Annotated in this window: 55 protein-coding genes and 2 tRNA genes (2 of these 57 cut by a window edge); 31 read left to right on the forward strand and 26 right to left on the reverse strand. The window is 46.6% G+C overall.

All coding sequences use genetic code 11. From position 1 onward, the window contains the following. On the forward strand, positions 1-2007 hold the 3' portion of the coding sequence (locus tag HMPREF9446_RS14680) for a SusC/RagA family TonB-linked outer membrane protein (protein ID WP_009126510.1). The gene continues 1317 nt to the left of window position 1, outside the view; the window shows 2007 of its 3324 coding nt (coding positions 1318-3324); the start codon falls outside the window, past its left edge; its stop codon occupies positions 2005-2007. A gap of 7 nt (positions 2008-2014) precedes the next feature. After that, positions 2015-3829, forward strand: a complete 1815-nt coding sequence (locus HMPREF9446_RS14685) for a RagB/SusD family nutrient uptake outer membrane protein (protein ID WP_009126511.1) — start codon at positions 2015-2017, stop codon at positions 3827-3829. A gap of 87 nt (positions 3830-3916) precedes the next feature. Here HMPREF9446_RS14685 and HMPREF9446_RS14690 read toward each other — a convergent pair whose 3' ends face one another. Beyond that, positions 3917-4924, reverse strand: coding sequence for an aspartate-semialdehyde dehydrogenase (locus HMPREF9446_RS14690; protein WP_009126512.1), 1008 nt, complete (start codon positions 4922-4924; stop codon positions 3917-3919). 153 nt (positions 4925-5077) lie between these two features. Here HMPREF9446_RS14690 and HMPREF9446_RS14695 point away from each other — a divergent pair, with 153 nt between their 5' ends. Genes HMPREF9446_RS14695 through HMPREF9446_RS14705 form a run of 3 tightly spaced genes read left to right on the forward strand, consistent with a single transcriptional unit; the run spans position 5078 to position 8660 of the window. Continuing rightward, a complete protein-coding gene (locus tag HMPREF9446_RS14695) occupies positions 5078-7207 on the forward strand; it encodes a cation:proton antiporter (RefSeq protein WP_009126513.1) in 2130 nt (709 codons plus the stop codon). Between the two features lie 37 nt (positions 7208-7244). Next, complete coding sequence (locus HMPREF9446_RS14700) at positions 7245-7955, forward strand: tRNA threonylcarbamoyladenosine dehydratase (protein WP_009126514.1); 711 nt, start codon at positions 7245-7247, stop codon at positions 7953-7955. Positions 7956-7994: 39 nt separating this feature from the next. Beyond that, positions 7995-8660: an ABC transporter ATP-binding protein gene (locus HMPREF9446_RS14705; protein ID WP_039969702.1), complete on the forward strand. Its 666-nt coding sequence runs from the start codon at positions 7995-7997 to the stop codon at positions 8658-8660. Positions 8661-8838: 178 nt separating this feature from the next. Here the strand turns inward: HMPREF9446_RS14705 and HMPREF9446_RS14710 are convergent, their stop codons facing one another. Both HMPREF9446_RS14710 and HMPREF9446_RS14715 read right to left on the reverse strand, forming a co-directional pair. Next, positions 8839-9786 (reverse strand): helix-hairpin-helix domain-containing protein, encoded by a 948-nt coding sequence (locus HMPREF9446_RS14710; RefSeq protein WP_009126517.1) that lies wholly within the window; start codon positions 9784-9786, stop codon positions 8839-8841. A 7-nt stretch (positions 9787-9793) separates the two neighbouring features. Then, positions 9794-11161 (reverse strand): sodium-dependent transporter, encoded by a 1368-nt coding sequence (locus tag HMPREF9446_RS14715; protein ID WP_009126518.1) that lies wholly within the window; start codon positions 11159-11161, stop codon positions 9794-9796. Between the two features lie 103 nt (positions 11162-11264). Between HMPREF9446_RS14715 and HMPREF9446_RS14720 the strand changes: the two genes are divergently transcribed. Further along, positions 11265-11648, forward strand: a complete 384-nt coding sequence (locus HMPREF9446_RS14720; RefSeq protein WP_009126519.1) for a VanZ family protein — start codon at positions 11265-11267, stop codon at positions 11646-11648. 7 nt (positions 11649-11655) lie between these two features. Here HMPREF9446_RS14720 and HMPREF9446_RS14725 read toward each other — a convergent pair whose 3' ends face one another. Continuing rightward, the gene (locus tag HMPREF9446_RS14725) at positions 11656-12957 is read right to left on the reverse strand and encodes a UDP-N-acetylmuramoyl-tripeptide--D-alanyl-D-alanine ligase (protein ID WP_009126520.1); all 1302 of its coding nucleotides are present in this window, start codon (positions 12955-12957) and stop codon (positions 11656-11658) included. Positions 12958-13225: 268 nt separating this feature from the next. Here HMPREF9446_RS14725 and folP point away from each other — a divergent pair, with 268 nt between their 5' ends. The 4 genes from folP (at position 13226) to HMPREF9446_RS14745 (ending at position 17843) form a co-directional block, all read left to right on the forward strand. After that, positions 13226-14074 carry a dihydropteroate synthase gene (folP, locus tag HMPREF9446_RS14730; RefSeq protein WP_009126521.1) on the forward strand — a complete coding sequence of 283 codons (849 nt, stop codon included), beginning with the start codon at positions 13226-13228 and terminating at the stop codon, positions 14072-14074. Between the two features lie 32 nt (positions 14075-14106). Continuing rightward, positions 14107-14871, forward strand: a complete 765-nt coding sequence (cdaA, locus tag HMPREF9446_RS14735) for a diadenylate cyclase CdaA (protein ID WP_009126522.1) — start codon at positions 14107-14109, stop codon at positions 14869-14871. A gap of 91 nt (positions 14872-14962) precedes the next feature. Beyond that, on the forward strand, positions 14963-16501 hold the full coding sequence (locus HMPREF9446_RS14740; RefSeq protein WP_009126523.1) for a TldD/PmbA family protein: 1539 nt from the start codon (positions 14963-14965) through the stop codon (positions 16499-16501). A gap of 22 nt (positions 16502-16523) precedes the next feature. Next, positions 16524-17843: a TldD/PmbA family protein gene (locus HMPREF9446_RS14745; RefSeq protein WP_009126524.1), complete on the forward strand. Its 1320-nt coding sequence runs from the start codon at positions 16524-16526 to the stop codon at positions 17841-17843. 2 nt (positions 17844-17845) lie between these two features. Here HMPREF9446_RS14745 and HMPREF9446_RS14750 read toward each other — a convergent pair whose 3' ends face one another. From HMPREF9446_RS14750 to HMPREF9446_RS14765, 4 genes are read right to left on the reverse strand one after another with little or no spacing between them, the layout of a single operon-like run. Further along, positions 17846-18865, reverse strand: a complete 1020-nt coding sequence (locus HMPREF9446_RS14750; RefSeq protein WP_009126525.1) for a GNAT family N-acetyltransferase — start codon at positions 18863-18865, stop codon at positions 17846-17848. 13 nt (positions 18866-18878) lie between these two features. Next, positions 18879-19793 (reverse strand): DUF2156 domain-containing protein, encoded by a 915-nt coding sequence (locus HMPREF9446_RS14755; protein WP_009126526.1) that lies wholly within the window; start codon positions 19791-19793, stop codon positions 18879-18881. A gap of 52 nt (positions 19794-19845) precedes the next feature. Continuing rightward, complete coding sequence (locus HMPREF9446_RS14760; RefSeq protein ID WP_009126527.1) at positions 19846-20541, reverse strand: LrgB family protein; 696 nt, start codon at positions 20539-20541, stop codon at positions 19846-19848. After that, positions 20538-20876, reverse strand: a complete 339-nt coding sequence (locus HMPREF9446_RS14765) for a CidA/LrgA family protein (protein WP_009126528.1) — start codon at positions 20874-20876, stop codon at positions 20538-20540. Before HMPREF9446_RS14765 ends, HMPREF9446_RS14760 begins: the two co-directional genes overlap by 4 nt. 419 nt (positions 20877-21295) lie before the next feature. Here HMPREF9446_RS14765 and HMPREF9446_RS14770 point away from each other — a divergent pair, with 419 nt between their 5' ends. The 6 genes from HMPREF9446_RS14770 to HMPREF9446_RS14795 all read left to right on the forward strand — a co-directional run bounded on the left by HMPREF9446_RS14770 (position 21296) and on the right by HMPREF9446_RS14795 (position 28419). Next, entirely contained in the window at positions 21296-21979 is a 684-nt protein-coding gene (locus tag HMPREF9446_RS14770; RefSeq protein ID WP_039969705.1) for a hypothetical protein, read from the forward strand. Between the two features lie 27 nt (positions 21980-22006). Further along, a complete protein-coding gene (locus HMPREF9446_RS14775) occupies positions 22007-22801 on the forward strand; it encodes a hypothetical protein (RefSeq protein ID WP_009126530.1) in 795 nt (264 codons plus the stop codon). A gap of 33 nt (positions 22802-22834) precedes the next feature. Then, on the forward strand, positions 22835-24385 hold the full coding sequence (locus HMPREF9446_RS14780; protein ID WP_009126531.1) for a hypothetical protein: 1551 nt from the start codon (positions 22835-22837) through the stop codon (positions 24383-24385). 131 nt (positions 24386-24516) lie between these two features. Next, positions 24517-25533, forward strand: coding sequence for a phosphate acetyltransferase (gene pta / locus HMPREF9446_RS14785; RefSeq protein WP_009126532.1), 1017 nt, complete (start codon positions 24517-24519; stop codon positions 25531-25533). Between the two features lie 110 nt (positions 25534-25643). After that, positions 25644-26843: an acetate kinase gene (locus HMPREF9446_RS14790; RefSeq protein ID WP_009126533.1), complete on the forward strand. Its 1200-nt coding sequence runs from the start codon at positions 25644-25646 to the stop codon at positions 26841-26843. Positions 26844-27021: 178 nt separating this feature from the next. Further along, positions 27022-28419, forward strand: a complete 1398-nt coding sequence (locus tag HMPREF9446_RS14795; protein WP_039969707.1) for an alkaline phosphatase — start codon at positions 27022-27024, stop codon at positions 28417-28419. Between the two features lie 111 nt (positions 28420-28530). Here HMPREF9446_RS14795 and HMPREF9446_RS14800 read toward each other — a convergent pair whose 3' ends face one another. From HMPREF9446_RS14800 to efp, 6 genes are all read right to left on the reverse strand, one after another. Continuing rightward, on the reverse strand, positions 28531-28740 hold the full coding sequence (locus HMPREF9446_RS14800) for a hypothetical protein (RefSeq protein ID WP_009126536.1): 210 nt from the start codon (positions 28738-28740) through the stop codon (positions 28531-28533). Positions 28741-28840: 100 nt separating this feature from the next. Beyond that, positions 28841-29605: a UDP-2,3-diacylglucosamine diphosphatase gene (locus HMPREF9446_RS14805; protein ID WP_009126537.1), complete on the reverse strand. Its 765-nt coding sequence runs from the start codon at positions 29603-29605 to the stop codon at positions 28841-28843. Positions 29606-29623: 18 nt separating this feature from the next. Further along, positions 29624-29935, reverse strand: a complete 312-nt coding sequence (locus HMPREF9446_RS14810) for a metal-sulfur cluster assembly factor (protein ID WP_009126538.1) — start codon at positions 29933-29935, stop codon at positions 29624-29626. A gap of 95 nt (positions 29936-30030) precedes the next feature. Beyond that, positions 30031-30717, reverse strand: coding sequence for a RadC family protein (gene radC, locus HMPREF9446_RS14815; RefSeq protein ID WP_039969710.1), 687 nt, complete (start codon positions 30715-30717; stop codon positions 30031-30033). Positions 30718-30769: 52 nt separating this feature from the next. Further along, positions 30770-31759 (reverse strand): glycosyltransferase family 2 protein, encoded by a 990-nt coding sequence (locus HMPREF9446_RS14820; RefSeq protein WP_009126540.1) that lies wholly within the window; start codon positions 31757-31759, stop codon positions 30770-30772. 160 nt (positions 31760-31919) lie between these two features. Continuing rightward, a complete protein-coding gene (efp, locus tag HMPREF9446_RS14825) occupies positions 31920-32486 on the reverse strand; it encodes an elongation factor P (protein ID WP_009126541.1) in 567 nt (188 codons plus the stop codon). Between the two features lie 193 nt (positions 32487-32679). Here efp and rpmH point away from each other — a divergent pair, with 193 nt between their 5' ends. The 7 genes from rpmH to HMPREF9446_RS14860 all read left to right on the forward strand — a co-directional run bounded on the left by rpmH (position 32680) and on the right by HMPREF9446_RS14860 (position 38015). After that, positions 32680-32841 carry a 50S ribosomal protein L34 gene (gene rpmH, locus HMPREF9446_RS14830; RefSeq protein WP_013545983.1) on the forward strand — a complete coding sequence of 54 codons (162 nt, stop codon included), beginning with the start codon at positions 32680-32682 and terminating at the stop codon, positions 32839-32841. Positions 32842-33007: 166 nt separating this feature from the next. After that, a complete protein-coding gene (locus tag HMPREF9446_RS14835) occupies positions 33008-33649 on the forward strand; it encodes a PASTA domain-containing protein (protein WP_009126543.1) in 642 nt (213 codons plus the stop codon). Positions 33650-33703: 54 nt separating this feature from the next. Then, positions 33704-34774: an RluA family pseudouridine synthase gene (locus HMPREF9446_RS14840; protein ID WP_009126544.1), complete on the forward strand. Its 1071-nt coding sequence runs from the start codon at positions 33704-33706 to the stop codon at positions 34772-34774. Continuing rightward, a complete protein-coding gene (locus HMPREF9446_RS14845; RefSeq protein ID WP_009126545.1) occupies positions 34771-35751 on the forward strand; it encodes a D-alanine--D-alanine ligase in 981 nt (326 codons plus the stop codon). Before HMPREF9446_RS14840 ends, HMPREF9446_RS14845 begins: the two co-directional genes overlap by 4 nt. A gap of 5 nt (positions 35752-35756) precedes the next feature. Continuing rightward, entirely contained in the window at positions 35757-36911 is a 1155-nt protein-coding gene (locus HMPREF9446_RS14850; protein ID WP_009126546.1) for a hypothetical protein, read from the forward strand. Between the two features lie 30 nt (positions 36912-36941). Further along, positions 36942-37616: a NigD1/NigD2 family lipoprotein gene (locus HMPREF9446_RS14855; protein ID WP_009126547.1), complete on the forward strand. Its 675-nt coding sequence runs from the start codon at positions 36942-36944 to the stop codon at positions 37614-37616. A gap of 12 nt (positions 37617-37628) precedes the next feature. After that, the gene (locus HMPREF9446_RS14860; protein ID WP_039969767.1) at positions 37629-38015 is read left to right on the forward strand and encodes a rhodanese-like domain-containing protein; all 387 of its coding nucleotides are present in this window, start codon (positions 37629-37631) and stop codon (positions 38013-38015) included. 123 nt (positions 38016-38138) lie between these two features. Here HMPREF9446_RS14860 and HMPREF9446_RS14865 read toward each other — a convergent pair whose 3' ends face one another. Then, on the reverse strand, positions 38139-39092 hold the full coding sequence (locus HMPREF9446_RS14865) for a Rossmann-fold NAD(P)-binding domain-containing protein (RefSeq protein ID WP_009126549.1): 954 nt from the start codon (positions 39090-39092) through the stop codon (positions 38139-38141). 205 nt (positions 39093-39297) lie between these two features. Here HMPREF9446_RS14865 and HMPREF9446_RS14870 point away from each other — a divergent pair, with 205 nt between their 5' ends. After that, on the forward strand, positions 39298-40479 hold the full coding sequence (locus HMPREF9446_RS14870; protein WP_009126550.1) for a porin: 1182 nt from the start codon (positions 39298-39300) through the stop codon (positions 40477-40479). On the opposite strand, the gene HMPREF9446_RS14875 is transcribed toward HMPREF9446_RS14870, so the two are convergent. The 10 genes from HMPREF9446_RS14875 to ribD all read right to left on the reverse strand — a co-directional run bounded on the left by HMPREF9446_RS14875 (position 40476) and on the right by ribD (position 52235). After that, positions 40476-41723 (reverse strand): glutamate-5-semialdehyde dehydrogenase, encoded by a 1248-nt coding sequence (locus HMPREF9446_RS14875; protein ID WP_009126551.1) that lies wholly within the window; start codon positions 41721-41723, stop codon positions 40476-40478. The genes HMPREF9446_RS14870 and HMPREF9446_RS14875 overlap by 4 nt on opposite strands. Positions 41724-41794: 71 nt before the next feature. Beyond that, on the reverse strand, positions 41795-42874 hold the full coding sequence (gene proB / locus HMPREF9446_RS14880; RefSeq protein ID WP_009126552.1) for a glutamate 5-kinase: 1080 nt from the start codon (positions 42872-42874) through the stop codon (positions 41795-41797). 26 nt (positions 42875-42900) lie between these two features. After that, positions 42901-43140 (reverse strand): DUF2007-related protein, encoded by a 240-nt coding sequence (locus HMPREF9446_RS14885; RefSeq protein WP_009126553.1) that lies wholly within the window; start codon positions 43138-43140, stop codon positions 42901-42903. Between the two features lie 896 nt (positions 43141-44036). Next, entirely contained in the window at positions 44037-44882 is an 846-nt protein-coding gene (gene murI / locus HMPREF9446_RS14890; RefSeq protein WP_009126554.1) for a glutamate racemase, read from the reverse strand. A gap of 156 nt (positions 44883-45038) precedes the next feature. Continuing rightward, entirely contained in the window at positions 45039-45545 is a 507-nt protein-coding gene (locus tag HMPREF9446_RS14895; protein ID WP_009126555.1) for an OmpH/Skp family outer membrane protein, read from the reverse strand. Positions 45546-45674: 129 nt separating this feature from the next. Beyond that, positions 45675-46190 (reverse strand): OmpH/Skp family outer membrane protein, encoded by a 516-nt coding sequence (locus HMPREF9446_RS14900; protein WP_009126557.1) that lies wholly within the window; start codon positions 46188-46190, stop codon positions 45675-45677. Positions 46191-46242: 52 nt separating this feature from the next. Further along, entirely contained in the window at positions 46243-48882 is a 2640-nt protein-coding gene (gene bamA / locus HMPREF9446_RS14905; RefSeq protein WP_009126558.1) for an outer membrane protein assembly factor BamA, read from the reverse strand. A gap of 49 nt (positions 48883-48931) precedes the next feature. Then, positions 48932-49666: an isoprenyl transferase gene (locus HMPREF9446_RS14910; RefSeq protein WP_009126559.1), complete on the reverse strand. Its 735-nt coding sequence runs from the start codon at positions 49664-49666 to the stop codon at positions 48932-48934. Positions 49667-49684: 18 nt separating this feature from the next. Further along, positions 49685-51052, reverse strand: coding sequence for a DUF6242 domain-containing protein (locus tag HMPREF9446_RS14915; RefSeq protein WP_009126560.1), 1368 nt, complete (start codon positions 51050-51052; stop codon positions 49685-49687). Positions 51053-51185: 133 nt separating this feature from the next. Further along, a complete protein-coding gene (gene ribD, locus HMPREF9446_RS14920; RefSeq protein ID WP_009126561.1) occupies positions 51186-52235 on the reverse strand; it encodes a bifunctional diaminohydroxyphosphoribosylaminopyrimidine deaminase/5-amino-6-(5-phosphoribosylamino)uracil reductase RibD in 1050 nt (349 codons plus the stop codon). A gap of 74 nt (positions 52236-52309) precedes the next feature. Between ribD and prmC the strand changes: the two genes are divergently transcribed. From prmC to HMPREF9446_RS14955, 7 genes are all read left to right on the forward strand, one after another. Beyond that, on the forward strand, positions 52310-53146 hold the full coding sequence (prmC, locus tag HMPREF9446_RS14925; RefSeq protein WP_039969715.1) for a peptide chain release factor N(5)-glutamine methyltransferase: 837 nt from the start codon (positions 52310-52312) through the stop codon (positions 53144-53146). Beyond that, positions 53143-53622, forward strand: a complete 480-nt coding sequence (locus HMPREF9446_RS14930; RefSeq protein ID WP_009126564.1) for a regulatory protein RecX — start codon at positions 53143-53145, stop codon at positions 53620-53622. Before prmC ends, HMPREF9446_RS14930 begins: the two co-directional genes overlap by 4 nt. 79 nt (positions 53623-53701) lie before the next feature. Continuing rightward, positions 53702-54340 carry an orotate phosphoribosyltransferase gene (gene pyrE, locus HMPREF9446_RS14935; protein WP_009126565.1) on the forward strand — a complete coding sequence of 213 codons (639 nt, stop codon included), beginning with the start codon at positions 53702-53704 and terminating at the stop codon, positions 54338-54340. 91 nt (positions 54341-54431) lie between these two features. After that, the gene (locus HMPREF9446_RS14940; RefSeq protein WP_009126566.1) at positions 54432-54842 is read left to right on the forward strand and encodes an SRPBCC family protein; all 411 of its coding nucleotides are present in this window, start codon (positions 54432-54434) and stop codon (positions 54840-54842) included. A gap of 19 nt (positions 54843-54861) precedes the next feature. Beyond that, entirely contained in the window at positions 54862-56202 is a 1341-nt protein-coding gene (gene argH / locus HMPREF9446_RS14945) for an argininosuccinate lyase (protein WP_009126567.1), read from the forward strand. 104 nt (positions 56203-56306) lie between these two features. Continuing rightward, a tRNA-Gly gene (locus HMPREF9446_RS14950) sits at positions 56307-56379 on the forward strand. Between the two features lie 14 nt (positions 56380-56393). After that, positions 56394-56477, forward strand: a tRNA-Leu gene (locus HMPREF9446_RS14955). Positions 56478-56529: 52 nt separating this feature from the next. Here HMPREF9446_RS14955 and HMPREF9446_RS14960 read toward each other — a convergent pair. Then, on the reverse strand, positions 56530-57671 hold the 3' portion of the coding sequence (locus tag HMPREF9446_RS14960) for an acyloxyacyl hydrolase (protein WP_009126568.1). The gene runs 55 nt beyond the window's last position; the window shows 1142 of its 1197 coding nt (coding positions 56-1197); its start codon lies beyond the right edge, outside the window — the gene reads right to left on this strand; it ends in the stop codon at positions 56530-56532.

Genomic DNA, 57671 nt, shown 5'->3' on the forward strand with positions numbered 1-57671 from the left:
CAATACACGAGCGGTTATACGGACGTTTGGTATTATCTGTTGCGTTGGCCTTCTTTCTATCCCTACGCTGATTATCAAGGAACACCTTTCCGTTCAGCTATGACTGAAATTTCTCAGGCTAATCGTGAAAGTTTGACTAACAACTTTACACGTGTGAATTTAGGAACTACTATCAATCCGATTAAGGATTTGGCTATTAATTTTGATTATACCTTTGCTTTGCTCAATGATTATCAGAAACGTAACGGTGGTGAAGTCAGTGGTTGGGATATGTTCAATAGTAGTAATCCTTTGACTTATAATTCAAGTTTCTATGGTGCTACCCATAACCGGGTGGTTGAACGTAGCCGATATACGATGTCCAATACTTTCAAGGCTTATGCTACTTATGAAAAGGTTTTTGCGCAAAAGCATAATTTGAAGGTAATGGTGGGTATGGATGCCGAGACCCGTGAAAAGATAGGGCATAGTTCAGATCGTCGCACATTGGTGAACTTTGATAAGCCGGAAATTAATCTGGCTATTGGAGATCAGTATGTAGATGGTACTACTTATCATAATGATTTTGCAGCGGCTGGTTTCTTCGGGCGTGTCAACTATGACTATATGGGAAAATACCTTCTTGAGGTCAATGCACGTTATGACGGCTCTTCTAAATTCCCTTCGGGAGACCAATGGGCTTTGTTCCCTTCGGTTTCTGCAGGATGGCGTTTGAGTGAGGAGGCTTTCATGAAATGGGCAAAACCAGTACTTTCAGATTTTAAAGTACGTGGCTCTTGGGGTACGATTGGTAACCAAGACGTGGCTGCCAATTCCTTCCTTTCTGTAATGTCTGTGAACAAATCTTCCGGATGGGTGATAGATGGCAAACAGATGCCTTATATCGGTGTTCCCTCCGTCGTTTCTCCGTCGTTGACCTGGGAACGTGTTACCACTATTGACGTGGGTTTTGACGCTCGTTTTTTCAATAACGCACTGGGTGTTAGTTTTGACTGGTATCAGCGTACTACCTCTGATATGCACTCGCCCGGTGAAACTTTGCCTTCGACTTTCGGAAGCACGACGATGCCTAAGGTAAACTCCGGAGAGTTGCAGGGACGTGGATTTGAATTGGCAATAGATTATAATAAGCAATTTGCGTGTGGACTCGGCTTGACGGCGCGTGCAACATTGTCCAAGATTCGTGAAAAAATCACGAAGTACAATAATCCGAACAAGAATATTTATGGTAATTATGAAGGCAAGATTATCGGTGAAATCTGGGGGTATGAAACAGACCGTTTGTTCCAATATGAAGATTGTTATCAGGATGCGGATGGAAAGTGGTTTATTGACACTAATAAAGTTCCTTCACAGGCATTGTATGAAACTGGAGCATTTAAATATGGCCCGGGTGATGTGAAATACAAGGATTTGGATGGTGACGGTGAAATTACTTATGGTGAACAGACCCTGGAAGATCATGGCGACTTGAAGCGTATTGGCAATACCTTGCCTAATTTTGAATATGGTTTCTCTGTCGCATTGACGTATAAGGATTTTGACTTCAGTACTTTCTTCCAAGGTATCGGATCAAGAGATGTATGGGCTGTCGGCCAGACTGGTATTCCGGGATTTATGCCGGGTGAAGGTTGGTTGGAACATCAGATGGATTATTGGACTCCGGAAAATACGGATGCATTCTATCCTACGCCCACTTCCCATTCTTGGATAAACAACGGCCAGAACTTCTTGCGTCAGACCCGTTATTTGCAGAACATGTCCTATCTGCGTTGTAAGAATATTACATTGGGTTATACAGTTCCGGAAAAATGGATGAAAGCCATGACTTTCACAAGTGGCCGTATCTATGTCAGCGCAGAAAATGTATTTGAATTCGACCATACCAATATTCCGGTTGACCCAGAAACAACAGAGAAAGCGGCTGCCTCTAATGGTGAGTACAAATTTGGAAAGAGCTATCCATTTATGAGAACAATTTCATTTGGTGTTCAACTTACATTCTAATAAAATTATGAAAACAAAGATATTTGCAGTTTTAGCATTGGCCGCCGGTCTTTCTTCCTGCTCGGACTTTTTGGATCGTCCGCCTATGGACCAGATAGAGAATAGTGCGGATTTTTATAACAGTGAGAACAATATCCGTTCTACAATATATGGTTGGTATGACATTTATTTTGCTGGTTATGAGAGTGGTTGGGTGAAATCAGACTTTTTTGATGGCACTAATGTTGCCAATTGGGTGGATGATCTGGCACAAAAAGAAGCTACTTTCTTTACCAATACAGCTCCTGCCACTGGTGGAAATTGGTCTTTTGCAAATGTCCGCCGTATTAATCTTGTATGTGACGGACTTGAAGGCTCAACTCTGCCCGAAGAGGTGAAGAAGCACTGGATGGGTGTAGCACGGTTCTTCCGTGGCATGGAATATGCTCGTTTGGTGCGTATGTTTGGTGATGTTCCATATTATGACCATGTGGTAGATAATACAGATGAAAAGGCCCTTTATAAAGGTAGGGATTCCAGAAGTCTGGTTATGGACAAGGTATTGGACGACTTGGAATTTGCAGCTGTAAACGTAAGAGAGTCTGATGGAACCGACGGTCTTTGTGTAAACCGTCATGTGGTAAATGCTTTTGAGTCCCGTATTATGTTGTTTGAGGGGACTTGGCAAAAATATCGTGAAAAAAACACTGAACTGGCCAAGAAGTATTTGGAAGCTGCGAAGACAGCCGCCAATAGGGTCATGAGTACTCAGAAATATCAAATCTCAAGTGATTATAAAGCATTGACAATTTCACTTGATTTGGGCAATAACCCTGAGATGATATTGTATCGTTCTTATGTAGAGGGGATTCTGACTCATGCCGAAATGTCATGGCAGTCAGAGCAAACATTGGGTAACGGGCCTTCTAAAGATTTGGTTGATAGTTACTTGACTAATAATGGACTACCGATTCATCAAGAAGGAAATACTGCATTTAAAGGTGATAAAGTTTTCAAAGATGAAATGGCTAATCGGGATCCGCGCTTGGCGGCTAATATTGACTCTGAAGGGGTACGACTGAATGGTATTGCCGGTGCTGTATATGGTATTGGCGGTTATTTCGGTACTCGTTTTATTAATGAAGATTTGTTCAATACTGCGGCCGGGCAAAGTAATACCAATACTACCGATGCACCTATCATGAAATTGAATGAAGTGCTGCTGAACTATTTGGAAGCTGCCGCAGAATTGCATGATATGGGAGCTTACACTTTGTCACAGAATGATCTGGATATTACCATTAATGAAATCCGTAAGAGAGCTTCTGTAAATATGCCTTCTGTAACACTAAGTGGAAATAACTTTAGTGTAAAAGGAGTGGTTATCAATGATCCGGACCGTGATTTGGGTAATCCGGAGATAGCGGGTGATTACGAAGTGTCTCCTATCCTTTGGGAAGTACGTCGTGAAAGACGCATTGAGTTGGTGTACGAGGGTATTCGCTTCGATGATATCCGCCGTTGGGGTAAGTTGCATTATGCAGATATGAAGATCAATAAAAAGTTGAACTTGGGCGCATGGTTGGATAAAGATGCTTATTTGAAAGAATACAACCAGGCCAACGGAACTTCATACACCATTGATGATTTGAAAGACGTCGTTTTGGACCGTGAAGGTAATGCCGGCTATATCAAACCTATCCAGGCCGCTTCATTGTTACGTGCTTATGGAGAAAAAGATTATCTCTATCCTATTCCGACAGGACAGATATCTTTGTATAAGAGTAAGAGCGAACAATTAGGAGATCCCTCTATTAAATTAGAGCAGAATCCGGGCTGGTAATTTTCCGGAATCATGCAATAAAAAAGAAGGGTGTGTCGCAGTTGAGTGTGACACACCCTTAATAGGGTCATGCAGTAGTTTTTAAACTTACAACGCCTTTTCTTTAATCAGATATTCTGCTATCTGTACTGCATTCAATGCGGCACCTTTTTTGATTTGGTCGCCTACAATCCAGAAAGTCAAGCCATTTTCATTGGTAAGGTCTTTACGGATACGGCCTACATAAACGGGATCCTTGCCGGCAAGGAACAGCGGCATCGGATATTCCTTTTCTGCCGGATTATCCATCAATACCAGACCTTCGCCCTTGGCGAATGCCTCGCGGGCTTCTTCTACGGAAATGGGACGTTCTGTCTCTACCCAGATGCTCTCGGAGTGAGAACGAAGGGCGGGAACACGTACGCACGTAGCACTGACTTTTACGTCGGAGTGCATAATCTTCTTGGTTTCGTTGTACATCTTCATCTCTTCCTTGGTATATCCGTTTTCTGTGAATACATCAATCTGAGGAATGAGGTTGAATGCCAGCTGGTAGGCAAACTTCTCAACGGTCACAGGTTCATCTGCCAATACTTGGCGGTATTGTTCGTACAGCTCGTCCATAGCGGCCGCACCGGCACCACTGGCAGCCTGGTAGGTAGAAACATGCACGGTTTTTATATGAGAAAGCTGTTCGATGGCTTTCAGCGCTACTACCATTTGGATAGTAGTACAGTTGGGATTGGCGATAATGCCTCGCGGACGGTCTTTGGCGTCGGCTGCATTTACTTCGGGCACCACCAAGGGTACATCAGGATCCATACGGAAAGCGCTGGAGTTGTCAATCATTACGGCTCCATGTTTGGTAATGGTTTCGGTAAACTCTTTGGAAGTGCCAGCGCCTGCGGAAGTGAAAGCGATATCAACCCCTTTAAAGTCATCGTTGTGTTGCAAGAGTTTAACCTCGATCTGTTTACCGCGGAAGGTATATTTAGTACCGGCACTGCGTTTAGAGCCGAACAATACTAACTCGTCCAACGGGAAATTTCTTTCATCGAGCACTCGCAGGAACTCTTGTCCTACGGCTCCGCTTGCTCCAACAATAGCTACTTTCATTTTTCTTTTGTTTTTAATTAAGTTTATAAAAAGTGATGACCTATCTCTAAAAAGATAGAATTGGCCACAAATTTATAACAAAATGCTGTATGACACGGCATAAAGTGAAAACTTTTTCGTTATTTTGCACTTAAAACCTAAAACTTGCAGCCTATGGATTGGTTTGATTTCAGTCTTAAACTCCCGATTACTGACCCTACATGGATATTTCTCCTTGTACTCCTCATCATATTGTTTGCACCGATCTTGTTGAATAAACTCCGTATTCCACATATCATAGGCATGATATTGGCGGGGCTTGTGATTGGCGAGCATGGTTTCAATATTTTGGTACGTGACAGTAGTTTTGAACTGTTCGGAAAAGTGGGACTGTATTATATCATGTTCCTTGCCGGCCTGGAAATGAACATGGGAGATTTCAAGCAGAACCGTGGAAAAGCATTGGTATTGGGGCTGTTGGCTTTTATTATTCCGATAGGGATCGGTTTGGTTACGAATGTGGCGTTGTTGAAGTATGGGGTAGTGACTTCCGTGTTGTTGGCAAGTATGTACGCTTCGCATACGCTGGTGGCCTATCCCATTGTAATCCGTTATGGTGTATCGCGTCATCGCAGCGTGAGCATTGCCGTAGGAGGAACAGCGGTAACAGATACATTGACCCTGTTGGTGTTGGCGGTGGTCGGCGGCATGTTCAAGGGAGAGGCGGGAGGATTCTTCTGGGTTTGGCTGGTAATAAAGGTCATTTTCCTGGGAGGGCTGATTGTTTATTTCTTTCCTCGTATAGGGCGCTGGTTTTTCAGAAGGTATGATGACAATGTGATGCAGTTTATCTTTGTGCTTGCCATGGTGTTCTTGGGAGCCGGCCTGATGGAATTTGTGGGCATGGAAGGCATTCTGGGTGCTTTCCTTGCAGGTTTGGTGCTGAACCGTCTCATTCCGCATGTCTCTCCGCTGATGAATCATCTGGAGTTTGTGGGCAATGCGCTTTTTATTCCCTACTTTCTGATAGGAGTGGGGATGCTGATTGACATACACGTGATTTTCGGTCACGGAGATGCCTTGAAGGTGGCGGCAGTCATGATTGTGGTAGCCTTGACGGGTAAATGGATTGCTTGTTGGCTGACGCAGAAATTTTATAAGATGGGTGCCATCGAGCGGGAACTGATGTATGGATTGAGCAATGCGCAGGCTGCGGCAACTTTGGCTGCTGTATTGGTGGGATATAATATTATCCTGCCCAATGGGGAACGCCTGTTGAATGACGATGTGCTGAACGGGACGGTTCTGCTGATACTTGTCACTTGCATTGTAAGTTCGTTTATAACGGAACGTGCTGCGCGGAAGATAGCTATGGATGAGGCGCATCTGGAAGAGAGCCGTTCTGTGGAAGAGGAGAAGATCCTGATTCCTGTGGCGAACCCCGATACTATCGAAGATTTGATAAACCTGTCTTTGGTGATACGTGACCCGAAGCAACGGGATAATTTGTTGGCTCTGAATGTAATCAATGATGACAGTAGTTCGGAAGCTGCCGAACTGCGGGGCAAACGTTATCTGGAGAAGGCTGCCATGATAACGGCATCGGTAGATGTCCCGTTGAAGCAGATTACCCGCTACGATATGAACATTGCTTCCGGCATTATCCATACAGCCAAGGAGTATGAGGCTACGGATGTCATTATAGGTCTGCACCGTAAGGTCAATATTGTGGATTCGTTTTTTGGTATGCTTACAGAGAATCTGCTGAAAGGCCTGCATCGGGAAGTGATGGTTTCCAAGTTCCTGATGCCTATCAATACGATACGGCGCGTGATTGTCGCAGTGCCCCCGAAAGCTGAGTATGAAGCCGGTTTCCTGAAGTGGGTGGAACATTTCTGCCGTTTGGGCGGGACGTTGGGATGTAGGGTGCATTTTTTTGCCAATGAAGAGACTACGGCCCACTTGCAGGCATTGGTAAAGAAAAAATATGGGCAGACCCTTACCGATTTTTCCAGGTTGGATGACTGGGGTGATTTGCTGTTGTTGACCGGTCAGGTTAATTTCGACCATCTGTTGGTGATAATCAGTGCACGCCGGGGCTCTATCTCTTATGATAGTTCCTTTGAGAAATTGCCGGCTCAGATCAGCAAGTATTTTGCCAATAACAGTTTGATTGTATTGTATCCCGATCAGTTGGGAGAACCGCAGGATGCTGTCTCATTCTCCAATCCGCGCGGCAATAATGAGTCGCAACATTACGAAAAGGTGGGCAAGTGGTTCTATAAATGGTTTAAGAAGGGATGAGTTTAATGATTGCAGGATCAAGATAAAGTAAAGGATCATGGAAGATTGGCAACAGAGAACCCGGCTCTTGCTGGGAGATGAGAAGACGGAACGTCTGCGCCGGGCGCATGTGCTTGTGGTAGGCTTGGGAGGAGTAGGGGCGTATGCCGCCGAAATGATATGCCGTGCCGGAGTGGGACAAATGACGATTGTAGATGCGGACACGGTGCAGCCTACCAATATAAACCGCCAGTTACCGGCTTTGCATTCTACCATGGGACTGAAGAAAGCGGAAATTCTGGAAGCACGTTTCAGAGATATAAATCCGGACTTGAAATTAAAGGTATTGCCCTTATTCTTGAAAGATGAAAATATTCCGGAGCTGTTGGATGCTGCATCTTATGATTTTGTGGTGGATGCCATTGATACGCTTGCTCCCAAATGTCATCTGATAGCGGAAACATTGAAGAGACGTATCAGAATAGTATCGAGCATGGGAGCCGGCGCCAAAAGTGATATTACCCAGGTGCGTTTTGCGGATTTGTGGGATACCTATCATTGCGGATTAAGCAAGGCTGTCCGTAAACGTCTTCAGAAGATGGGGATCAAGCGAAAGGTTCCCGTAGTTTTCAGTACGGAACAGGCTGATCCGAATGCCGTTCTGCTGACGGAAGAGGAAATGAACAAGAAGTCAACTTGCGGTACGGTAAGTTATATGCCGGCGGTTTTCGGCTGTTACTTGGCCGAGTATGTGATCAGAAGGTTGTAAGTGTGCAGTGCAGGAAAGAAATCATAAATTGGATATAAATTGATACGCTTAGAAAATATAACAAAGAGTTTCGGTACCTTGCAGGTATTGCGGGGGATCGATATGGAAATAGAGAAAGGGGAGATTGTCAGCATTGTGGGCCCCAGCGGTGCCGGAAAAACGACTCTGTTGCAGATTATGGGCACGCTTGACAGGGCGGATAGCGGTTCGGTAATCATAGACGGTACAGGGGTCAACCGTATGAAGGAGAAAGAACTTTCGGCATTCCGCAACAGGCACATCGGCTTTGTTTTTCAGTTTCATCAGCTTTTGCCCGAATTTACCGCATTGGAGAATGTGATGATACCGGCTTTTATCGCCGGGCGGGGACAGCAGGAAGCCAAAACTGCCGCTACGGAAATCCTGGAGTTTATGGGACTTGCGGAACGTGCCTCCCATAAGCCGAATGAACTTTCCGGTGGAGAGAAACAGCGTGTGGCAGTGGCGCGTGCACTTATCAATCATCCGGCAGTAGTCTTGGCGGACGAACCTTCCGGCAGTCTGGATACACATAATAAAGAGGAACTGCACCGGCTCTTTTTTGATCTGCGCAACCGTTTCGGGCAGACTTTTGTCATCGTGACGCATGATGAGGGGCTGGCGCGGATAACAGACCGTACCATTCATCTGGTGGACGGGGCGATAGATAAAACAGAAATCGTATGAAGTGACAGGACAGGGCGTCCTTTACTGTTCTTTTGCCATCCTATTGGCAAGTTTCTGCCATTCCGTTGGCAAGACTTTGCCAAAGCGTTGGCAAACTTTTGCCAAGGCGATGGCAAAGTCTTGCCAATAGGATGGCAAAGGATGGCAAAATAATGGGCTGAAACATAGGAGTGTGGCTTTATTCGAAGCAGACGTAGTGGCTGATTCTTTCCAGGTCCATCTCGGAAAATTCTTCATAAATGCCGAAAGGTTTCAGACTATGGAGCCTTCCTTTCTTTTTCCGGTATTCCACAAACGCTTTTGCTTGATAGAAATTGATGTAGGGATGGTTGCGAAGGCTCTCTATGCCTGCACGGTTCAAGTTGATGAGGCGGATGTCTTTGCCGTTGATGTGGAACCAAGGTTTCAGCCGATGGAAATCCAGGTTGATTTCTTGCAGTTGCCCGATGTTGTGGAAGCCTCCCAGGCGTTGCCTGTAATGGGCAATCATGCGGGCAATGCCGCTACCGATGCCCGGTATCTTTTTCAGCTCGGTAGTGTCGGCGCGGTTCAGGTCGATGACGGTGCCTGCCGGATATTTATAGAGATGTGCGGTGGTGTCTTTTGCCGCCGGGGGAGTGTACAATTGTGCCATATATGTCGTTGCGGTGTCTGTCCTGCTTATATGTATATAGGGTAGCAGTGCGTGATATTGCGCTTCTGTCAGGCCATATATCTTCTTGAAATCTTCTGTCTTGCGGAATCGCCCTCCTTTCTTCCGATATTTCAGAATATTCCGTACCATCCAGTCCGGCAGGCCTAACCGGCAGAGGGTGAGGGAGTCGGCTGTATTGGGATCAAAAGTACTCAAAACGATATTCTCCTTTTGTTCCCTTTTATGGTTGTTCTTGGGGAAACGTTGTTTCCATTGTTTCTCTTTCTTCTGCACCGATGCGATGAAAGAGTCGCATTCGGCTACGGCAGCGGTTTGTCGGCGTATATCCTCTTCTGTAAAAAGATGCCTGTTCCTTTGATAGGAATATAAATATCCGGAAAGAAAGACGAGGATGATTCCGGCAATCAGAATAAGTATTCCACGTTTTTCTTCCCGGGAGAAGTACAAGAAGTCTTTAAAGGGATTCTGCATGCGTAGTTTATTTCAGCAGACCCAGTTCGTTGATAAATATGGCGGCGATACCTATCGGAGCAATGAATTTTAATATGAAAATCAACGTTTTATAGACCGGTACTTTTAAACTGCCGTTATTGCTGACTTCTTCCCACACGATTTTCTTGTCCAGATACCAGCCGGTAAAGATGGAGATAAAGAAGCCTCCTAACGGCAACATGATTTTGGCCGTGATGAAATCGAACGAGTCGAACAGGTTTAATCCGAATATCGTATAATCCTTGCCTACTCCCAGCGAGAGGGAACAGAACACGCCCAGAAAGATGCAGCCTGCCGTCACCAGTCTTGCCGCTTTACTGCGTGAAAATTTGAATTCCTCATGCAAATAGGCTGTAACCACTTCATGCAGTGAGATAGTGGAAGTCAGCGCCGCCAATGCCAACAGGATGTAGAACATCAGTGACAGGATGACGGCAAGCCACGGCAGATTGCCGAATGCCTGTTGGAATACATTGGGCAGCGTGATAAACAGCAGGCTTGGACCGGCATCCGGCTGGATGCCTACGGAAAACGCGGCGGGAAAGATGATGAAGCCGGCCAGGATGGCTACCATGGTATCGATAGCGGCTACATTGAAGGCCGTTTTCGTCAGGTTGGTATCATCTCTGAAGTAGGAAGCATACGTACATAAGCATCCCATTCCAAGACTTAGAGAGAAAAAGGCCTGTCCCATAGCTCCCAATAACACATTTCCATCTACTTTGCTGAAATCCGGTTTCAGAAGAAACTCAATGCCGGCGCCCGCTCCCGGCAGGGATACGGAGCAGACGGCAAGCACTATCAGCAATATGAATAATACAGGCATCATGATCTTCGATGATTTTTCAATTCCTTTTTCCACTCCTTTGACTATGATAAAGTGGGTGGCGAGAAGGAACAGCATTAACCAGACAATCGGACGCCAAGGGTTACCGGTGAAACTGTTGAAGGATGCAATGAAGTCCGCTGCCGATTTTCCGGCAAAGCTGTTGGTCGCGGCCTCCCCTATGAATTCAAGGGTCCATCCGGCAACAACGGAATAATAGCCGAGTATCAGAAATCCGGCTAACACTCCCATACGCCCTACCCAGCGCCATCTTGTACCGGGTGCCAGTCTCTGATAGGCTCCGGCTGTATTGGCACGCGAATGCCTGCCGATGAGGAATTCGGCTACCATGATGGGAATTCCTAATAGGAGGACACAAACCAGATATATGAGGATAAACGCAGCGCCGCCGTGATTCCCTGTTTCAAAAGGGAATCTCCAGATGTTGCCCAAACCGACCGCTGAACCTGCCGAAGCGAGTATGACACCTAATTTGCTTCCAAAGTTGGCTCTGTCATTTCTTGTCATAAAACGTGGATTTTTCTTTCAATTCGTTATTAATACCTGCTAAAACGTGCAAATATAGAAAATGTTCCTTACTTTTGCGCACAAATCGTTTATAAAATGAGATATGCTGTACTATATTAAGAAATACCCGGTATCCTTGTTCATCATCTTGGCAGTGATTTACCTTTCTTTCTTCAAGCCGCCTTCCACGGAAATAGGTACTATCCCCAATATTGATAAAGTGGTACATATATGTATGTATTTCGGAATGTCGGGTATGCTGTGGATGGAGTTCCTGCGGGCACACAGAAAAGACGGCGCTCCATTATGGCATGCGTGGGTTGGGGCGTTGGTCTGTCCTGTCCTGTTCAGTGGAATAGTCGAGTTGTTGCAAGAGTATTGCACCACCTATCGCGGAGGCGATTGGCTGGATTTTGCGGCCAATACGACAGGGGCTGTCCTTGCATCCTTGGTGGGATATTTCCTGTTGCGGCCAAGGATGAAATGATGGACGGTTATAAGTATTCTATTACCGAACTCAGTTTGATGCCATTCGAACCTTTTATCAGAATCATCCTTTCTGTAGGCTTGTTCTTCTGGAGTTCGGCAATTACCGCCGCCGCATCGGCATAAGCAGGGTAAGAGTGCCTGGTTGCGGCAAACAGTTCGCCTACAAGCATTACATGCTCAAAATGGCATTCTTCCAGATAATCTATTATTTTCTGGTGCTCTTCGGCACTGTCTTTTCCCAGTTCGCGCATATCTCCCAGTATCAGCATCTTGTGGGCTGCCTCCATTTTGCAGAAGTTGCTGATGGATGCCATCATGCTGGTCGGATTGGCGTTGTATGCATCAATGATCAAGGTATTGTCCGCTGTCCTTTTAAGTTGCGAACGGTTGTTCTGCGGGGTGTATTCGGCCAATGCCTTGTCTATCTTGGCAGGTTCTACTCCGAAGAAACGCCCGATGGTGACAGCCGCCAAGGCGTTCGGGAAATTGTATTCACCGATGAGTTGCGTCTGCACCTGGTGAGTTTTCCCTTCTTTGCCGGCTTTCCACTCAAAAGTAAGGTAGGGGGAGTTACCCGTTACACGGCCGCTGACATATAGCTCTTCTTCACTGCCATAGGTTATCTGGTTCAGTCCGTAGGCTATTTCCCTTAGATAAGGATTGTCGTAATGGATGAAAATGGTAGAGCCTTCCTTTCGTCGGCGCAGGTAATCATACAATTCCCCTTTGGTCTTGATGACTCCTTCAAAGGAACCGAAACCTTCCAAATGAGCCTTTCCGACGTTGGTAATGATACCGTAGTCCGGTTCGGCGATTTCGACCAGTTCTTTGATGTCTCCGGGATGGCTTGCCCCCATTTCCACAACGGCAAGGTCATGTTCTGTCGTGAGGCGGAGCAAGGTTAAGGGCACCCCGATGGAGTTGTTCAGATTACCCGCTGTATAGAGTACATGGTAGCTTTGCGAGAGTACGGCGGACATTAATTCCTTGGTTGTGGTTTTCCCGTTGGTTCCGGTGATACCGATAATGCGTGTACCGAGCTGGCGGCGATGAAAATTTGCCAGTTGCTGGAGGGTACGCAGGCAATTATCCACTATGATATAATGTGCATCCCCGGTAGGGGCATATCCGGCCTCATCTACCACGGCATAGGCGCTTCCGTTTTCCAGGGCTTTGGAAGCAAAGGCATTCCCGTTGAAGTTGTCGCCTTTCAAGGCAATGAACAAAGAACCCTCGGGACAGTTGCGGCTGTCTGTCGTGACACAAGTACATTTCTGAAATATCCGGTAAAGAGCAGTTATATCCATAGTGGTTTGCTTCTTCTTGAAGCGCTTTTAATGGTTGTACAAATTGTTCGGCAAAGATAAGCAGAAAATTTGAAAGGTAGAGCAGAACGGCGCATGAGTTAATAATAAAGGGTTTAAGACAAAAGTGGCTAACATGAATACGTATTTGGAGAAACCATGATGATTGTTTGCTCATTCCGAGCAAAGATCGTTTATTTTTGTGAGTTTGTACATTTAATAATCGCTTTTTTGTTTACATTTGCAGATACCTAATGGAAATAAATAGTCTATGGAACTTCTGAATACCAAATACATAAATGTCAATGGCTCGTTGATGGATCTTTCTACCCCTTGTGTCATGGGCATTCTGAATGTTACTCCCGATTCTTTTTATGAAGGCAGCCGTATGCAGACGGAAACAGAAATAGCCCGGCGTGTGGAGCAGATTATGGAAGAGGGTGCCGGGATGATCGACGTAGGCGCCTATTCCTCACGGCCCAATGCTGAGAACATTTCTCCACGGGAGGAAATGGAACGGTTGCGGATGGGGCTGGCCATACTCCGTAAAGTGCAGCCTGATGCTGTGGTGTCTGTCGATACCTTCCGTGCCGATGTTGCCCGAATGTGTGTGGAAGAATACGGTGTTGCGATAATCAACGATATAGCTGCCGGCGAGATGGATAAGGATATGTTCCGTACGGTAGCTGATTTGAATGTACCTTATATAATGATGCACATGCAGGGCACCCCGCAAAACATGCAGCGGCACCCGCATTATGATCATCTTTTAAAAGAGGTTTTCCTCTATTTTGCGCAGAAGGTACAGCAGTTGCGCGATTTAGGTGTAAAGGATATCATTCTGGATCCCGGATTCGGGTTTGGCAAGACAGTGGAGCATAATTATGAACTGTTGGCGCATCTTGAAGAATTCCGCCTTTTCAATTTACCCCTGTTGGTAGGAGTGTCCCGTAAGTCAATGATTTACCGTTTGTTGGGAACTACTCCCGAAGAGGCCTTGAACGGTACCACTGTGCTGGATACCATTTCTTTGATGAAAGGCGCTGATATCCTTCGTGTACATGATGTGCGTGAAGCGGTTGAAACGGTGAAAATAGTAGGGGCGATTCATAATGCATAGTTTATAATTCATAATTAATAAATTCGGTAGCCGTGTTTTTTGAATTTAGCATAAAAGATTTTATAGATATACTGCTGGTGGCTTTCCTGCTGTATTATACTTACAAGTTGATGAAGGCTTCCGGTTCCATCAATGTATTTACCGGTATCCTGGTATTTATATTGATTTGGCTGGTGGTATCTCAGGTACTGGAGATGAAACTGCTCGGTTCTATCTTCGATAAATTGGTCAGTGTAGGTGTACTGGCGCTCATTATCTTGTTCCAGGATGAGATACGGCGTTTTTTGCTGACCCTCGGTTCCCATCAGCACGCCAGTGCTCTGGTGCGTTTTCTCACCGGAAACAAGAAAGAGAAACTGGAACATGAAGACATCATGCCGATCGTGATGGCGTGTATAAGCATGGGAAAGCAGAAGGTAGGTGCATTGATTGTGATGGAGCATAACATGCCGTTGGACGATGTAGTGCGTACCGGTGAGGTGATCAATGCCGATATCAACCAGCGCTTGATTGAGAATGTCTTTTTCAAGAACAGCCCTTTGCACGATGGGGCGATGGTTATCAGCAAGAAGCGCATCAAGGCGGCAGGGTGTATCTTGCCCGTGTCCCATAATCTTGATATTCCAAAGGAGTTGGGATTGCGTCACCGGGCGGCAATGGGGATTTCCCAGGTTTCGGATGCGCATGCGATTATTGTTTCGGAAGAAACCGGTTCCATTTCCGTTGCCTACAAAGGCCAGTTCTATCTGCGCCTGAATGCTGAAGAGCTGGAAAGTTTGCTGACCAAAGAAAATTAATCTCCGGTGTGACAAAAGGGATTGATTTCACGTCTTATAGCATGATATGAAATAAATAACCAATATCTTATTAACCAATAACTACATAAGTATGGATAGACGAAATTTCTTACGGACAGGTGGACTGGCGGTATTAGGCTCGTTGGCGATACCATCGTTGGCAATGCCGGCATCAGTACGGGGAGCCTTGGGAGGAGCGGACAACCGGTCTGCCGTAGCCTCGGCAATGGCTCATTTCGGTGTAACGGAGGCCGACTTGAAGAAAGTGATGGCTGCCGCTTTGGAAAAAGGCGGCGATTATGCCGACCTTTATTTTGAACATACCTTCAATAACAGTGTGGCGCTGATGGATGGCAAGGTCAATAACTGCGGTGCCAACATCGACTTCGGTATGGGGGTACGTGTATTGGCGGGTGACCAGACGGGCTATGCTTATGTAGAGGGCGTGACGCTGGAGGAAATGCTGCGTGCCGCCCGCACTGCTGCCCGTATCGCTTCTTCCGGCAAGGCGGGGAAACCTGTAGGGCTTACGGAAAAGACGATTGCCAAAAGCCGCTATTCGGTTACCGAGCCTTGGGAGGACGTAAGTATCAAGGCGAAGATTCCTTTCCTGGAGAAACTGAACGAAAAGATTTTCTCTTTGGACAAGCGGGTGCGTAAAGTGCAGGCTTCTCTTTCGGACAACACTTCTCACGTGCTGTTCTGCAATTCGGAGGGAGTGAGCTATTATGACTATCGTCCGATGGTGTCTTTCGTGGCGGTCTGTATCATGGAAGAGGATGGGAAGATGGAGAATGGCTTTGCCAGCCGGTCTTATCGTAAAGGCTTTGAATTCATGACAGACGATATCGTGGACATCCTTGCACGGGAGGCGGTGGACAAGACTTCTATCCTGTTTAAGGCAGTGAAGCCTAAAGGCGGTGAGATGCCTGTCGTGATGGGAGCCGGAGGATCGGGTATCTTGTTGCACGAAGCCATAGGACATGCTTTTGAGGCGGACTTCAACCGCAAGCGTACTTCCATCTTCTGTGACCTCTTCGGCAAGAAGATATGCAACGAGCATATCAATGTGGTGGACGACGGTACCATCGCCTTCAACCGTGGGGCTGTGAACTTCGATGATGAAGGTGTGGAAGGACAGAAGACCTATATTGTGAAAGAGGGGGTCTTGACCAGTTACCTGCACGACCGTATCAGTGCCAAGCACTACGGTGTGGCTCCGACCGGCAACGGCCGCCGCGACACTTTCCGCAATACGCCTATTCCTCGTATGCGTGCCACTTATATGGAGGCCGGCAATGTGAAAGAAGAGGACATCATCTCCACTGTGAAGAACGGTATCTATTGCGACCAGTTCACCAACGGACAGGTACAGATCGGTGCCGGAGACTTTACCTTCTTCGTGAAGTCCGGTTACTTGATTGAAAACGGAAAGCTGACGCAACCCGTTAAGGACATCAACATCATAGGAAACGGTCCGAAAGCTTTGGCGGATATCACGATGGTGGCGAATAATGACAAGATTGACAACGGTACATGGACTTGCGGTAAAGACGGACAGGCTTGTCCGGTTACTTGCGGCATGCCGTCGGCATTGGTCAGCAAATTGACAGTAGGAGGAGAAAGTTAAATATTAATGGACAATTACTAACATGATTACAGACGACAATAAGAAATTGGCGCAATGGGCAATGGAATATGCCTTGAAGAATGGTTGCCAGGCAGCCAAGTTAGTGCTATATACCAACTCTAATTCTTCTTTTGAGTTACGCGACGGCAAAATGGACCGTTTGCAGCAGGCTACGGAAAACGGCTTGGGGTTGAGTCTTTATGTAGATGGACGTTTCGGCTCTTTCTCTACCAACCGTTTGGATAAAAAGGAATTGGAGACCCTGATAAAGAACGGCATAGACTCCACCCGCTACCTGGCGGTGGACGAGTCGCGCATACTGGCTGATCCTGCCCGCTATTATAAAGGCGGTAAACCGGATTTGCAGCTTTTTGACAAGAAACTCTATGATATCCATCCGGATGATAAGGTGGAACTGGCCCGTGCCGCCGCTGAGGAGGTGCTGGGCAAGGATGAGCGTATCATCTCCGTAGATTCTTCTTACAGTGACGGTGAAGGTTCTTCCTATCGTTTGATCAGCAACGGATTTGAAGGGGAGTCGAAGAGTACCTGGTTCTCCGTTTCCGCCAGTGTATCCATTAAAGGGGAAGGCGAAGCGCGTCCCCAGGATTATTGGTATGATTCGGCTTTGTTCTATGACAAGTTGACGAAGACGGGAATCGGTGCCAAGGCTTTGGAGCGTGTATTGCGCAAGTTGGGACAGAAGAAGGCGAAGTCGGGTAAATATACGATGGTAGTCGATCCCATGAATACGGGTAACCTGCTTGGCCCGATGCTGAGCGCATTGTACGGTTCCGCCTTGCAGCAGAAAAACTCTTTCCTGCTGGATAAACAAGACACCAAGGTGGCTTCCGAACTCTTTACCTTGCGTGACGAACCACACGTTGTCGGTGCGAACGGTTCACGCTATTTCGACAGTGAAGGGGTGGCTACCCAGCCGCGTGCCATCTTTGACAAAGGGGTACTGAAGACTTATTTCATCGATACCTACAATGGCAAGAAGATGAATATGGCTCCTACCATCAGTACGCCTTCACGTCTGATTCTGACACCGGGCAACAAGGACTTGAATGGATTGGTAGCTGATGTCAAATCGGGAATCCTGGTTACCGGTTTCAATGGCGGTAACAGCAACAGCAGTACCGGAGATTTTTCTTACGGTATAGAAGGTTTCTTGATTGAAGACGGCAAACTGGTCCAACCGGTCAATGAGATGAATGTGACGGGAAATATGCTTTCTTTGTGGAATTCTTTGGCCGCTGTAGGCAATGACCCGCAACGGAACCGTTCCTGGCAGATACCTTCACTGGTATTCGAAGGGGTCAATTTCAGCGGATTGTGACGCTAATTCAGCATTAGGCTCATATACGGGCTTAATGGTGCGAATATCTTTTCGGTGAGTTCACCGATTGTAAGTGCCAAGTGGCTGCCGGGCAGACGCTTGGCACTATTCATACACTTACCGTTGTTCAAGTAGTAATAGCCGTTGTTGGCGCTGACCTGCTCGTCGGACAGGCGAATGTTGAGTTCTACTTCCGGATGGGCGGCGGCATAAAGTTGCAGTATCTCTTTGGCGTTGATGATCCGCGCCATTCCAAGAGGGGAACTGTTGGCGTTCCCGGCAGGCGGAAGCAGGATCTCGACGGACGGGATACCGGCTTTCTCGCAAATGCGTTGGAGTAGCATTGTGCCTGTTTCGGGAGTGTCGGCCACCAGCTCACCGATGCACCAACTCTTGTCCGAAGTGGGGTAGGCAACGGCCAGTGCAATGGTGTTGCCTCTTTGGCTCAGGCTGAAGATGCATCCCTTGCTTGATTGCAGGTCGGCCATAATCACTTGGAAATCTTGTTCCGTGTGTTGGATGCAGAAAGGACGTTCTCTCAGTTTCCGGTTTAAATAAGTGTATAACTCCTGCCTGTATTCACGGGTGGCTTTCAGTGCCGGGCTTCCTTGGGGAAGTGGTGTGGCAGGTGCGTTGAACCTGCTTTTCCGGTAATTGAATACGGGGGCATAGCCGTTTCGGGCATAATAATCGAACAGCCAGGGCTCTGCAGGAATCAGGGTGGAGAGGACCACATGGTTGTGGAGCATCCGGATGAAAGCCTGCGACAGCAATTCGTGCATGGCTCCCCGGTTACGGTAATCCGGGTGGGTACAGGCACCGGAAATGTAGGCGGTCTTGATCTCCGTATCTCCGAAGGTCATGGGATAGGGCAGCATCTGGGCTGCGGCAATCACTTCTTCGCCGCTTTGCAGGACGATGTTGACGTCATTGTTGTAACGCAGGCGGAAATACATTTCCGTAAACTCCTCGCTGTCATTGAAACAGAGTTTCCATAAACTTTTCACCTTTTCCCGTAACATCCGTTCTCCTCCTTTACCATTTGATTGCCTCCACCGGTTCCGACTTCAGGCAGGCTATGTGCTTTTCCAGGATAATAGTGGGCTGGTAGGAGAGTTTGGCTTTGCGCAAACCTTCGATGCCCAAATCTTCCTCCCGGTTAAGGTACACATACTGTTCCGGAATGTGGTTGGCAAATTCATAGTTTATCATTGCATACGCACCGTCTATACGGGTGTCGGCTTTTTCAACGTGTACGCCGAAGGTATCCTGGTTGATAGGCATGCCGAAAGTAAAGGCGGCTATTTTCCCGTCTACGTGCAGAATGCCGCCGGTCAGCCCCAGCTCGTCAAAATGATGGAGGGCATATACCAGTGCGCGGCGTTCGTTGCCTGTACCTTCGTGCTGGTCGCAATTGTTGGCTTTGCACCATTCGGCCTCAAGGTCGAGGCATTCCCGGATACGGTCTTGGGTGATGGCGGTATATTCGTAATTGTACGTCTTCTTGAACTTGTTGACATGGTTGCGTTTGGACTGGAACTTCTTGCCGGAAAGGGTGGCGAGGTCGGTACGCAGATAGAGATAGTCGGCATAGTCGCGGTCGGCCGTAAACTGGAACTTGCCGGGCATCAGCTCCTCCAGTTCTGCGCACATGTCCTCACAGATACCCAGCAGGCAAAGAGGTTCACCTTCCCGGTGGGCATCTTCAATCAGTGCATCCAGTATCTTTTTCAAGTCACCGTTGCCGATGGGCATCATATATACCAGTTCGCCTTCCGCCCAGAATTTCAGCAGAAGGAAACCGTCCATGACGGCAAATTGAGTATTGTATAAGAAACGCCAGCTGCATAGGTTTGAAAATGAAAGGTCGCAGTTCCGTCGCGGACTATTTAGTGTGTAGGAAGTGATAAGTTCTTTATCTTTTAATTCGATATCTTTGAATGGTATCATAAATGGTTTTTAGTTGGTTACAATTATAAATAACAAAAATAGATGGATTTTGTTAGAGTAGCCCCAATAATTGCAGGATTGTTGGTGTCAGCAGGGCAGTGAATATGCCGTTCAGGGTCAGGCCGAGACTGGCGAACGCTCCGTATTTGCTGCTTATATCCATGGCTGTGGAAGTACCTACGGCATGTGCTGCCGCGCCCAAGGATAGTCCTTGGGCCATTGGGCTGCCGATGCGGGTCAGTTTCATGGCCTTGAATCCCAAGATACTGCCGAACAGCCCTACCGATACCACGACTGCTGCCGTGAGCGAAGGTATTCCGCCCAATGTCTTGGTCACTTCCATGGCGATCGGTGTGGTGACGGATTTGGGCGCGAGCGAATAGATGATTTCGTCCGAAGCTCCCATCAGCTTGGCTATCAGCACGACAGAGATGACCCCGACGATACATCCGGCTAATTGGGACAGCAGGATGGGCAGCAATTGTTTTTTGATGGTTTCCAGCTGAAGGTACAGAGGCACTCCCAATGCTACGACTGCCGGTTTGAGCCAGAATTCTATCAGGTGGCCTCCTTTATTGTAGGTCTCGTAGCTGATATTTGTCATTTTCAGGAAGATGATGAGAATGGCGATGGTCAGCAGTATGGGGTTGAGCAGCATGACTCCTGTCTTTTTTTGCAGAAGTTTGGTCAGGAAGAATATCCCGAAAGTAATTGCTAGCAGGAAGAATTCGTTTTCAAGGAAGTTCATTTGATTTTACGTGTTAATTGGTGGACCCATCCGGTTACTACCAGCACCAGCAAGGTGCTGACTACGGAGGCTGTTACTATCGGCCAGAATTCAGCCGCGATGATATCGAAATAGAGCATGAGGGCTACGCCGGGAGGGATAAAGAAAAATCCCAGGTTGGCGACAAGGAAGTCGGACATGCCCTGCACCCAGTGCAGTTTTATCCAACCCAGTTTCAGGAAAAGGGTGAGTAACAGCATCCCTATGATGCTGGACGGTAGCTTGATACCCGTAATGAAGACAATCAGTTCACCCAAAGCTAAACATCCGAAAAGGATGGCGCATTGACGTATCATAATACTATAAATGTTATACCTGTTGATTGATACTCTGAAAAACGGATGCAAAGGTAGCGAAAACGGGTAACAAAAACACGTCAACAATGAAATTTATTCGACCGCAACCATATGAACTGGCGTATGGCGACAGCGGTTAAACATGGGTTTTGGGCCAAGTCCCAATACTCTTGATGATTTTATTAGTAATAAATATGTTACTTGTCTTTTCGGAGAACGCTCCGTATTTCGGTTTGATTGATTTGAGTTATTTTTAGTCGTTTTTTTTATTTGAATAATCCGTGATTTGACTTGATAGGTACAATCGGTGAAAAAAAGATACGAATAATGGGTGTGATTTGAAATATTTACCTACTTTTGCAGAGTATAGTGTGTTTGAAGAATTACTAACAATACTAATCATTAAAACAAAAAATGCGATGAAAAAGAGTTTGTTTATCAGCGCTCTTGTAGCGTTTGTCATGATGTTCGCTGTTAATGTTAATGCACAAGAAAGAGCAACGGGAAAAGATTTCAAGGACTTGAAAAAACATGAAAAAGTTTTGGATAAAGACTTGCAGAAAAAGGCTATAAAGGAGGCGCGCAAAGAGGCTAAAAAATTGGAAAAGGAAGGCTTCAAGACTCCGGTGGGTAAATTGCCTTTGGCAAAACAGTTGGAAAATGCCTGGGAAAGACAAGCCGAGTTGGATATGGATGGAAATCCTTATTGGTACATCGCTTCATCCAGGATTATCGGCGGTAACCAGTCTGCCGCTGCTTTGCAGGCTACCAATACAGCCAAGATTGACCTTGCCGGACAGATTCAGACGAAGGTTTCCCAGCTGATTGAGGCTAAAGCTGCCAACGATGATATGGGGCAGGAAGAAGCTGCCAGTCTGACAAGCGTAGTGGCTTCCAGCAAAAGTGTCATCTCTGCAACTTTGGGACGTACCATTCCTTTGGTAGAAGTTTACAGGACATTGCCCAATAAGAATGTGGAAGTAATGGTAACCATCGGTTACAGCATGCAGGCTGCCAACCAGGAAGCCGTCAAGGCAATCCGCAAGGAACTGGCTTCCAAGTCAGAAGAATTGGCAAAGGAATTGGATAAGTTGGGCTATTAATCAATCTGTCACTAAAATTAGACTTTAATGAATCGGAATCAACTGATTGGTTGGATATTCCTTTTGACAGTATTGGTTGTTGCTCCGCTGCATGCTCAGAACACCGTAAAGGTGAAGGGTGTGCAGGGACGCTGGCAAGTCAGCGATAATGTTACTTTGAAAGAGGCGGAAGAACGTGCCCGTATGGAAGCCAAAAAGGAAGCATTGCGCAAGGCCGGTGTGATGGAGAATGTCTGGTCCGTTTTCGGACAGATATCCCAGGATAGCGGAACCGAGCTTCATGAGGCCTATTCGCAAATGAATGTACTGGCGATTGGGGGAATGGTGAATGTAACCAAGGAAAAGGTGGAGGAAATCTGGGATACGGATACCCGCAGCCTTTATAAGGTCGTGACTATTGATGCCACGGTACAGAAAGAAGAGAAGGTGGATAAATCGTATGCTCTGGAAGTGAAGGGCGTTTCTACCTTATATAAGGAGGGAGATGTGTTTACCTGTTCCTTGAAAGTGCACGGTACGGATTCTTATCTGAAGTTTTTTTGGTTTGACAGTACGGGAGGGGCTGTGCTTTACCCCAATGACTATGAAGGTAATTCCCTGCTGGAGGCTGAGAAAGAGTATCATGTTCCTTTCAGTAATGCGGTGGACTACCGTATGGAGAAACAAGGAAAGGAAAGTGAAAAAATCAACATGATGATGGTGGCTACTAAGGAGAATATCCCGTTTACGGAAGAGGTTACCTATCAGAATGTGTTGAAATGGGTATATTCCATTCCCAATGATAAACGTTGTGCCTTTTATGACATGATACTGATTAAATAGTTTATATTAACTTCTCTAAATCTATTGATACGGATGAATAAGATGAAGGGTTTATCAGTGGTTTGCGTTGCCTGCTTCTTGTCGGCAATGCCTCTTTGCGCACAGGACATTGAGAAAGAGTTTGAGGAATTCGAGAAGAAGCAGCAAGCGGAATTCGAAGAGTTCAAGAATAAGGCGGATGCGGAGTTTGAAACGTTCCTGCGGGAAACCTGGAAGAAATATGATGCTTTTGCGCCTGTTCCCGCTCCTGTACGTCCCGAGCCTCCCAAGCCGGTCATATTTGACAAGGCCAGGCCTGCTATGCCTCCGGTAGCTGTCAAACCGGGTGCATTGAAAATTCCCGAAGCGCCTGTACCTGCTGTCGGCGGTAAGGTGGCGGTAGATCCGAAGCATCCCGACTTGCCGGCCATACAGGATAAACCGGCTCCGGGAGTATATGTGCCCGGTAAACCTTATACGCCTGTTGTGGTGAAAGTTCCCGTGGTTAAGCCCGATAGGAGCGTACACCGTACTCCCGTCGAGTTTTATGGCACTGACTTTGAGGTAGCAACAGAGGTTATCGATCATTTTTCTTTATCCGGTGACAAGGAGGCCAATGTGGCTGATGCCTGGAAAGAACTGTGCCAGAAAGATTACGAGCAGTTGGTCAGCGACTGTATGACCCTTAAAAAGGAAAAGAAACTGAGTGATTGGGCTTATCTGCTCTTGACGAAGCGGATAGGCGAGCAATTGTATGGTAAGGACCGCACCAATGATGTCGTGTTCCTGCAAATGTTCCTGCTTTGCAAATCCGGCTATAAAGTCCGCCTTGCCAAGATTGACGACGGTCTGAAACTGATGATTGCTACAGCGGGAACCGTTTACGGCACTCCTTATCTGAAGATGGAGGACGGAGACAAATACTATGTCTTCGAACCGGACCCGAAAGGTTCTAAAAGCCTTTATACCTATCGCCAGAACTTTGCAGATGCCAAGAATCTGGTTTGCTTGAATATAGAAGGTATCCCGGCTTTTGCCATGGAGGAGCAGGACCGTACGCTCTCTTTGGCAGGCAATGAGCTGAAGGTGCAGACGGTAGTCAACAAGAATCTGATAGATTTCTATCTGGACTATCCCCAATGCGATGTCGTGATACATTATAAGACTCCGATGAGTGAAGAGCTGCGGGCTTCCTTATACCCGCAATTGAAGAAGGCAATCGAGGGAAAATCACAGAAAGATGCTGCCAATTTGCTGTTGAATTTTGTGCAGACCGCTTTCCAGTACAAGACGGATGGGGAGCAGTTCGGTTATGAGAAGCCGAATTTCCCGGATGAAACATTCTATTATCCCTATTGTGACTGTGAGGATCGTGCCATGCTGTATTCCACTTTGGTGAAAGAACTGATGGGACTGGATACTATCCTGCTGGATTACCCCAACCATATAGCTTCGGCTGTCCGTTTCACGGAAGAGATTCCCGGTGACTATGTGCAGCTGGAAGACGGTACCGAATACTTGATTTGTGACCCTACCTACATAGGTGCTCCCATCGGTACTTGTATGGATCAGTACAAGAATGTGGCTCCGGAAGTTATCTATTAGTGTTAAATATTACAATAATTGTAATTCGGGGTGTAAAAACACCCCGGATTGCAATGTAGATGTTGCAAAATTGTGTATTTTTGCGCCGTGAATAACACAGGCTACCGATCTTTATACACAATTAAAATATCATGCAAAGATTAATTAACGAAATTCTTGAACGTGCGAAAGCCAACCGCCAACGCATTGTTCTTCCTGAAGGTACGGAAGAACGCACTTTGAAAGCTGCCAATCAGATTCTGACTGACGGAATTGCTGACCTGATTCTTTTGGGTAACCCCGAAGAAATCAATGCTTGTGCCCAAGAGTGGGGATTGGGTAATATCTCCAAGGCTACGATTATCAATCCGGAAGACCATCCGAAAAAAGAAGAGTACGCACAGTTGCTGTGTGAATTGCGCAAGAAGAAAGGCATGACTATCGAGGAAGCCCGCAAGTTGGTGCTCGATCCGCTTTATCTGGGTTGTCTCATTATCAAGAATGGTGATGCTGACGGCCAGTTGGCAGGTGCCCGCAATACTACGGGTGACGTGCTTCGTCCGGCTTTGCAGATTATCAAGACTGCTCCCGGCATCACTTGTGTTTCCGGTGCCATGTTGTTGTTGACTCATGCTCCCGAATATGGTAAGAACGGTATTCTGGTGATGGGTGACGTTGCGGTGACTCCTGTCCCCGATGCTGCACAGCTGGCGCAGATTGCCATTTGTACGGCACGTACTGCCCAGGCTGTTGCCGGTCTCGATCCAAAAGTGGCTTTGTTGAGTTTCTCTACCAAGGGTTCTGCCAAACACGAAGTGGTGGATAAGGTGGTTGAGGCTTTGAAGATTGCCAAGGAGATGGCTCCGGACATTGCCATCGACGGTGAGTTGCAGGCTGATGCCGCTTTGGTGCCGGAAGTGGGCTCAAGCAAGGCTCCGGGTTCTTCTATCGCGGGACACGCCAATGTACTGGTTGTTCCCAGCCTTGAGGTAGGTAATATCTCCTACAAGTTGGTACAGCGTTTGGGGCATGCCGATGCGGTAGGCCCGATTTTGCAGGGTATCGCCCGTCCGGTGAACGACTTGTCACGCGGTTGCTCCATCGAAGATGTTTACCGTATGATTGCAATTACTGCTAATCAGGCTATTGCAGCCAAAAACAATAAATAATTATGAATTTTGAATGATGAATTATGGAGGAGGCCTGTTGTTCTCTTCCGTGATTCATCATTTCCGGTTCATAATTCAAAATTCATAATTTATAATTCAACATTGATAATATGAAAGTCTTAGTATTGAACTGCGGTAGCTCGTCCATCAAATACAAATTGTTTGATATGGACCATAAAGCAGTAATCGCTCAGGGTGGCATTGAAAAGATTGGTCTGAAAGACTCTTTCCTGAAGTTTACTCTGCCGGGCGGCGGAAAGAAGATTCTGGAAAAAGATATCCCCGAACATACTGTAGGTGTAGAGTTTATTCTGAATACATTGATAAGCCCGGAATATGGTGCGATCAAATCTTTGGATGAGATCAACGCCGTGGGGCACCGTATGGTGCATGGAGGTGAGAAGTTCAGCAAGTCTGTATTGTTGACTCGGGAAGTGTTGGACGCTTTTATTGCCTGCAATGACTTGGCTCCGCTTCACAATCCTGCTAACTTGAAAGGTGTAAATGCAATCTCTGCCATTCTGCCTGATGTTCCGCAGATTGGTGTGTTTGATACCGCTTTCCATCAGACTATGCCGGATTATGCATATTTGTATGCTGTTCCTTATGGACTGTATGAAAAATATGGTGTACGTCGTTATGGTTTCCATGGAACCTCTCATCGTTATGTGTCACAACGTGTTTGTGAATTCCTCGGTGTGCAGCCGGAGGGAAAGAAAATCATCACCTGCCACATCGGAAACGGTGGCTCTATCTCTGCCATCAAAGACGGAAAGTGCATGGATACCAGCATGGGTCTGACTCCGCTTGAAGGTTTGATGATGGGTACACGCAGCGGTGATATTGATGCAGGCGCCGTTTCTTTCATCATGGAGAAGGAAAACTTGGATGCAAACGGTGTTTCCAACCTTCTGAACAAGAAGAGCGGTGTGTTGGGTATCTTCGGTGAATCCAGTGATATGCGTGACTTGGAAGCTGCTGTTGCTGCCGGCAATAAGAAAGCAATCTTGGCTGAGAACATGTATTTCTACCGTATTAAGAAATATATCGGCGCGTACGCTGCTGCTTTGGGTGGCGTGGATATCATCGTATTTACAGGTGGTGTCGGTGAAAACCAGGCAAGTGCCCGTTGGGGTGCCTGCGAGGGGCTGGAATTCATGGGTGTAAAACTGGATGCTGAAAAGAATGAGGTTCACGGTGAAGAAATGGTTATTTCTACCGATGATTCCAAGGTGAAGGTCGTAGTGATTCCCACAGACGAAGAGTTGGTGATTGCTTCGGATACACTCGCTATTCTGGAGAATAAATAATCCCGGAAATCATATTTCCGGATTGGTTAAAATAGAGGGCCGGAGGCAGCAAAGCTGTTCTCCGGCTTCTTATTTTTAACAGTATCTTCATAAGTAAGTGGCATAAAATCCCTATCTTTGTTACACTTTTAAGGAACACAGGCGACTTTTTGAACAATTTTAAATAATGGATAGACTTATGAAACGATTGATGTATGTGTTGCTCTTTGTGCTGTTGGCGGGTACAGTGTATGCCCAACAGGCGAAGTATGTATTTTATTTCATCGGAGATGGAATGGGAGTAAACCAGGTGAATGGAACCGAGATGTATCTTGCCGAACAGGAAGGGCGTATCGGTGTAAAGCCTCTGTTGTTTACTACTTTTCCGGTTGCCGGTATGGCTACCACTTTCTCTGCCACAAATTCTGTCACCGACTCTTCGGCTGCCGGAACTGCCCTTGCTACCGGTGCGAAGACTTATAATGGCGCCATCGGCATGGACGATGACAAGAACGTGCTCCAGACGGTTGCCGAGAAAGCCAAAAAGGCCGGCAAGAAGGTGGGTGTCACTACCAGCGTGAGTGTGGACCACGCCACTCCGGCTGCATTCTATGCCCATCAGCCTAATCGTAATATGTATTACGAAATCGCTCTCGACCTCCCGAAGGCCGGTTTTGACTTCTATGCAGGAGGCGGTTTCCTGAAACCCACCACTACTGCCGATAAGCAGGAAGCACCGAGCATTTTTCCTATTATTGAAGAGGCTGGTTATACCATTGCCAGAGGGCTTGATGAGTACAAGGCGAAAGCGGGGGATGCCAAGAAAATGGTGCTTATCCAGAAGGAAGGTGCGGAACCTTCTTGTCTGCCTTATGCCATTGACCGCCAGGAAGGTGATTTGACTTTGGCTGAAATTACAGAGAGTGCCATCTCTTTCCTGACCAAAGGTAACAAAAAAGGCTTCTTCCTGATGGTGGAAGGAGGAAAGATAGACTGGGCATGCCACGGCAACGATCCTGCTACAGCTTTTGAAGAAGTGATTGATATGGATAATGCCATTAAGGTGGCATACGAATTCTATAAGAAGCATCCGAAGGAGACATTGATTGTTGTTACAGCCGACCATGAAACAGGCGGTATCGGTCTGGGTACATCCAAATATGAGTTGCATCTGAAGTCATTGATGAACCAGAAGCAGTCTCAGGATCTCCTCTCACGTTCCATTACAGATTTGCGCAAGATGCGTAAGGTTATTAATTGGGAAGAGATAAAAGACTTCCTGGGGGAGAAAATGGGGTTCTGGAAGGAACTGCCCGTTACTTGGGAACAGGAGAAGATGTTGCGTGATGCCTATGAAGAGTCTTTTGTCAACAAGCACGTGGTATTTGAGGAAAGCCTCTATGCCAAGACTGAGCCTTTGGCTGTTGCTGCCAAGAAGGTGATGAGCCAGATTGCCATGGTGGGCTGGACAAGCGGTAACCACACAGCCGGATATGTACCGGTATTTGCGGTGGGGGCAGGCTCCAAGTTGTTTATGGGCAAGATGGACAATACGGAAATTCCGAAGCGTATAGCAAAAGCCGCCGGATATAAATAAGTATTCGGGACGATTCTGAAAAAGGAGATTGTCAAAAGTGAAGTGAACCTTAAAAGTCAGGCAAAAAACTTTTAGGGTTCACTTCTCTTTTTTCAGTTTTACAAGTATGTTTTATTCCAAATCCTTCTTGATAATCTCATCCATTTCCCGGATGCGTTTTTTCCGCTCTTTGGCAGACTTTACCTCTTGATCCTTGTAGCCGGTATCTGTACGTTCGGAAACTTCTTCGCTCCATTCTTCAAGGTCATTTTTTGCCGGATGTCCGTCAGGATTTAAATTTTCTTCGGCAATAGGGTCATTCCTATAAATCATATCATCCATAACTTTTTGTTTTAATGGTTATGACACTATTACAAGATCGGACGGGAAATGTTCCGGTTCTTTGCTCTTTTTCGTAATCATTTAGTTTTGGAAAGCACTGTTACAGTTTGGTCTCTCCTTCAATAAATTCCTCCAGGAATAGATTCTCGCCGTCGAAAACGGCGTAGGAGAAGAAGTTTATCCAATCTCCCAAGATCAGGATGCGTGACGTGGAACTGAGCATCAAGTCAAGCTCGATGTGGCGGTGTCCATAGATGAAGAAATTGATATTGGGATGACTTTTCAGATACTCTTTGGTGTAAAGTACCAGATGCTCATTGTTTTCTCCCATATAATCGGGCTCTTTACCGTCTATACGTTTCATGCGGCTGTGCTTGGCCCATGTCAGTCCCAAATCTATGCTCCAACGTGGGTGGAGGGCGGAGAAAAGGGTCTGGAGGGTATGGCTATGGAACATGGAGCGTAAGAGTTTAAACTTTTTGTCGGGATCTCCCAGCCCGTCACCATGGGCAAGATAAAACTCCTTGCCATATATTTCGGTGGTCAGCGCTTCACGGTGGATAATGACTCCGCACTCCTTGGTCAAGTAGTCACCGCACCAGATGTCATGGTTACCCGTGAAGAAATGTACCTCTACCCCCATATCGGTCAACTCGGAGAGCTTGCCTAAAAAGCGGGTGTAGCCTTTGGGTACCACGGTCTTGAACTCGTACCAGAAGTCGAACATGTCTCCCAATAGGTACACGGCGGCTGCCGTATGTTTTATACTGTCTAGGAAATTGACCAGCCTCCGCTCCTGGGTCCGTCCGTGCTTGATAGCCCGTGAACCTAAATGAGCGTCTGAAAGGAAATATACATTCTTCATGATCGGATGATAGTTGATTTAAAGGAATCCTAATTCCAGCTTGGCTTCTTCACTCATCATATCCTTGTCCCATTCGGGCTCAAAAACCAGGTTGATGATAGCGGAACCGACTCCGTCTATGGATTCAATCTTTTGGCGGACATCTTCCATGATAAAGTCTGCTGCCGGACAATTGGGGGCAGTCAGGGTCATATCGACAGTTACTTCGTTATTGTCGGAGACATCTATCTTGTAGATTAGCCCCAAGTCATATACATTGACCGGTATTTCCGGGTCATATACGGTTTTGAGCATTGCAACGACTTTCTCTTCTATTTCAAATTTGGTCATATTCGTAAGGGTGTATAATTCAATTTTTCCGAAACAAAGCTAAAGATTTTCTTTGAGACTACAAAAAAAATGGCACGGCGTTTGCCTTGACCGCTTCATAGCATCCCTTCATCGCAGAAGCTGTAGTAGCGTCCGTCCGTGATAATCACATGGTCGGTCAACCGGATGTTCATGGTCTGCGCTCCTTTTTGTACGAGTTCGGTCAGTCTCTGGTCATCCCGACTGGGGTGTGGATTACCGGAGGGATGGTTGTGGATCAGCGCTATCTGAGTGGCTCTTTGCAGCAAGGCTTCCCGCAGGATGCTGCGTACATCGGCGGTAGTCTGGTCAATGCCTCCCCGACTGATACGCACTTTGTCGATGACACGGGAAGCCTGGTTCATGAGCAGTATCCAGAATTCCTCTTGAGCGAGGTCGCAGAGCAGAGGATGGAATAGCTCATAGATGTCTTGAGAACAATGGATAGTTGGACGTTCGTGGTGTTCCTGCAGGTTACGGCGTCTGCCAAGTTCCAGGGCCGCCATGATGGTAAGGCTCTTTGCCGGTCCGAAGCCCTTGAAGCGGGCGAAGTCTTGAATCTCCCATTTTCCCAGTTGGTTCAGATCATTGCCGCTGCTGGCAAGTATTCGCTGCATCAGGGATACGGCACTTTCTTCCGTGTTGCCGGAACCGATAAGGATGGCAAACAATTCGGCGTCGCTCAATGCTTCTGCTCCTTTTTGCATCATTTTCTCCCGAGGACGGTCTTTCTCTGCCCACTGGTTGATATTCAGTTTTTCCATTTCGTATTCTTCTTTTTCCTTTGGTCTCCGGGCTTCATCTCTTGTTTCTCGATTATTTGTAAAAGTTCTTTTTGAAGGCCTCAAACTCATCTTTCCCAAGGATGCAGCGGTTCCACCACGCGCGCCAAAACCCCGTTCCATATCCGATAAGTTGGATAAAAGAGGCGGCGATGGAGTAGATCCCGATACGCAGGCTGTGGTTTTGGATCGTAGAGTCCGTACCTACCAGCAAGGCATACAGCAGGATTGGTGACAGGCTGTACAAGCAGAAGGGGGCACCTGATAATAGCAATGCCACCCCTAACGTGAATGCGGCGGGAAGCAGGTGAACGGGTTTCAGTGATTCCGGATACTTCTTGTACAGGTTGATGCGGGCAATTCCCGAATTGTGCACTTGCTTGAAAAATTTCTTCAAGTCTGTCCGGCGTTTGTGGTAAACCCATGCATCGGGGAACAGCCTGCATCGGTATCCTCCTTGGAAGATTCGGATGCTGAAGTCTATATCTTCCCCGAAACGCATTTTTGAAAAACCGCCTAAAATGTGATACACTTCGCGGCGTACTCCCATATTAAAGCTTCTCGGATAGAATTTGTCCATTTTCTTTTTCCCTCCCCGGATGCCTCCGGTAGTGAAGAAAGATGTCATGGAATAATTGATGGCTTTTTGTATGTCCGTAAACGATTCATGTGCACGGTCTGGCCCGCCGAATGCGTCGGCCGGGGATGCTTGCAGTTCTTTTTCTACCGCTTCAAAATAGCCTTCCGGCAATATACAGTCCGAATCAAGGATGATTAGGTACTCTCCGCTGCTGCGTTCTGCACCGTAGTTGCGGCTTTGTCCGGGACCGGAATTGGGCTTGTCATAATAATGTATGTCCAGCTTTTTCCGGTAGGCTTCTGTTACCTTTCTGCAGGGAATGGAGGAACCGTCTTCCACAATGATGACTTCAAAATCCTTGAACCTTTGTCCGGTGAGGCTTTGCAGCAACTCGTCCACTTCATCGGGGCGGTTATATACTGGGATGATAACGGAGTATCTCATGGCTCTTTATATTCTAAATTGTCCCACAAAGATACACTATTAAATTTCGATAATACTTGTCGCTTCCATTTTCTTTGCGGATAAAGAAAAAATCCCCGATGCCGCAGGGAATCGGGGATTATGGGATGACAGAATCTATGCCTGTTCTTGTCTTGCCGGCTTATGCTTTCACACGGCCTACGTATGAGCCGTCACGAGTATCGATTTCAATACTTTCGCCTTCGTTGATGAACAACGGGACACGTACGGTCGCACCGGATTCTACAGTGGCGGGCTTCAAGGTGTTGGTAGCGGTATCACCTTTTAATCCGGGTTCTGTATAAGTAACTTTCTGTACGACTTTAACGGGGACGTCAGCGTAAAGAACGGTTTCGGTGGATGCATCGGAAACCACATCTACTACCATACCTTCAAGCAGGAAATCTACACCGTTGATCAGGTCGTGGTCGATAGGAATCTGGTCGAAAGTTTCCTGGTTCATGAACTGGTAGTTGTCACCGTCGTGATAGAGATATTGGTGTGGGCGGCGTTCTACACGTACGTCTTCCAGTTTCTCGCCGATATTGAAACGGCGCTCCAGTACATAACCGTTAACAACATCTTTCAGTTTTGTACGCATGAAAGTATTACCTTTTCCCGGTTTTACATGCAGGAAGTCGATACAGAAATAAAGCTTGCCGTCCATACGGATGCAAGTTCCGTTTTTAATGTCTTGGGCATTAATCATACTTATTGTCTTTATGTTATTATGTTAGATTATACTTCGTTGAAGTCTCTTAGCGAGTGCAAAAGTAATGGAAATCGGTAAAAAACACAAAAACTTTTGAGAGAAAATGAGTTATCTCTTGGTTTATTTGAAAAAAGTATCTATTTTTGCAGCCCGAATTCGTGAGAATAATAACATAAAACAAGATACAGTAATGAAAAGAACATTTCAACCCTCTAACAGAAAGAGAAAAAACAAACATGGTTTCCGTGAGAGAATGGCTACAGCAAATGGCCGTAGAGTATTAGCGTCTCGTCGTGCCAAAGGCCGCAAGAAACTGACCGTTTCTGACGAATACAATGGAGTGAAGGCATAATTCACCTGTTAACAGGAAATAAGAAAGCCGCAAAAGACTGTAAAGTCTTCTGCGGCTTTTCTTGTTATATCCCGATGTATTTGCGTACCGAGTCAAAAAACTGCCTGCCATGCGGTGATACTCTGTACTGAAAATTGTATCTTTGTCCCCAATAACGCATGATATTATGACAATAAAAGAATTTTTCTCTATCCGTCAGAATAGATACTTCTGGGTGAATTTGATTGCAATGGCGGTTGTGGTCGTCGGTCTGGTATTTGGAGTGCTGAAAGGACTGGATATATATACCCGTCATGGTGAAGCTGTGGTAGTGCCTGACGTTAAAGGCATGAGCGTGGGAGAAGCTGAAAAAATGTTCCGTAACCATAGGTTGGTCTGTGTGGTGTCGGATTCCAGCTATGTAAAAACATTGCCTGCCGGATGTATTCTTGAATACAATCCTGCTGCCGGGCAGAAAGTGAAGGAGGGCCGCACTATCTATCTTACCATTAATACACTGAACATTCCCTTGCAGACTGTTCCTGATGTGGCAGACAACAGTTCGTTGCGTCAGGCGGAAGCCCGTATTCTGGCATCCGGATTCAAGTTGGCGGAAATTCAATACGTAGCTGGAGAAAAGGATTGGGTATATGGCGTAAAATATAAGGGAAAGGAGCTGGGAATCGGCGAGAAGATTCCTATGGGAGCCGTGTTGACCTTGATGGTCGGTGACGGTGGAGAGTTGCCGCAGGAGACGGACTCTTTAGGTACAGAAACGGTAGAACCTGCTGCTTCCGCTGGCTCGTCCGCAGACGAGTCTTGGTTTTAATTAAAAATGTGACTTCAACCGTAAATCGTAATTAGTCAAATCGTAAATACAGTGATGATAGAAGAATTGCCGGACGACATAGAAAATGATGATCTGGATGATGTAGAAGCCGTTGGCGATGAAGCGCAGCTCTATGAGCACTTCCGTGTGGTAGTGGACAGGGGGCAGGAGATGATGCGTGTAGATAAGTATCTGTTCGACCGTCTGACGAATGCTTCCCGCAACCGCATTCAGAAGGCTGCCGACGCGGGTTTTGTAATGGCTAACGGCAAGCCGGTGAAAAGCAGTTATAAGGTGAAGCCGCAGGATGTCATCACTGTGATGATGGACCGTCCCCGTTATGAGAACGAGGTCATCCCCGAAGATATTCCCTTGAATATAGTATATGAAGACAGATGCCTCATGGTTGTGAATAAACCTGCCGGGCTGGTGGTACATCCCGGACACGGCAACTATCATGGTACTCTTGTCAATGCCATAGCCTGGCACATGAAAGATAATCCCGATTACGACGCCAATGATCCGCATGTGGGACTTGTGCACCGCATCGACAAGGATACTTCCGGCCTGCTGGTGATAGCCAAGACCCCGGATGCCAAAACTCATTTGGGCAACCAGTTTTTCAATAAAACGACGAAACGCCGCTACCGTGCGTTGGTCTGGGGGAATGTGGAGCAGGATGAAGGCACCGTAGTGGGCAACATCGGGCGCAACCCCAAAGACCGCATGCAGATGGCGGTTCTTTCCGATGACCAGGGCAAACATGCCGTCACTCATTACCGGGTGCTGGAACGCTTGGGATATGTGACTCTCGTAGAGTGTATCCTTGAGACGGGACGTACCCACCAGATTCGTGTGCACATGAAACACATAGGGCACATTCTTTTCAATGACGAGCGTTATGGCGGCCATGAAATTCTGAAAGGAACTCATTTTGCTAAATACAAACAATTTGTAAACAATTGCTTCGAAACTTGTCCGCGGCAGGCATTACACGCCATGACGCTGGGGTTTGTGCATCCCGTCACCGGGGAGGAAATGTATTTCACCTCAGAAATGCCCGACGACATGACCCGGCTGATTGATAAATGGAGAAGCTATATCAGTAACAGAGAATTAGAATGAAACGCACGATTGCTATTGTAGCCGGAGGGGATACCTCCGAATTCCATGTTTCCCTGCGCAGTGCCCAGGGGATTTACTCCTTTATCGACAAGGAGAAATATACATTGTATATTGTTGAGATGCATGGGCTGGACTGGCACGTCCAATTGCCCGGCGGTACGAAAGCACCGGTGGACCGCAATGATTTCAGTTTCCGGTTGGACGGCGAGAAGATCGTCTTTGATTTCGCATATATCACTATTCACGGTACTCCGGGTGAAGACGGGCGCTTGCAGGGGTATTTCGATATGCTGCATATCCCGTATTCCTGTTGCGGTGTTCTGGCTGCCTCCCTTACATACGATAAGTTCGCCTGCAACCAATATCTCAAAGCATTCGGTGTGCGTATTGCCGAGTCGTTGATGCTGCGTCAGGGGCAGTCTGTCTCCAACAGGGATGTATTGGAAAAAATAGGTTTGCCCTGCTTCATCAAGCCCAGTCTGGGAGGTTCCAGTTTCGGCGTGACCAAGGTGAAGACCGAAGAACAGATACAGCCTGCCATAGCCAAGGCGTTTGAAGAAGCGCAGGAAGTAGTGGTGGAAGCCTTTATGGATGGGACGGAAATAACCTGCGGATGTTATAAAACAAAGGACAAAGCTGTCGTGTTCCCTATTACAGAAGTCGTGACCCACAATGAATACTTTGACTACAAGGCTAAGTATAACGGCGAGTCCGACGAGATTACTCCTGCCCGTATCTCAGACGACCTGACCCGGCGGGTGCAGGCGTTGACTTCTGCCATTTATGACATATTGGGGGCTTCGGGAATCATTCGTGTGGACTATATCATCACGGCCGGTGATAAGATTAACCTGCTGGAAGTGAATACTACTCCAGGTATGACTGCCACCAGTTTTATCCCCCAACAGGTACGTGCGGCAGGGCTTGATATCAAAGATGTAATGACCGATATTATAGAAAATAAGTTTAGTGACTAATCCTTATGAACGTGAACGTGGAATTTGATGAAATCCGTCCTTATCATGACGAGGAACTTCCTCAAATCTATGAGGAACTGATTGCCGACCCGGCGTTTCGCCAAGTGGTTGCTGCGGTGATTCCCGGGGTGCCTTTTGATATGATTGCCCGGAAAATGCGTGCTTGCAAAAGCAAGCTGGAGTTTCAGCAAGCCTTCTGCTACGATCTCCTGTGGAAAATAGCGAAGGATGCAGCCAATGGGTTGTCGTTGGATCATACTGCCTTGAAAGACAAGAAGGCGGCTTATACTTATATTTCCAATCACCGTGACATTATACTCGATTCCGGTTTCTTGTCTATCTTGTTGATAGATCAGGGGATGGATACGGTAGAGATTGCCATCGGTGATAATCTGCTGATCTATCCTTGGATCAAGAAACTGGTACGTGTCAATAAATCGTTCATTGTGCAGCGCGGACTGCCCATGCGCCAGATGCTTGAATCTTCTGCACGTATGTCGCGTTATATGCATTATACGATTGCACAAAAGAAACAGTCCATCTGGATAGCCCAGCGCGAGGGGCGTGCCAAGGATTCCAACGACCTTACGCAGGACAGCATCTTGAAGATGCTTGCCATCGGTGGCGAGGGAGATATCGTTGACCGTCTGATGGAGATGAATATTGCTCCGTTGGCCATTTCGTACGAATATGACCCTTGCGATTTTCTGAAGGCGTGGGAGTTCCAGTTGAAGCGTGATATGCCCGACTATAAGAAAACAACCGCTGATGACTTGAGAAGTATGCAGATCGGCTTGTTCGGTTTCAAGGGATCGGTGCATTTTCAGACGGGTGCCTGCATCAATGATGAGTTGGAACGGATGGACCGTTCGTTGCCTAAACCGGAACTTTTCAGCCGTATATCGGCCATGATAGACCGGCGCATCCACTCTAATTACCGGATTTATCCGAATAATTATGTGGCATGTGATCTTCTGGAAGGAAATGAAAACTTCTCCTGTCACTATACGGCTGATGACAAGCAACGTTTCCTGGCCTACCTTGAACAGCAGTTGGCGCGTATCGAGATTCCCGATAAGGATATGGACTTCCTGCGTGAGAAGATACTGTTGATGTATGCCAATCCTTTGAAGAATTACCTGGCGGCAACAAATTCCTGAAAGGTATCAGGACTAAATTATGATAAGAGAATGACTGAAGGTAAGTATTATCGGTGGCTTTTGCCTTTGTTTGCCTGTCTGTTGGCGGCTTGTGGTGATGACGAGTATCATTATCCGTCCGTGAAGCTGGAATTTCTCACTGCTCATGCAGGGGCGGATGGTAGTTTGCAGTCCGTCCTGACCGATGAGGGGAAAACCTACAGGGTGGTTGAAGATGCGACGAACTCAGTTATAGATGCAAATTCCTCAGTCCGCATAGTCGGTAATTACGGTCCGGCAACTGCATCCGACGGTATTTCCGGAGTAAAGTTGTATGCGGCGATGCGTACGGTCTCTCCTGTGCCACAGCCTGCCGGAGAATTTGAGGGAGGCGTCAAGACGGATCCTGCCGATGTGTTGAGTATCTGGATGGGGCTTGATTACTTGAATATTACCTTGAACATCAAGGCGCAGGGTGGCAGGCACACCTTTCATTTCATTGAAGACAAGGTGGCTTCAGATGTAGAGGCCGGGCATAAAGAGGTGTATTTGACTCTTTACCATGATGCCGCCCACGATACGGGCTATACGCAACGTGCCTACTTGTCCGTGCCTTTGCGGCAGTATGCGGCGGAAGGCGTGGAGAAAGTGACGGTTCATTTCAGCCTGCATACTTACTCGGGTGAAATGAAAACTTATGATTTTGATTACGTTCCTCTATATTAAATGAAATACCGTATGAAAGTATTGTTTGCAGGCATTTGTCTTTTATTCTCCACCTTGTTCTCTTGCCAGCATAAAGGGGGAGATTTCGAGTCTGTCCCTGTAGAAAAGTTTGCCGTGTTGATAGCCGATCCGGAAATACAATGTCTGGATGTGCGTACTGTTGCCGAGTATTCGGAGGGGCATATTCCTGGCAGTGTCAATATTAATGTACTGGATAAGGAATTTGCGTCGGTGGCCGATTCCATCTTACAGAAAGATAAACCTGTCGCCGTTTATTGCCGTAGCGGTAAACGCAGTAAAAAAGCCGCTGTCATTCTGAGCGGGAAGGGATTCAAGGTATATGATCTTGACAGAGGTTTGGCCGGTTGGCAGGAAGCGGGAAAAGAAACGGAAAAATGATGGGACTTATGATTTGAGGAGGTACGGCTTGCGGTTGATATTATCCATGGAATTGCCAAGACCTATCACCGGACCGGCTGTTTACAATACAGATTTCAACCGTAAACCGTACATCCATCCTTATTATAGTCCTTCAATCAGTCTTTTCAATACCACTGTCGCTGATATTTCACGGTTGGCGGCTTCCGGGATAACGATGGACTGCGGACTCTCGATGACATCATCCGTCACGATCATGTTGCGGCGTACGGGCAAGCAATGCATGAAGTAGGCATTGTTGGTAACAGCCATCTGGCGTTCACTGACGGTCCATTCGCGGTCCTTGCTTAAAATCTGGCCATAGTTGTCGCCCGCATAGGCAGCCCAGTTCTTGGCATATACAAAATCTGCACCTTCAAAAGCTTTCATCTGATCGTATTCCACACGGGCATTGCCTACGAATTTGGGATCGAGTTCATAACCTTCGGGATGCGTAATGACGAATTCATAATCCGTAGCATTCATCCACTCGGCAAAAGAGTTGGGGACAGCTTGTGGCAACGGGCGCGGATGCGGAGCCCAGGTCATCACTACTTTAGGGCGTGCGGCCTTTTTGTATTCTTCGATGGTGATGAGGTCGGCAAAACTTTGCAGAGGATGGCGTGTGGCAGCCTCCATCGAGAATACCGGGCGGCCTGAGTGTTGGATGAACTGGTTCAGTATCACTTCATTATAATCATATTCCTTGTTCTCGAAGCGGGCAAAGGAGCGCACACCGATAATGTCGCAATAGCAGCCCATCACAGGAATCGCTTCCAGCAGATGTTCGGGTTTGTCACCGTCCATGATGACACCGCGTTCGGTTTCCAGCTTCCAGGCTCCCTGGTTGATGTCCAGTACAATCACGTTCATGCCCAGGTTCAAGGCGGCTTTTTGGGTACTGAGGCGGGTACGCAGGCTGGAGTTGAAGAAAATCATCATCAACGTTTTGTTACGTCCCAGTTCCACATATTTGAAACGGTCTTTCTTGATCTCGAATGCTTCATCCAGTGCGGACTTCAGGTTACCGATGTCCTGCACGCAAGTAAATTTCTTCATGTTCACTGTTCTTTTAGTGTATCTATATCCACGGCAAAGATAATGCAAGTTGGGAGCAGCATAAAATGAGCTGTTTCATTTTTATGCCGAGATGCAGCTTATCTTGTCTTTGGCAAAGATAAAGATTAAATGTGAATTACAAATAAATTTGCAACTGCTTTCAGTTTGCACTATCTTTGTCCGATAAATCTAATACGCGTAAATAATGAAAAAGACGATTTTATTTGCCTGTCTGTTGGCGGGAGGAGTGATGGCTGCTGTAGCACAAGAACCTTTAATACGTCCCGCAGAAGGCAAAACCCTGCTGGAACGTGTCACGAAAGAGGGCAAATCCATTGCTTCCAGCAGTATGAACCTCCAGTTCTATACTTCGGCGGCAGCCTACCTTACCGACGGGAAGCTGGATGAGGCGGCTTTCAAGATCAATGCCGTACGTCTGGAGATATTGGGCTCTTTCGGCAAAGATTTCTCTTACCATTTCCGTCAGTCTTTCAATAAATACAGTAATCCGCATGTGCTTGATAAACTGTCATCTTCCGTGGAATGTGCGCTTGTCAACTGGAAAATGAACAGGCGTTTCAAACTGACTGTGGGTAAGCAGGCACTTCAGTTGGGCGGCTATGAATATTGGGTGAACTCCATCAAGGTGCGTGAATTCAGTGATTTCAATAATAACATAGCTTGTTATCAGGCAGGGGTGAATGGGGCTGTCAGCTTGTCGCCGACCCAGCAGTTGAACTTCCAGGTCGTGAATAACCGCGGCGGTGATGAGGATGAGACTTTTCTGTACGGCCGTCCGGAAGAGGTGGGCAAGGTTCGTGTACCTATGCTCTCCACTGCCAATTGGGACGGCTATTTCTTTGACCGTGGGCTGAATCTCCGCTATTCGGTATCGTGGGGGCAGTTGGCGGATAAGCGGAACATCCTCTATCTCACAGCCGGTAATGTTTGGGAGAAAGGCCCGGTGTTGGCTTATGTGGATTTCATGTATTCCCGTGAAGGGCTGGACAGTAAAGGGCTGGTCAGTGAGCTTTCCGCCAGCCGTCCGGAAGGTGGTGTTACGGCTCAGCACGTCTCTTATTTCGCTACGATAGCCAATTTTGACTATCGCGTTCATAGGCATTGGAACCTGTATGTCAAGGGTGCGTACGAAACGGGAAGTGTTTACAAGGCAAACGGCTTTTATGAGAAAGGCCTTTACCGCCGCACCTGGAATGTGCAGGCATGTGCTGAATATTTTCCTATGGAGAACAGTGAGCTGCTTATCTTCCTTCATCTCCTGTATAAGAACCATGGCCTGACGCAACGTGCAAAGGCGTTGGGAGCAGATGACTACAGTTCCCAACGCATTTCGTTGGGACTGGTTTATACGATACCGGTATTTTAGTCTCTCGTTTGTCCGTTTCCCTCGATAATCCACTTGTACGTGGTGATTTCTTCCAGTGCCATCGGACCGCGTGCGTGTAATTTTTGGGTGCTGATGCCTATCTCGGCACCTAGTCCGAACTGGGCGCCGTCAGTGAATGAAGTCGGTGCATTGACATAGACGCATGCGGCATCCACTTCACGGCAGAACAGTTCGCCGCGTGCATGGTCTTCCGTAATGATGCATTCGCTATGCTTGGAGCTGTATTTCCGGATGTGTGCCATCGCTTCTTGCATGGACGTCACTGTCTTGACAGCCATCTTGTAGTCCAAGAATTCTTTACCGTAGCATTCTTCAGTGGCAGGTTGCAATAATCCGGCGGGATATTTGCCTTGCAGGGCCATATAGGCCGGACGGTCGGCATAGATTACCACATTATTCTGATGTAACGGTTGGCACAGGCCGGGCAGATCGGCCAGGCGGCCAAGATCGATGATGAGGCAATCCAGCGCATTGCAGACACTGACACGGCGCGTCTTGGCATTGTTGATGATGGCAGCTCCCATCGTTGCGTCGCCATAGTGGTCGAAGAAAGCATGGCATACGCCGGCTCCTGTCTCGATGACCGGAATGGTGGCGTTCCGGCGTACGAAGTTGATCAGCCCGCTACTGCCGCGCGGTATTATCAGGTCCACATAGCCGTTGGCGTGCAGCAGCTCGGCTGTCGCCTCACGGTCTGCAGGAAGCAGTTCTACGATGTGGGTGTCTATATTGAAATGTTCCAGCACTCCATGTATGATACTGACGATGGCACGGTTGGAATAGTCTGCATCGCTTCCACCTTTCAGAATGCAGGCGTTGCCGCTTTTGAGGCAGAGTGAGAATACATCAAAACTGACGTTGGGACGGGCTTCGTAGATGATGCCGATTACTCCGAAAGGCACGCTGACTCTCTTTATCTTCAGTCCGTTGGGGAGTATATTCTGTTTCAGAATCCGTCCCAAGGGTGAGGGGAGGGAGGCTACGTTGCGGATATCTGCGGCAATGTCTCGCAAGCGGGCTTCTGTCAGTTTCAGACGGTCATATTTCGGGTCGGCAGGATTCATGCGTTCCAGGTCTTTCCGGTTTTCGTCCAGGATAAAGGCCGTGTGCTGTATGGCTGCATCCGCGATAGCCAGTAATATATGGTTGATTTCTTTGTCGCTCAGGGCCAGTAGCTTGCGGCTTGCATTCTGTACGGCAGCAAAAGTCTCATGTAAGTTCATTTCTTTATTTCAGATAAGCGATGGTTCTGTGTACAAAGTACAACTGATAATGTTTGTTTATTGGGATCTTTTTATTCTATGTATAAATAGTCATAGTGTACCACCGGTCTTTTGCCGTGTTTTCCCATTGCCTCACGCGCCTGTCCGGAATTGCAGTCCGCTTTTCCTATCCCGACGGGATTGCCTTCGGAGTCGACGATTCGCACGATATCGTCCTTTTCAAACTCACCCACTACGGCTGTGATGCCTATCGGGAGAATGCTGGCGGCTTTGTCGGAGGACAGTATTTGCGTGGCACAGTCATTGATGTGGAGTTCCCCCTTGGCAAACCCCTCGCTGTGTGCAATCCATTTTTTTACGCTTGACACCGGTTCTGATGAGGGGATGAAGCGGGTGTAGGGGACGTCTTCATTCTTGATTATATCAACGAGGATATTGTCCCGTTTACCATTGGCTATGATGACGGTGATACCTTCGTCGGCAACTTTGCGGGCAATGCTTGTCTTGGTCAGCATCCCTCCTCTTCCGAAACTTGACTTGGTCGTCTGGATGTAGGAGGACAGGTCTCTGCCTTGTCCTATCTCCCGGATTACTTGTGAAGAAGGGTCGGCAGGAGGCCCGTTGTAGATTCCGTCTATATTGCTCAGGATAATCAGTGCCTGGGCATCCATCATGGAAGCTATCAGCCCTGAAAGCTCATCATTGTCCGTAAACATCAGTTCACTTACTGAGATTGTGTCATTCTCATTGACAATGGGGATAACCCCGTTTTCCAGCATGACGGTCATGCAGTTTTTCTGGTTGAGGTAATGGCGGCGGGTACTGAAGTTTTCTTTCATCGTGAGCACTTGCCCTACGGGGATGCCGTGCTCTCGGAACAATTCGTAATACCGGTTGATAAGTTTTGCCTGTCCCACGGCAGAAAACAGCTGGCGCTGATCTACGCTGTCCAGCTTTTTGCCGGGATGTATCTCGCTTCTCCCCGAAGCTACGGCTCCGGAGGAGACGAGTATGATTTCTATGCCTGCTTTATGCAGTTCAGCTATCTGATCTACAAGTGCAGACATGCGCGTGACGTCCAATGTTCCGTCACGGCGTGTCAAGACATTGCTGCCTATCTTGACAGCGACTCTTGTAAATAGTTGTTTCATATTTGTGATAGGCCTTCAGGCTGTTTTTAATCTCCATCTTTGTTTTTTTCGCGTTCGCGGACCACCTCCATCGCAGCTTCATAATCTTCTTCTCTGACGAGAACGGCAATGTCAATTGCGGTGGGGGGCAATACAATATTTACCAATAGGCTGTCTTTGGTCATGGAGTCGATGTTGTTGCTCGCAAGTTGGGTTTTTACCAGTTCGGCTTCCCACGGTGCCCCTTTGAATACTTCAACGAGTTTACTTTTGTCTTCTGCTTTCATAATGGTATGAATTTAGAGGTTTTGTCTGACAAATATAGCGTTAAGTTTTGAAATGGCTGTTATACTTATCAATATTTATCGGATAATATTTCTATTCTGTTTTCAGAAAAAGCGCATCTGCGCTTCTGGTCTCTTCTATGTATTAACAATTGTAAAGGTAAAGAAGTTTTCGCTTTTCCGCTTTTTATTTGGATAAATTCAGCGGGAATGGAAGGTAGATTCTCGCAAAAATGATGGATTGTCGGAGAATGTAAAAGATAAGCTTGAGTGAGGATGTGCGTGTCTTTACTTACTGACATAGATATCCCGTGTCCTGCGAGTTAATGGAAAAGTTCTGGGAAACAGCTAGAAAAACTTTTTAGTACTGGCTCTAAAGTCTGTAGGAGTTAAGAGAAATCTCTGTTCGCGCACTGTGAATACATATCCGCAGCCTTAGAACATATATCCGCACGTTGCGAATACATATCCGCAAGCTTAGAATAAAGTATCAGACCTTCCCTGCAATCGGGGCGGATTGAGTCGCTGATCCGGTGAAAAGGCTGTATCGGTAAAATGTGCCAGGAGAGGTGTTTCAGAACTCAAATTTTGAAACGATGAACTTATGATTTGAGCATATATTAAAAGGCTAAAGAAAGGCAGGTGTCTCAAAATAAAGATTTAGAACACAACTAACACGAATTACACAACCCCTGCTTTTTAATGACTCCTGATAGTCAGCGATTATCAGATTCGCTTTTTTTTGCGTAATTTGTGTAATTTGCGTTCTTTTATCAGTTTTGACACACCTCCCTTTTAAGTGTTATAGTTATAATCTGTAACTTTGGAGAGTGGCCATTTTAGTTTTGACATACTCTCTTTGGGCGATTCCGGTGATATCCGCAATTCCGGTCGCAGGCTTAAAACTCCAGTGAGATCCGTTCTACTTTAATGGCTTCGTTCAAGAAAGTGGAGGCCGATTCTATGAATTTATCCTCTGCTTCCGTGGTACGATATACACATCTTCCTCCTTTGGTGCATTTTTTATCCATCTCCGGATGGCGTTGGAGATAATCTTTGAGGCTTTTTGCAACGAACTCTCCCTGGGCAACGGTTGTAATGCCTGAAGGCATATATTGCCGGATTTTAGGCAATAATATCGGATAATGTGTGCAGCCCAGAATAACGGTATCTATCTGGTTGTCCTTGGCAAGTAGCTCATCAATGTATTTACGGATAAAATAGTCCGTTCCGTCTCCCCGGGCTTCGTTGTTCTCTACGAGCGGTACCCACAACGGACAGGCTTCTCCGCTGACTTTGATGTCGGGAAACAGCTTATGTACTTCCAGCGGATAGGATTGGGATTTGATGGTTCCGGCAGTGGCCAGGACACCGATATGGCGGCTTTGGGTGATGTTTCCTATACACTCTACAGTGGGGCGGATGACTCCGAGTACGCGGCGCATCGGGTCGAGGCGCGGGAGGTCGTTGATCTGTATGCTTCGCAATGCCTTGGCCGAAGCTGTGTTGCATGCCAGAATGACAAGGTGGCAACCCATCTCGAACAGTTTGGTGACTGCCTGCAGAGTGAACTCATAGACTATTTCGAAAGAGCGGGTACCGTATGGGGTACGGGCATTGTCTCCCAAATAGATGTAATCGTATTCGGGAAGTGTTTCGCGTATTTTGCTTAAGATAGTCAAGCCGCCATAACCGGAATCGAATACGCCGATAGGGCCGGGGGTAGAGGGTAACATCTGTTTCATACTTTTCAAGAATTATCTGCTTTACAAAGATAGTGTAAAATTTTGATTAAGTAGGTCGGGTAACTGTGACTTTCCTTTTTAAGGATAAGGCACCGGTAAACAATAAGGAGGCGCAAGTCTACACCTGCGCCTCCTTATTGTCTTTTTGTTGGCTTGTTACTTAATGCCCAACTGTGTCTTGACCTTAGCGGTTACATCAATGCTCTGTGCACCGACGAAAGGTATCGGAGTGCGGGCCAAGTCGAAAATATAAACTACACCTTCTGCTTTGCCTACGGCTTGAATCGCTTCATCCAACTTCTTGTAGATAGGAGCCATGGCATCTTGCTGTGCCTTCTGCATGGCCTGGTAAGCTTCTTGTTGGAATGCTTCCTGGCGTTGTGCCATTTCCTGCAGGTCTTTCTGGCGTCTTTCTGCTATGTTTTTCGGCAGAGAGTCAGCTTGTGCCAGGAATTCTTGATATTTCTTCTGGAATTCTGCCTGACCGGTTTCCATTTCTTTCTGATATTGCTTTGACAAAGCGTCCAGGTCTGCCTGTGCCTTTGTAAATTCAGGCATAACGGAAATAACGTCTTGAGAATTCATGTGACCGAATTTAGCTTGCGCCATAACCCCCAGGGGGAGGACAAACATAACTACGAGTAGTGCGATTTTTTTAAGCATAATGTTTATTATTTATTTGAATGATTATTTGTTGTATCGTTGCAAAGATAGTGTAAACCGGGAGTTATACAAAATATGCTTGCTTTTAATGCCGGATACAGCCTGTATTTGCTTGGCAAATGTATGAAATTAATTTGAATATCCTAATTTAGCAAGCACTTCATTGCTGACGTCAATGCTTGGAGTGGCAAAAATGACGCTTGACGCAGAGGCTCTGTCAACCACAACTGCATATCCTTTTTGAGTGGCAATTTCCTTGACGGCATTGTATATCTCGTCTTGGATAGGCTTCATCAGACTCTCACGCTTTTTGTACAATTCGCCTTCGGGGCCGAAATATTGACGGCGCAGGTCGGCTGCCGATTTCTCTTTTGCCACGATAGCCTCTTCTCTTTTGCCTCTTTGTTCTTCTGAAAGAGTGGCTATCTTGGACTGGTATTCCTTATACATAGTCTTGGCCTCTTCGGAGATTTTTTCAACTTCGCTTTGCCATACTTGAGAGGATTGGGCCAATTGTTCGTTGGCACGTTCGTAAGCCGGGATGTTTTTCAGGATATATTCCATGTCAATCAAGGCAAACTTTTGCGCATTTGCTGTCATACCTGCGGTAAGCAGCAGCAACATTAATAAAATACTCTTTCTCATAACGTCTGGTTTTTAAGTTATCACTAATTGCCAATTTCCAATTGTCAACAGCTTAGAATTCTTGTCCTAAGATAAAGTGGAACTGGCTGCCACCATATTGTTTAGAACCAAATACTTTGTCGAAACCATAGGCCCAGTCGATACCCATCATACCGATCATCGGAAGGAAGATGCGGACACCGACACCGGCTGAACGCTTCAAGTCAAACGGATTGAACTTGTTTACGTCTTGCCAGGCATTACCGGCTTCAACGAAAGTCAACGCATAAATACTGGTACTTGTTTCCAGCATCAGCGGATATCTCAATTCCAGTCCGAGACGGGTATAGGCATAACCCTCATATCCGTAAGGAGTCAATGAACTATTTTCATAACCGCGAAGGGCGACACTTTCAGTTGCGTAGCTGGAGTAACCTGTCATACCGTCACCGCCCACGTCGAAGGTTTCAAACGGAGACTTCTTGTACTTGTTATAATGTCCCAGCAAGCCGAATTCTACACGGCCCATAATTACCGGAGTACGTTTTACCGTCAGCGGATCCATCAACGGGATATAGATTTTGGATTTGAATTTCCATTTGTGGTATTCAATCCATTTATGCATCTTGTTCATGTCATCCTGGTTGCTGGTGCTGTACTTGCTGTAGTCTGTGCCGTCAAACAAAGAGTAAGGAGGCGTTAACTGTGCAGAAAGTGAGAACTCGGAACCTTGGCGCGGGTAAATCGGGTTGTCAATAGAACTGCGGGACAAAGTCAGGTTCAGACTCAGATTGTTACACTTGCCGTTCGTAACGGGGAAGTATTGCCAATCGTTGAGGATATAGCGTTGGTAGGACAACTCTGCTGTAAACTGGAAGTAGTCATCCGGCCATTTCAAACGCTTACCGAACATGACTGCGAGACCGAACATCTGGATGGATTTGTCGGGGTCATAATAGTTCTCGTAGTTATTATAGTTGCCATAGTTATACATACCATAACCGTACATGCCGCTGTAATAGCTGTTGTAGTAGTTATTCATGTATGCTGAGTTGTAATAACGGCTACTGATGTCTGTCTGGCGAGAGTAGAAAGCCGATACGGAGAATGCGTTCGGACGTTTACCGCCAAACCACGGGTCATAGAATGAAACGCTGTAAGACTGGTAATACTTGGCATTGGTCTGGCCGCTGATGGTCAATGTCTGACCGTCGCCTTGCGGCAGAATTCCACGATAGTTCTCACCCGGATGCAGCAGGTTGGCAAGGGAGAAGTTGGTAAACTTCAAGCTCAACTTACCGATGATACCCGTTTGTCCCCAACCGGCGGAAAACTCTACCTGGTCGTTGGCTTTGGAAACAAGGTCATAACCGATATCTACTGTACCGTCTTCCGGTCTGGGTTGGATGTCGGGGGTAATTTGTTCCGGGTCAAAGTGCCCCATCTGCTGAATTTCACGCATGGAACGCATCAAGTCCTCGCGGCTGAACAACTCGCCCGGGCGGGTACGAAGTTCACGGCGCACTACATTCTCATACAGGCGGTCATTACCGTTGATGCTGATTTTATTGATGGTAGCCTGGCGGCCTTCAAAGATACGCATTTCAAGGTCGATGGAATCACCGACAATATTAACCTCTACCGGTTCGAGGCTATAGAATAGATAACCGTTGTTATAGTACAGGTTACCGATGGCATCCTCGTCGCTCATGGTACGTTCTTCCAGCAACTTCTGGTTATAGACGTCTCCCTTCTTCATGCGGAGCATAAAGTTCAGTTGTTCGGAAGGATATAGGGTATTACCTACCCATGTAACGTTACGGAGGTAATATTTCTGCCCTTCGTCTATTTTCATGAAGATGTCAACTGTACGGTCATCGTAAGGCTTGATGCTGTCTTCCACAATCATGGCATCACGGTAACCCAGTTCATTGTATTTATCGATAATCAGCTGCTTGTCTGCTTCATAGTTCTCTTCGATGAATTTCTTTGTACGGAACAGATTAACCAGCTTGTTCTTTTCGTTAGTTTTCTTCATCACGCGTTTCAGCTTCTTGGTGGCCAGCGCCTCGTTGCCTACAATGGTGATCTGGTGTACTTTCACTTTCTCCTTCTTGTCAATGTCGATGTTGACAATCACTTCGTTCTTCTTGTCGGGATCGTCTCTTTGAGTGATGATGATTTCTGCATTCTTGAAACCTTTGTCGTCAAAGTAACGTTTGATCAATGTCTTGGCACGGTCCACCATGTTTGGGGTTATCTGGCCGCCTTTTATCATGCCGATTTTACTCTCCAGGTCTTCGCGTTCGGACTTCTTCACACCGCTATAGTGGATGTCGGATACACGGGGACGCATGGTCAAGTGAATCGTCAGCCAGATTTTGTCACCTTCAATCTTGTCAGCTGTAATTTCGACGTCTGAGAAAAGCCCGTGACGCCAATAGCGCTTACAGGCTTGTGTGATTTCTTCACCCGGCACAGTAATTGTCTGCCCTTTGGACAACCCGGATAATCCAATAATTACATAGTCCTCATAGTTTGGAGCTCCTTCAACCTTTATGTCTGCGATGTCATACTTCTTGGGAGTTCCCGAGTAAAGGATAACCGGTTTTTCGGTTTCATCAGCGTTGTTTGAGTCCTGCGCTGCAGTTGTCAGTACGCAACCGAAAAGGCAGATAAATGCTACGAATATGGAGAAAATACGATAGTGCATCTTTTTATTTACTATTTTACAATTTACTATTTACTATATTGTGTGCCTGTTAACTGATTTGTTCACTGGTCTTGCCAAACCTGCGTTCACGTTTCTGATAGTCGCAAATGGCTTTGCAAAGTTCTTCTTCCCGAAAATCGGGCCAATAAGTGTCACAGAAGTAAAGCTCTGAATAAGCCGCCTGCCAAAGCAGATAATTGCTGAGACGGATTTCTCCTCCGGTACGTATCAGGAGATCCGGGTCTGGCATGAAGTTCGTCGTCAAATGCTGTGAAATCAGTTCACTATTAATCTGGTCAGGGGTTAACTTCCCTTGCTGTACCAAAATTGCTATTTGGCGGGAGGCTTCTGTTATTTCCCAATGCGACGAATAGCTGAGTGCCAGTACCAGACACATGCCCGTGTTCTGTGAAGTGTGTTCCATGCAGGTGTTTAATCGTTGCTGGACATTCACAGGCAGTTTCTCTATATCGCCGATCACCCGGAAACTTATGTTGTTCTTCATGAAAGTTTCTTCTTCGATAGAGTCGAAGAGAAGTCCCATCAAAGCTGCTACCTCATCCGAAGGACGGTTCCAGTTTTCGGTAGAGAACGTGTATAAAGTCAGATACTTGACTCCCAGTCTTGCAGCTTCTTCTGCGATAATATGTACGGTTTCGGCACCGGCTTGATGTCCATAGCTACGTTCGTGTCCACGTTGCTTGGCCCACCGCCCGTTACCGTCCATGATAATGGCCACATGCTGGGGTATCCGGTTTAAATCAATTTCTTCTTTATATAGCATCTTTTTAGTTGTTACCAATTACTGCTCTTCAAAGCCTAACCTGTTAAGACGGCCACGCCATACTTTGTTTTCTGTGTTTTTACCACCGAATATGATCCAGATGAAGTTATTCTCATCAATACTGATGGAATAAGGAGCTGTATTGTCCTTGAATTCTTCCGGCAATAAGAATTTTTTCGTTGTCTTTTGCCAGGATATTCCGGTTATAGAGGAATATATTGCATTGAGCTTGTCTCCGAAGCAGTAGAACAGGCCACCATAATGCATGACAAAAGGATTGTTCATCTCCGGACAATAGGCATCGTATGATGTAGAGGACATCTCTTCCCAATCACTTCCATTCATGGAGAACCACATGAGGGTTTGTTTTTCTCCGCTTGTTCTTGGAGTACCTACCGCTATTGCCTGCATGATTCCGTTGGTCGTCAGGAAATCACTGGTGTATATATTGTCCATGGGGAAGTTGTCGGGCACTTTGGCAAGCGTAATTTCGCCGTTGTTGTTTCTCTCTGCTTCCCAGTTGACTCCGTCTTTACTGATGTTGAAGTAGTTTATACCTTCGATTTCAACGATACCTGTCAGAATACCGGGGAAAGCCGCCATTACCGCTTTGACCTTGACGTCTTTGTTCAACTCTGTGGCATTTTGCCAGGTGTTGCCGTCTTCGGAGCGATATACCTCATTGTCTTCCGTGACAAGATAGAGGGTCTCCTTCTTGTCGGCATTCGTTGTCTTGAAATTTACAATGGAATTCAGTTTCGCTTTCCCGGGAAGCTTGACGTTTACTGTTTCCCACCGGGTATTTCCCGGGGCGGTGGAAGTTTTGTAAGCAGTGGTGTAGGATGTATAAATCCATAATTCTTCGGTGCTCTGGCTCTTTAAAGTTACCGCTTTCTGATTGCCGGAAATTGCTGTGTTGCTGAATGGCGTCATCTCTTTCCATACCAGAGAATCCGGGTCTTGCAGATGCACTCTGATTTCCAGCGTATATTTACGGGTAGTCACACCGTCTGCGGCATGAATGGTAAATTCCATTCCGCCATTGTTTTTGTTCATGGCAGGAAGTAGATTCACGGAATCAGCCATATTAAATAATGTATCTGTAGGCGAACCGGAAGTAATCCAACCGTTGACCGAGAAGGTATCGATCAATATACGGTCGATTATTGTATCTGAACCCACAGGTAACGAATCCTTGTTGAAGATGCGTCTGTTCAGCTGGTCTATTGAAAATTTGTAATGTTTGCCATGTATGGTATCGATACCGAAAGCATGTACTGTTGCGTCTGAACTGTATTCATAATTATCGTCAGAGTCGAGACATGAACTTACGGCTATTGACACAATAAGAAAACTCACAATTACAGATAAAAACTTTATTCTCATTTGAAAGTTAGTGTTTATTTACAAGTTGCAAAAATAGGAACATTTTTTTCTATAAACAGCTTTACCGGCAAGTTTTATATAAAATTATAGATAATATGCCTCATTTTCTCGATAAAAAAGCCAAAAAATGAGGCTATTGGCTGTTTCTTACGGCTGTGTAATGGCGAAAGTGCCTGCCGAAAGATTGTTCGGTCACGTAAGGAATTTTATTGCTGATTTCAGGTGATTTAACACCGGAGTGAAGCAGGTTGGGGGCTTCTTCCACAAAAATTTCATCCCACATGCCGGCGTCAATGAAGGATTGCAGCAGTATGCTGCCACCCTCCACCAGTAGTGATTGGATTCCGCGTTTGTATAGCGTTTCCATAATTTGTGGCAGGATATCCCGTTGATAATCTATGGGCAGATATTCTACGTTTGGTAACGGTTTGTGGGGCATCTCTGTAAATACAAGAGTAGGCACGCTGCCGTCAAACAGATGGAGGGAGGCCGGCAGAGACTGCTTTTTGTCCAGGACAATGCGTACGGGAGACTTTCCGGACCAATGGCGTATGTTTAGGCTGGGATTGTCCAGCCAAGCGGTATGTGTGCCGACCATAATGGCCTTGTGTTCCGCCCGTTTCTTGTGTACCAACATGGCTGTGAGTGGGCTGGACAGCACTACCGGGCTTCCGTTGGTGCGGTTGAGGTCGATGTATTTGTCTGCTGATTCCGCCCATTTTAGGGTAATGTAGGGACGTTGCAATGTGTGGAAAGTGATGAATCTGCGGATAAGTGACTTGCATTCTTCCTCCAATACTCCTACAATGACTTCCCGGCCTGCGTCTTTCAACTTTTGTATGCCTCGGCCTGCTACCTTGGAGAAGGGGTCCCGGCAACCGATGACAATGCGGGGGATTTGTTTCTCTATAATCAAATCTGCGCAAGGAGGAGTCTTGCCATAATGGGAACAAGGTTCCAGACTTACATAGATGGTAGATTTCTTCAAAAGTGCCGGCTCTTTTACGGAACGGATGGCATTGACCTCGGCATGAGCTTCTCCACAACGTATATGATATCCCTCGCCGATAATCTTGCCGTCACAAACAATGACTGCTCCTACCATGGGATTGGGGGCGGCATTGCATAAACCGTTTTGCGCCAGCTGGATGCATCTCCTCATGTATTTTTCTTCTGTATTCATTTCCTTATTTCTTTTTTCTTGCCGTTTTACATCTCCGAAACTTTTTGCTACTTTTGCAGCCCGAATTTATATGTATGAACCTTACAATCCGACATATCCGTACTGAACTGGAACGATGTTATTCCGCGCAGGAAGCAGCTTGTCTCTCACGCATTGTTTGTTGTGAGATGTTGGGGCAGAGCACTGTTGATTATTATCTGGGCAAAGATATAATTTTATCTTCAAAAGAAGAACAGGAATTGGAGGGCATTCTTTCCCGTTTGCGTGATTTTGAACCGATACAGTATGTGCAGGGCGGCGTAAACTTTATGGGGCATAGGTTCAGAGTTGCTCCCGGAGTGCTGATACCCCGTCCGGAGACAGAAGAGTTGGTGGAAATCATGCTGAAGGAAATACCTGCGGAGGCCCGTATCCTTGACGTTGGTACAGGAAGCGGGTGCATTGCGGTTTCTTTGTCGAAGGGGTTGCCGGATGCCCGGGTGGTAGCTTGGGATGTGTCCGAAGAAGCGCTTGCCATAGCCCGTGGAAACAATGAAGCTTTACAGGCTTCCGTACGGTTCGCTTTATGCAATGTCCTTACTTGCCGACCTTCCCGGGAAGACCGCTATGATGTAATCGTCAGTAATCCTCCTTATGTCTTGGAAAAGGAAAGGAGAGAGATGGAACGGAATGTGCTGGATTGGGAACCTTCTTTGGCTTTGTTCGTTCCTGATACGGATCCGCTCCGTTTTTATCGCCGCATTGCAGAGCTTGGGCGGGAAATGCTGGTGGCGGGCGGCAGACTTTATTTTGAAATTAACCGGGCGTTTGGGGAGGCGACTGTAGCCATGCTTTGTGAACAAGGTTATGCGAATGCCCGTATCCTAAAAGATATTTCCGGCAATGACCGGTTTGTACTTGCAGAACGATGATTGAGATTACTGAAACAGAAGCCTTGAACCGGGTAGCGGCTTATTGTGCCGCATCCGAGCATTGCCGGGCAGAAATCGCTGAAAAATTGCAGCGTTGGGGAATAGACTATACGGCTATAGACCGTATCCTGAAACATTTGGAAAAAGAAAAGTATATTGATGAGGAACGCTTTTGCCGTGCTTTCATTCGTGACAAATACCGTTTTGCGAAATGGGGAAAGATGAAAATAGGGCAGGCGCTGCAATTGAAGAAGATACCTTCTGCCGTTTATGCCTCTTACCTTAATGAAATAGATGAGGAGGAATATCTTTCTATCTTGCGTGATCTGCTGGCTTCGAAACGGAAGAGTGTCCGTGCAGGGAACGAATTTGAATTGAATGGGAAATTGATACGTTTTGCATTGAGCCGTGGCTTTGAAATGAAGGATATACGTCATTGCATGGATGTTTCTGATGAAAATGAGTACCCGGAATGAAAAATTATCGGTATTCTTTTTCCTAATCTCGTTCTCTTTCCGTACTTTTGCAGCATAATTATATAATAGTTAGTTTGCTATGAAAACTTTGGAAAGATTGTTTGCTGAGAAGTTACTCAAGATTAAAGCGATTAAACTACAACCGGCCAACCCTTTTACTTGGGCATCTGGCTGGAAATCCCCGTTTTATTGTGATAATCGTAAAACCCTTTCTTATCCTTCTCTCCGTAATTTTGTAAAAATAGAGATTACGCGTCTGATTCTGGAACGTTTCGGACAGGTAGATGCTATTGCCGGCGTGGCAACAGGTGCCATTCCGCAGGGAGCTTTGGTAGCCGATGCATTGAACCTGCCGTTTGTATATGTACGCTCCACTCCGAAAGACCATGGGTTGGAGAATTTGATTGAAGGTGAACTTCGTCCCGGCATGAAAGTAGTAGTTGTAGAAGATTTGATTTCTACGGGCGGAAGCAGCTTGAAGGCTGTAGAGGCGATTCGTCGTGACGGATGTGAAGTTATCGGTATGGTTGCCGCTTATACTTACGGTTTCCCTATTGCTGAAAAAGCATTCAAGGATGCCAAGGTGCCTTTGGTTACATTGACTAATTATGAGGCAGTTATGGAAGTTGCGTTACGTACCGGTTACATCGAAGAAGAAGATGTGGATACGTTGAACGAGTGGCGTAAGGATCCGGCACATTGGGAGTCTGGGAAATAAGATTTGTTTTAAATGATATAAGTTTGACGAAAGAGCCATTCGGATAGATTCTGTCCGGATAGTTCTTTTTGTCTTTTAATACGATTGGATTATGACGAAATTTGAAAGTGGAGTGAAAGTTATACAGTCTCCCCAAACGGCTGTTTATGAAAAACTTTCTGACTTGAACAATCTGGAAAAGGTGAAAGACCGCTTGCCGGAAGATAAAGTGAAGAACTTGAGCTTTGATGCCGAAAGTATGACTATAGAAGTGGCTCCCGTGGGGAAAATCACCTTACAGATTGTGGAGAAGGAACCTTGTAAGTGCATCAAGTTTGCAACGACCACTTCACCGTTGCCGTTCAACTTATGGATTCAGATCGTGCCTGTCACCGATGCGGAATGCAAGATGAAGCTGACTATCGGCATGGATTTGAATCCGTTTATGAAAACTATGGTACAGAAACCTCTGCAGGAAGGATTGGAGAAGATGGCGGATGTGTTGGCTATGATACAATATTAATCACTAATTACTAAATAACGTGGCTCAGAAACTTTGGGAGAAATCCGTTCAGGTAAACAAGGATATTGAACGTTTTACGGTAGGACGTGACCGTGAGATGGACCTTTACTTGGCGAAGCATGACGTGCTAGGCTCTATGGCTCATATTACTATGCTTGAGAGCATCAGTCTGTTGACAAAAGATGAATTAGAACAGTTGCTTGCCGAGTTGAAGAATATTTATACCGCTGCCGAGCGTGGTGAGTTTGTCATAGAAGAAGGGGTGGAAGATGTGCACTCGCAGGTGGAACTGATGCTGACACGCAAACTTGGTGATGTCGGTAAGAAAATCCATAGCGGACGTTCGCGCAATGACCAGGTGTTGCTTGACTTGAAACTTTTCACACGTACACAGATCAAGGAGATTGCGGAAGCTGTTGAGCAATTATTTCATGTACTTGTCATGCAGAGTGAACGCTATAGGAATGTCCTGATGCCGGGATATACCCATTTGCAAATTGCTATGCCTTCTTCATTCGGACTTTGGTTTGGGGCTTATGCGGAGGGACTTGTGGACGATATGTTGTTTTTGCAGGCGGCCTTCAAGATGTGTAACCGTAATCCGTTGGGGTCTGCGGCGGGTTATGGCTCTTCTTTCCCGTTGAACCGTACCATGACTACCAGACTCTTGGGCTTTGACTCTTTGAACTATAATGTGGTATATGCCCAGATGGGGCGTGGCAAGATGGAGCGTAATGTAGCCTTTGCTTTGGCAAGTATTGCCGGAACCATTTCCAAGCTGGCTTTCGATGCTTGTATGTTCAATAGTCAGAACTTTGGTTTTGTGAAATTACCGGATGATTGCACTACAGGTTCCAGCATTATGCCGCATAAGAAGAATCCGGATGTATTTGAGTTGACGCGTGCCAAATGCAACAAGTTGCAGTCTTTGCCGCAGCAGATTATGATGATAGCCAATAATCTGCCTTCCGGTTATTTCCGTGATCTGCAGATTATAAAGGAAGTGTTCCTCCCTGCTTTTCAGGAGTTGAAAGATTGCCTGCGGATGACTACCTACATCATGAATGAAATCAAAGTGAATGAACATATTCTAGATGATGACAAGTATCTGTTTATCTTCAGTGTGGAAGAGGTGAATCGTCTGGCACGTGAAGGAATGCCTTTCCGGGATGCTTATAAAAAGGTTGGACTTGACATTGAGGCCGGGCATTTCTCACATGGCAAGGAAGTACACCATACCCATGAAGGCAGTATCGGGAATCTTTGCAATGACGAAATTTCTGCATTGATGCAGCAGGTAGTGGATGGCTTCAACTTTCATGGAATGGAAGTTGCCGAAAAAGAATTACTGGGACGATAACTGTAAAGAGTTCAAGTCCCGCTTCGGATACAATACTTTTTGAAGGAAATATTTGGTGGGAACGGGAAAACTATTTATCTTTGCACCCGTTCTCCAAAATACCTGCGGAAATAGCTCAGTTGGTAGAGCATAACCTTGCCAAGGTTAGGGTCGCGAGTTCGAGTCTCGTTTTCCGCTCTCCTTCATAGGATGCTCGAATGGTGGAATGGTAGACACGAAGGACTTAAAATCCTTTGGCCATTGCGGCTGTGCGGGTTCAAGTCCCGCTTCGAGTACTTGATTAAGCTCTGTGAATCATTGATTTACGGAGCTTTTTCTTTATAGTTGTCAGAAAAGCTTAGGACGCTTGTTGTTGAAACGATAGCCGATACCCAACATCAAGTAGTTAGGCTCATGGAAATCACACAGATTATACCCGATGTGGAGATACGAGTTGCGTGATACGTCTATCTTGAGGGCCAGTATCTGGTAGAAAGATTTCATGTCACCTCCACCGTGCAGAACATTGGCGCCAAAGCCGATTCCTACCGTAAAATAAGGCATGACGAACTCTCCGCGTGCAGAAAGGCCAAGTGCCATTTGTTTACCGATGGACGGGGTATGGAATTCATCCACGTTATATTTCCTGCAGATATTGGCACTTCCGTCATATACTCCGTCCAAAGATACACCTGCACGGAATTTGTATCCGAAGTTGTACATAGGTGCAAAATTGAAACCGAATACCGAGTAAGTGCCGGGAGCCGGTACTTGTCCTCCGGAAACGTCCACGGCTTTTTTGCGCCAAGAGCCGAATAGGGTCAAGTCATAGCTGACATGGCGGGGGAAGGCCGGGACGAGCGGACGTTGCCATGACTTGGCGAGCTCATCGGCTTTCCGGTTGAAATTATATACCAGTCCCACTTTGCAATCGATTGTGTTCAGACCGGAATTGGGATACCGGGTATTGCCGTTCGAGAAGTGGCTGCCGGTAGCACCTACCGTCAAATCAAACATGGGGGAAAGCGCCCAGTTTAGATAAAGGTTGGCATTGAGATAGGCATTGGTGCCGGAACCGATAATCTTATTGTTGAAGTTCTCTGCGGGGTCATAACTCTTCCATCCGAATGAGACTCCAAAGTTCCATTCATAGTTGAGTGACAAACGTGGGGAAAATCTGGCGATACTTCCGCCCTGGAACAGGTAGAGCGCGGTAGGAGTTCCCACCTCCGGGCGATTGCCAAAGTCAAAATACCCCAGTCCTATGCCTTGGTAGGCACCTATATATGCTTGGTCGGCTGCAGTATGCGGGCGGAGTTGAAATGAATATTTCAGATGACCGGCATAGGCACCTTTCATTCTCTTCATGTAATAGTTGTCCCCTTTCAGGAAGGGGTTAGTCGGAAAGATATAGCCAGCCCGGCCTTCTATTCCTATTCTGTGAATATACTTCTCGCTCCATTTTTGCGCATATGCGCTATCAGACAGAA

This window comes from Bacteroides fluxus YIT 12057, from assembly GCF_000195635.1.
GTDB classification, from domain to species: domain Bacteria; phylum Bacteroidota; class Bacteroidia; order Bacteroidales; family Bacteroidaceae; genus Bacteroides; species Bacteroides fluxus.

Bases quoted from the DNA above. Each gene is read 5' to 3' on its own strand.
- rpmH (WP_013545983.1), top strand. From the start codon at position 32,680: ATGAAAAGAACATTTCAACCCTCTAACAGAAAGAGAAAAAACAAACAT.
- HMPREF9446_RS14940 (WP_009126566.1), top strand. From the start codon at position 54,432: ATGACGAAATTTGAAAGTGGAGTGAAAGTTATACAGTCTCCCCAAACG.
- efp (WP_009126541.1), bottom strand. From the start codon at position 32,486: ATGATTAATGCCCAAGACATTAAAAACGGAACTTGCATCCGTATGGAC.
- prmC (WP_039969715.1), top strand. From the start codon at position 52,310: ATGAACCTTACAATCCGACATATCCGTACTGAACTGGAACGATGTTAT.
- pyrE (WP_009126565.1), top strand. From the start codon at position 53,702: ATGAAAACTTTGGAAAGATTGTTTGCTGAGAAGTTACTCAAGATTAAA.
- HMPREF9446_RS14860 (WP_039969767.1), top strand. From the start codon at position 37,629: ATGAAAGTATTGTTTGCAGGCATTTGTCTTTTATTCTCCACCTTGTTC.
- HMPREF9446_RS14775 (WP_009126530.1), top strand. From the start codon at position 22,007: ATGAATCGGAATCAACTGATTGGTTGGATATTCCTTTTGACAGTATTG.
- HMPREF9446_RS14805 (WP_009126537.1), bottom strand. From the start codon at position 29,605: ATGAAGAATGTATATTTCCTTTCAGACGCTCATTTAGGTTCACGGGCT.
- HMPREF9446_RS14900 (WP_009126557.1), bottom strand. From the start codon at position 46,190: ATGAGAAAGAGTATTTTATTAATGTTGCTGCTGCTTACCGCAGGTATG.
- HMPREF9446_RS14720 (WP_009126519.1), top strand. From the start codon at position 11,265: ATGCTGTACTATATTAAGAAATACCCGGTATCCTTGTTCATCATCTTG.
- HMPREF9446_RS14855 (WP_009126547.1), top strand. From the start codon at position 36,942: ATGACTGAAGGTAAGTATTATCGGTGGCTTTTGCCTTTGTTTGCCTGT.
- murI (WP_009126554.1), bottom strand. From the start codon at position 44,882: ATGAAACAGATGTTACCCTCTACCCCCGGCCCTATCGGCGTATTCGAT.
- ribD (WP_009126561.1), bottom strand. From the start codon at position 52,235: ATGAATACAGAAGAAAAATACATGAGGAGATGCATCCAGCTGGCGCAA.
- bamA (WP_009126558.1), bottom strand. From the start codon at position 48,882: ATGCACTATCGTATTTTCTCCATATTCGTAGCATTTATCTGCCTTTTC.
- HMPREF9446_RS14780 (WP_009126531.1), top strand. From the start codon at position 22,835: ATGAATAAGATGAAGGGTTTATCAGTGGTTTGCGTTGCCTGCTTCTTG.
- HMPREF9446_RS14870 (WP_009126550.1), top strand. From the start codon at position 39,298: ATGAAAAAGACGATTTTATTTGCCTGTCTGTTGGCGGGAGGAGTGATG.
- HMPREF9446_RS14795 (WP_039969707.1), top strand. From the start codon at position 27,022: ATGAAACGATTGATGTATGTGTTGCTCTTTGTGCTGTTGGCGGGTACA.
- HMPREF9446_RS14895 (WP_009126555.1), bottom strand. From the start codon at position 45,545: ATGCTTAAAAAAATCGCACTACTCGTAGTTATGTTTGTCCTCCCCCTG.
- HMPREF9446_RS14930 (WP_009126564.1), top strand. From the start codon at position 53,143: ATGATTGAGATTACTGAAACAGAAGCCTTGAACCGGGTAGCGGCTTAT.
- HMPREF9446_RS14875 (WP_009126551.1), bottom strand. From the start codon at position 41,723: ATGAACTTACATGAGACTTTTGCTGCCGTACAGAATGCAAGCCGCAAG.
- HMPREF9446_RS14745 (WP_009126524.1), top strand. From the start codon at position 16,524: ATGATTACAGACGACAATAAGAAATTGGCGCAATGGGCAATGGAATAT.
- pta (WP_009126532.1), top strand. From the start codon at position 24,517: ATGCAAAGATTAATTAACGAAATTCTTGAACGTGCGAAAGCCAACCGC.
- proB (WP_009126552.1), bottom strand. From the start codon at position 42,874: ATGAAACAACTATTTACAAGAGTCGCTGTCAAGATAGGCAGCAATGTC.
- HMPREF9446_RS14695 (WP_009126513.1), top strand. From the start codon at position 5,078: ATGGATTGGTTTGATTTCAGTCTTAAACTCCCGATTACTGACCCTACA.
- HMPREF9446_RS14760 (WP_009126527.1), bottom strand. From the start codon at position 20,541: ATGAACTTCCTTGAAAACGAATTCTTCCTGCTAGCAATTACTTTCGGG.
- HMPREF9446_RS14715 (WP_009126518.1), bottom strand. From the start codon at position 11,161: ATGACAAGAAATGACAGAGCCAACTTTGGAAGCAAATTAGGTGTCATA.
- HMPREF9446_RS14685 (WP_009126511.1), top strand. From the start codon at position 2,015: ATGAAAACAAAGATATTTGCAGTTTTAGCATTGGCCGCCGGTCTTTCT.
- HMPREF9446_RS14750 (WP_009126525.1), bottom strand. From the start codon at position 18,865: ATGTTACGGGAAAAGGTGAAAAGTTTATGGAAACTCTGTTTCAATGAC.
- radC (WP_039969710.1), bottom strand. From the start codon at position 30,717: ATGGAAAAACTGAATATCAACCAGTGGGCAGAGAAAGACCGTCCTCGG.
- HMPREF9446_RS14915 (WP_009126560.1), bottom strand. From the start codon at position 51,052: ATGAGAATAAAGTTTTTATCTGTAATTGTGAGTTTTCTTATTGTGTCA.
- HMPREF9446_RS14845 (WP_009126545.1), top strand. From the start codon at position 34,771: ATGAAACGCACGATTGCTATTGTAGCCGGAGGGGATACCTCCGAATTC.
- HMPREF9446_RS14850 (WP_009126546.1), top strand. From the start codon at position 35,757: ATGAACGTGAACGTGGAATTTGATGAAATCCGTCCTTATCATGACGAG.
- HMPREF9446_RS14910 (WP_009126559.1), bottom strand. From the start codon at position 49,666: ATGCTATATAAAGAAGAAATTGATTTAAACCGGATACCCCAGCATGTG.
- HMPREF9446_RS14810 (WP_009126538.1), bottom strand. From the start codon at position 29,935: ATGACCAAATTTGAAATAGAAGAGAAAGTCGTTGCAATGCTCAAAACC.
- HMPREF9446_RS14710 (WP_009126517.1), bottom strand. From the start codon at position 9,786: ATGCAGAATCCCTTTAAAGACTTCTTGTACTTCTCCCGGGAAGAAAAA.
- folP (WP_009126521.1), top strand. From the start codon at position 13,226: ATGGAACTTCTGAATACCAAATACATAAATGTCAATGGCTCGTTGATG.
- HMPREF9446_RS14835 (WP_009126543.1), top strand. From the start codon at position 33,008: ATGACAATAAAAGAATTTTTCTCTATCCGTCAGAATAGATACTTCTGG.
- HMPREF9446_RS14865 (WP_009126549.1), bottom strand. From the start codon at position 39,092: ATGAAGAAATTTACTTGCGTGCAGGACATCGGTAACCTGAAGTCCGCA.
- HMPREF9446_RS14690 (WP_009126512.1), bottom strand. From the start codon at position 4,924: ATGAAAGTAGCTATTGTTGGAGCAAGCGGAGCCGTAGGACAAGAGTTC.
- HMPREF9446_RS14765 (WP_009126528.1), bottom strand. From the start codon at position 20,876: ATGATACGTCAATGCGCCATCCTTTTCGGATGTTTAGCTTTGGGTGAA.
- HMPREF9446_RS14770 (WP_039969705.1), top strand. From the start codon at position 21,296: ATGAAAAAGAGTTTGTTTATCAGCGCTCTTGTAGCGTTTGTCATGATG.
- HMPREF9446_RS14740 (WP_009126523.1), top strand. From the start codon at position 14,963: ATGGATAGACGAAATTTCTTACGGACAGGTGGACTGGCGGTATTAGGC.
- HMPREF9446_RS14725 (WP_009126520.1), bottom strand. From the start codon at position 12,957: ATGGATATAACTGCTCTTTACCGGATATTTCAGAAATGTACTTGTGTC.
- HMPREF9446_RS14790 (WP_009126533.1), top strand. From the start codon at position 25,644: ATGAAAGTCTTAGTATTGAACTGCGGTAGCTCGTCCATCAAATACAAA.
- HMPREF9446_RS14820 (WP_009126540.1), bottom strand. From the start codon at position 31,759: ATGAGATACTCCGTTATCATCCCAGTATATAACCGCCCCGATGAAGTG.
- HMPREF9446_RS14700 (WP_009126514.1), top strand. From the start codon at position 7,245: ATGGAAGATTGGCAACAGAGAACCCGGCTCTTGCTGGGAGATGAGAAG.
- HMPREF9446_RS14800 (WP_009126536.1), bottom strand. From the start codon at position 28,740: ATGGATGATATGATTTATAGGAATGACCCTATTGCCGAAGAAAATTTA.
- HMPREF9446_RS14755 (WP_009126526.1), bottom strand. From the start codon at position 19,793: ATGATACCATTCAAAGATATCGAATTAAAAGATAAAGAACTTATCACT.
- HMPREF9446_RS14885 (WP_009126553.1), bottom strand. From the start codon at position 43,140: ATGAAAGCAGAAGACAAAAGTAAACTCGTTGAAGTATTCAAAGGGGCA.
- HMPREF9446_RS14840 (WP_009126544.1), top strand. From the start codon at position 33,704: ATGATAGAAGAATTGCCGGACGACATAGAAAATGATGATCTGGATGAT.